General features: G+C 58.2%; 53 protein-coding genes (1 of these 53 running past the window's edge). 25 read left to right on the top strand and 28 right to left on the bottom strand.

Translation table 11 applies throughout. The features are described 5' to 3' along the window. The 3 genes in view from gatB to gatC are tightly spaced (at most 41 nt apart) and all read right to left on the bottom strand, a layout consistent with a single transcriptional unit that may run on beyond the window. Positions 1-1,359, bottom strand: the 5' portion of a protein-coding gene (gatB, locus tag AC13C0_RS07285) for an Asp-tRNA(Asn)/Glu-tRNA(Gln) amidotransferase subunit GatB (RefSeq protein WP_341582391.1). The gene continues 93 nt to the left of window position 1, outside the view; 1,359 of the gene's 1,452 nt are visible here — the first part of the coding sequence; the start codon lies at positions 1,357-1,359; its stop codon lies off the left edge, out of view. Between the two features lie 34 nt (positions 1,360-1,393). Continuing rightward, entirely contained in the window at positions 1,394-2,851 is a 1,458-nt protein-coding gene (gene gatA / locus AC13C0_RS07280) for an Asp-tRNA(Asn)/Glu-tRNA(Gln) amidotransferase subunit GatA (RefSeq protein WP_341582390.1), read from the bottom strand. 41 nt (positions 2,852-2,892) lie between these two features. Then, the gene (gene gatC / locus AC13C0_RS07275; protein WP_117617787.1) at positions 2,893-3,180 is read right to left on the bottom strand and encodes an Asp-tRNA(Asn)/Glu-tRNA(Gln) amidotransferase subunit GatC; all 288 of its coding nucleotides are present in this window, start codon (positions 3,178-3,180) and stop codon (positions 2,893-2,895) included. A 372-nt stretch (positions 3,181-3,552) separates the two neighbouring features. Here gatC and AC13C0_RS07270 point away from each other — a divergent pair, with 372 nt between their 5' ends. The 7 genes from AC13C0_RS07270 to AC13C0_RS07240 all read left to right on the top strand — a co-directional run bounded on the left by AC13C0_RS07270 (position 3,553) and on the right by AC13C0_RS07240 (position 12,735). Further along, the gene (locus AC13C0_RS07270; RefSeq protein ID WP_070973515.1) at positions 3,553-4,593 is read left to right on the top strand and encodes a rod shape-determining protein; all 1,041 of its coding nucleotides are present in this window, start codon (positions 3,553-3,555) and stop codon (positions 4,591-4,593) included. A gap of 92 nt (positions 4,594-4,685) precedes the next feature. After that, positions 4,686-5,519, top strand: a complete 834-nt coding sequence (gene mreC / locus AC13C0_RS07265) for a rod shape-determining protein MreC (protein WP_341582777.1) — start codon at positions 4,686-4,688, stop codon at positions 5,517-5,519. Next, complete coding sequence (gene mreD / locus AC13C0_RS07260) at positions 5,519-5,995, top strand: rod shape-determining protein MreD (RefSeq protein WP_117617785.1); 477 nt, start codon at positions 5,519-5,521, stop codon at positions 5,993-5,995. Before mreC ends, mreD begins: the two co-directional genes overlap by 1 nt. Before the next feature lie 2 nt (positions 5,996-5,997). Then, a complete protein-coding gene (locus AC13C0_RS07255; RefSeq protein ID WP_117617784.1) occupies positions 5,998-6,603 on the top strand; it encodes a Maf family protein in 606 nt (201 codons plus the stop codon). Further along, positions 6,600-8,081, top strand: a complete 1,482-nt coding sequence (rng, locus tag AC13C0_RS07250) for a ribonuclease G (protein ID WP_117617783.1) — start codon at positions 6,600-6,602, stop codon at positions 8,079-8,081. The genes AC13C0_RS07255 and rng overlap by 4 nt, the downstream gene beginning before the upstream one ends. Before the next feature lie 40 nt (positions 8,082-8,121). Next, positions 8,122-11,874 carry a YhdP family phospholipid transporter gene (locus AC13C0_RS07245; RefSeq protein WP_341582389.1) on the top strand — a complete coding sequence of 1,251 codons (3,753 nt, stop codon included), beginning with the start codon at positions 8,122-8,124 and terminating at the stop codon, positions 11,872-11,874. 15 nt (positions 11,875-11,889) lie between these two features. After that, a complete protein-coding gene (locus AC13C0_RS07240; RefSeq protein ID WP_482954201.1) occupies positions 11,890-12,735 on the top strand; it encodes a carbon-nitrogen hydrolase family protein in 846 nt (281 codons plus the stop codon). 69 nt (positions 12,736-12,804) lie between these two features. On the opposite strand, the gene yjgA is transcribed toward AC13C0_RS07240, so the two are convergent. The 12 genes from yjgA to AC13C0_RS07180 form a co-directional block, all read right to left on the bottom strand. Further along, a complete protein-coding gene (gene yjgA, locus AC13C0_RS07235) occupies positions 12,805-13,341 on the bottom strand; it encodes a ribosome biogenesis factor YjgA (RefSeq protein ID WP_482954200.1) in 537 nt (178 codons plus the stop codon). Between the two features lie 62 nt (positions 13,342-13,403). Next, positions 13,404-14,765 (bottom strand): magnesium transporter, encoded by a 1,362-nt coding sequence (gene mgtE, locus AC13C0_RS07230; protein WP_341582386.1) that lies wholly within the window; start codon positions 14,763-14,765, stop codon positions 13,404-13,406. A gap of 144 nt (positions 14,766-14,909) precedes the next feature. Next, positions 14,910-15,179, bottom strand: coding sequence for an HPr family phosphocarrier protein (locus tag AC13C0_RS07225; RefSeq protein WP_117617778.1), 270 nt, complete (start codon positions 15,177-15,179; stop codon positions 14,910-14,912). Positions 15,180-15,186: 7 nt separating this feature from the next. Continuing rightward, the gene (rapZ, locus tag AC13C0_RS07220; RefSeq protein ID WP_117617777.1) at positions 15,187-16,071 is read right to left on the bottom strand and encodes an RNase adapter RapZ; all 885 of its coding nucleotides are present in this window, start codon (positions 16,069-16,071) and stop codon (positions 15,187-15,189) included. Positions 16,072-16,098: 27 nt separating this feature from the next. Next, positions 16,099-16,569 (bottom strand): PTS IIA-like nitrogen regulatory protein PtsN, encoded by a 471-nt coding sequence (gene ptsN, locus AC13C0_RS07215; RefSeq protein WP_117617776.1) that lies wholly within the window; start codon positions 16,567-16,569, stop codon positions 16,099-16,101. An 86-nt stretch (positions 16,570-16,655) separates the two neighbouring features. Beyond that, positions 16,656-16,964, bottom strand: coding sequence for a ribosome hibernation promoting factor (gene hpf / locus AC13C0_RS07210; RefSeq protein WP_117617775.1), 309 nt, complete (start codon positions 16,962-16,964; stop codon positions 16,656-16,658). A 101-nt stretch (positions 16,965-17,065) separates the two neighbouring features. Beyond that, a complete protein-coding gene (locus AC13C0_RS07205) occupies positions 17,066-18,586 on the bottom strand; it encodes an RNA polymerase factor sigma-54 (protein ID WP_117620301.1) in 1,521 nt (506 codons plus the stop codon). Positions 18,587-18,798: 212 nt separating this feature from the next. Then, positions 18,799-19,524, bottom strand: a complete 726-nt coding sequence (lptB, locus tag AC13C0_RS07200; RefSeq protein WP_341582385.1) for an LPS export ABC transporter ATP-binding protein — start codon at positions 19,522-19,524, stop codon at positions 18,799-18,801. Beyond that, positions 19,502-20,068: a lipopolysaccharide transport periplasmic protein LptA gene (lptA, locus tag AC13C0_RS07195; RefSeq protein WP_482954199.1), complete on the bottom strand. Its 567-nt coding sequence runs from the start codon at positions 20,066-20,068 to the stop codon at positions 19,502-19,504. The genes lptB and lptA overlap by 23 nt, the downstream gene beginning before the upstream one ends. Further along, positions 20,052-20,645 (bottom strand): LPS export ABC transporter periplasmic protein LptC, encoded by a 594-nt coding sequence (gene lptC / locus AC13C0_RS07190; RefSeq protein WP_341582383.1) that lies wholly within the window; start codon positions 20,643-20,645, stop codon positions 20,052-20,054. Before lptC ends, lptA begins: the two co-directional genes overlap by 17 nt. After that, entirely contained in the window at positions 20,642-21,202 is a 561-nt protein-coding gene (locus AC13C0_RS07185) for a KdsC family phosphatase (protein ID WP_482954198.1), read from the bottom strand. The genes lptC and AC13C0_RS07185 overlap by 4 nt, the downstream gene beginning before the upstream one ends. A gap of 1 nt (position 21,203) precedes the next feature. Continuing rightward, a complete protein-coding gene (locus AC13C0_RS07180; protein ID WP_482954197.1) occupies positions 21,204-22,184 on the bottom strand; it encodes a KpsF/GutQ family sugar-phosphate isomerase in 981 nt (326 codons plus the stop codon). 188 nt (positions 22,185-22,372) lie between these two features. Here AC13C0_RS07180 and AC13C0_RS07175 point away from each other — a divergent pair, with 188 nt between their 5' ends. The 11 genes from AC13C0_RS07175 to AC13C0_RS07125 all read left to right on the top strand — a co-directional run bounded on the left by AC13C0_RS07175 (position 22,373) and on the right by AC13C0_RS07125 (position 31,368). After that, complete coding sequence (locus AC13C0_RS07175) at positions 22,373-23,185, top strand: ATP-binding cassette domain-containing protein (RefSeq protein WP_482954196.1); 813 nt, start codon at positions 22,373-22,375, stop codon at positions 23,183-23,185. Continuing rightward, positions 23,182-23,964, top strand: coding sequence for a lipid asymmetry maintenance ABC transporter permease subunit MlaE (mlaE, locus tag AC13C0_RS07170; protein ID WP_117617768.1), 783 nt, complete (start codon positions 23,182-23,184; stop codon positions 23,962-23,964). Before AC13C0_RS07175 ends, mlaE begins: the two co-directional genes overlap by 4 nt. A gap of 34 nt (positions 23,965-23,998) precedes the next feature. Then, a complete protein-coding gene (gene mlaD, locus AC13C0_RS07165) occupies positions 23,999-24,457 on the top strand; it encodes an outer membrane lipid asymmetry maintenance protein MlaD (RefSeq protein ID WP_117617767.1) in 459 nt (152 codons plus the stop codon). 16 nt (positions 24,458-24,473) lie between these two features. Further along, positions 24,474-25,127 (top strand): MlaC/ttg2D family ABC transporter substrate-binding protein, encoded by a 654-nt coding sequence (locus AC13C0_RS07160; protein ID WP_117617766.1) that lies wholly within the window; start codon positions 24,474-24,476, stop codon positions 25,125-25,127. Continuing rightward, entirely contained in the window at positions 25,124-25,456 is a 333-nt protein-coding gene (locus AC13C0_RS07155; protein ID WP_117617765.1) for an STAS domain-containing protein, read from the top strand. Before AC13C0_RS07160 ends, AC13C0_RS07155 begins: the two co-directional genes overlap by 4 nt. Positions 25,457-25,563: 107 nt before the next feature. Beyond that, entirely contained in the window at positions 25,564-25,806 is a 243-nt protein-coding gene (locus tag AC13C0_RS07150; RefSeq protein WP_482954195.1) for a BolA family protein, read from the top strand. A 28-nt stretch (positions 25,807-25,834) separates the two neighbouring features. Beyond that, the gene (gene murA / locus AC13C0_RS07145; protein ID WP_117617763.1) at positions 25,835-27,097 is read left to right on the top strand and encodes a UDP-N-acetylglucosamine 1-carboxyvinyltransferase; all 1,263 of its coding nucleotides are present in this window, start codon (positions 25,835-25,837) and stop codon (positions 27,095-27,097) included. Between the two features lie 29 nt (positions 27,098-27,126). Beyond that, positions 27,127-27,774, top strand: coding sequence for an ATP phosphoribosyltransferase (gene hisG / locus AC13C0_RS07140; protein ID WP_482954194.1), 648 nt, complete (start codon positions 27,127-27,129; stop codon positions 27,772-27,774). A gap of 122 nt (positions 27,775-27,896) precedes the next feature. Next, entirely contained in the window at positions 27,897-29,201 is a 1,305-nt protein-coding gene (gene hisD / locus AC13C0_RS07135) for a histidinol dehydrogenase (RefSeq protein ID WP_482954193.1), read from the top strand. 204 nt (positions 29,202-29,405) lie between these two features. Further along, positions 29,406-30,458, top strand: coding sequence for a histidinol-phosphate transaminase (gene hisC, locus AC13C0_RS07130; RefSeq protein WP_117617760.1), 1,053 nt, complete (start codon positions 29,406-29,408; stop codon positions 30,456-30,458). Between the two features lie 166 nt (positions 30,459-30,624). Next, positions 30,625-31,368 (top strand): Nif3-like dinuclear metal center hexameric protein, encoded by a 744-nt coding sequence (locus AC13C0_RS07125; protein ID WP_482954192.1) that lies wholly within the window; start codon positions 30,625-30,627, stop codon positions 31,366-31,368. 256 nt (positions 31,369-31,624) lie between these two features. On the opposite strand, the gene AC13C0_RS07120 is transcribed toward AC13C0_RS07125, so the two are convergent. Further along, positions 31,625-32,065: a Z-ring associated ZapG family protein gene (locus AC13C0_RS07120; RefSeq protein WP_117617758.1), complete on the bottom strand. Its 441-nt coding sequence runs from the start codon at positions 32,063-32,065 to the stop codon at positions 31,625-31,627. A gap of 204 nt (positions 32,066-32,269) precedes the next feature. Between AC13C0_RS07120 and zapE the strand changes: the two genes are divergently transcribed. The 5 genes from zapE to AC13C0_RS07095 all read left to right on the top strand — a co-directional run bounded on the left by zapE (position 32,270) and on the right by AC13C0_RS07095 (position 41,177). Beyond that, positions 32,270-33,403 carry a cell division protein ZapE gene (zapE, locus tag AC13C0_RS07115; protein WP_117617757.1) on the top strand — a complete coding sequence of 378 codons (1,134 nt, stop codon included), beginning with the start codon at positions 32,270-32,272 and terminating at the stop codon, positions 33,401-33,403. 85 nt (positions 33,404-33,488) lie between these two features. Further along, positions 33,489-34,673, top strand: coding sequence for a thiolase family protein (locus tag AC13C0_RS07110; protein WP_117617756.1), 1,185 nt, complete (start codon positions 33,489-33,491; stop codon positions 34,671-34,673). Positions 34,674-34,985: 312 nt separating this feature from the next. After that, complete coding sequence (locus tag AC13C0_RS07105) at positions 34,986-36,851, top strand: DUF1302 domain-containing protein (RefSeq protein ID WP_482954191.1); 1,866 nt, start codon at positions 34,986-34,988, stop codon at positions 36,849-36,851. 33 nt (positions 36,852-36,884) lie between these two features. Continuing rightward, positions 36,885-38,246 (top strand): DUF1329 domain-containing protein, encoded by a 1,362-nt coding sequence (locus AC13C0_RS07100; RefSeq protein WP_482954190.1) that lies wholly within the window; start codon positions 36,885-36,887, stop codon positions 38,244-38,246. Positions 38,247-38,462: 216 nt separating this feature from the next. Continuing rightward, complete coding sequence (locus AC13C0_RS07095) at positions 38,463-41,177, top strand: LuxR C-terminal-related transcriptional regulator (protein WP_482954189.1); 2,715 nt, start codon at positions 38,463-38,465, stop codon at positions 41,175-41,177. A gap of 107 nt (positions 41,178-41,284) precedes the next feature. Here the strand turns inward: AC13C0_RS07095 and AC13C0_RS07090 are convergent, their stop codons facing one another. From AC13C0_RS07090 to pilB, 11 genes are all read right to left on the bottom strand, one after another. After that, positions 41,285-42,220: a glucosaminidase domain-containing protein gene (locus AC13C0_RS07090; protein WP_117617752.1), complete on the bottom strand. Its 936-nt coding sequence runs from the start codon at positions 42,218-42,220 to the stop codon at positions 41,285-41,287. Positions 42,221-42,312: 92 nt separating this feature from the next. Then, positions 42,313-44,484: a hypothetical protein gene (locus AC13C0_RS07085; protein ID WP_117617751.1), complete on the bottom strand. Its 2,172-nt coding sequence runs from the start codon at positions 44,482-44,484 to the stop codon at positions 42,313-42,315. Between the two features lie 154 nt (positions 44,485-44,638). Continuing rightward, entirely contained in the window at positions 44,639-45,199 is a 561-nt protein-coding gene (locus tag AC13C0_RS07080; protein WP_117617750.1) for a YfaZ family outer membrane protein, read from the bottom strand. Between the two features lie 123 nt (positions 45,200-45,322). Continuing rightward, positions 45,323-45,511, bottom strand: coding sequence for a DNA gyrase inhibitor YacG (gene yacG / locus AC13C0_RS07075; RefSeq protein ID WP_117617749.1), 189 nt, complete (start codon positions 45,509-45,511; stop codon positions 45,323-45,325). 48 nt (positions 45,512-45,559) lie between these two features. Further along, the gene (locus tag AC13C0_RS07070; protein WP_482954188.1) at positions 45,560-47,911 is read right to left on the bottom strand and encodes a hybrid sensor histidine kinase/response regulator; all 2,352 of its coding nucleotides are present in this window, start codon (positions 47,909-47,911) and stop codon (positions 45,560-45,562) included. 43 nt (positions 47,912-47,954) lie between these two features. Continuing rightward, positions 47,955-48,701 carry a tRNA (N6-threonylcarbamoyladenosine(37)-N6)-methyltransferase TrmO gene (gene tsaA / locus AC13C0_RS07065; protein WP_117617747.1) on the bottom strand — a complete coding sequence of 249 codons (747 nt, stop codon included), beginning with the start codon at positions 48,699-48,701 and terminating at the stop codon, positions 47,955-47,957. A 179-nt stretch (positions 48,702-48,880) separates the two neighbouring features. Further along, positions 48,881-49,996, bottom strand: coding sequence for a hypothetical protein (locus AC13C0_RS07060; RefSeq protein WP_482954187.1), 1,116 nt, complete (start codon positions 49,994-49,996; stop codon positions 48,881-48,883). Then, complete coding sequence (gene coaE / locus AC13C0_RS07055; protein ID WP_482954227.1) at positions 49,968-50,621, bottom strand: dephospho-CoA kinase; 654 nt, start codon at positions 50,619-50,621, stop codon at positions 49,968-49,970. Before coaE ends, AC13C0_RS07060 begins: the two co-directional genes overlap by 29 nt. Before the next feature lie 144 nt (positions 50,622-50,765). Beyond that, positions 50,766-51,641, bottom strand: coding sequence for a prepilin peptidase (locus AC13C0_RS07050; protein ID WP_482954186.1), 876 nt, complete (start codon positions 51,639-51,641; stop codon positions 50,766-50,768). Between the two features lie 129 nt (positions 51,642-51,770). Beyond that, positions 51,771-52,991, bottom strand: a complete 1,221-nt coding sequence (locus tag AC13C0_RS07045) for a type II secretion system F family protein (protein ID WP_482954185.1) — start codon at positions 52,989-52,991, stop codon at positions 51,771-51,773. A 2-nt stretch (positions 52,992-52,993) separates the two neighbouring features. After that, positions 52,994-54,709, bottom strand: coding sequence for a type IV-A pilus assembly ATPase PilB (gene pilB, locus AC13C0_RS07040; RefSeq protein WP_482954184.1), 1,716 nt, complete (start codon positions 54,707-54,709; stop codon positions 52,994-52,996). A 408-nt stretch (positions 54,710-55,117) separates the two neighbouring features. Between pilB and AC13C0_RS07035 the strand changes: the two genes are divergently transcribed. Continuing rightward, positions 55,118-55,609, top strand: coding sequence for a pilin (locus AC13C0_RS07035; RefSeq protein ID WP_482954183.1), 492 nt, complete (start codon positions 55,118-55,120; stop codon positions 55,607-55,609). Positions 55,610-56,235: 626 nt separating this feature from the next. On the opposite strand, the gene AC13C0_RS07030 is transcribed toward AC13C0_RS07035, so the two are convergent. Next, positions 56,236-57,195: a transposase gene (locus tag AC13C0_RS07030; protein ID WP_482954182.1), complete on the bottom strand. Its 960-nt coding sequence runs from the start codon at positions 57,193-57,195 to the stop codon at positions 56,236-56,238. A 257-nt stretch (positions 57,196-57,452) separates the two neighbouring features. Between AC13C0_RS07030 and AC13C0_RS07025 the strand changes: the two genes are divergently transcribed. Next, positions 57,453-57,671: Rpn family recombination-promoting nuclease/putative transposase (locus AC13C0_RS07025; protein ID WP_482953826.1), on the top strand; the 219-nt coding region annotated here is incomplete at its 3' end.

Here is a 57,671-nt window from a genome sequence, read left to right as displayed (position 1 = left end):
AAGCATCTTCTTCTGTTTCTTGGGATCGGATTCCTGCTGATACTGGGCCACCTGATCCGGCATCCCGGCCAGCACCTCGTCTACCATGGCTTCCAGCGCACCGGTGTCAGACACCTGCTTCAGGCCCTTGGCGTCGATGATCGCGTCCACGTTGTCGTTTTCGCCAGACCACAGCGCTTCAAACACCTTCTTTGCGCCAGCAGAGGAAACCGTGTTATCGGCAATCCGCACCACCAGGTCACCCAACTGGGCGCCGGTGATGGGGGAGTCGGCAACGGTCTTCTCCTCGGCATTCAGGCGGGCGGAAAATTCGCCCTGGATCCAGTTGGCGACCAGCTTGGCGTCTTTGCCGTGGCTGGCGGCTTCCTCGAAGAACGTGGCCAGTTTGGAGTCGCCGCTGAGCAGGCCGGCGTCGTAGTCGTTCAGGCCGTACTGGTCCTTGAACCGTGCCTTCCGTGCATCCGGCAGTTCCGGGAGGCGGTTGCGGGCTTCGCTAATGAACGAGTCATCAATTTCCACCGGCAGCAGGTCCGGGCAGGGGAAGTAGCGGTAGTCGTTGGCTTCTTCCTTGGTGCGCATGGAGCGGGATTCGTCCCGGTCGCCATTGTACAGGCGGGTTTCCTGCACAATTCTGCCGCCGTCTTCCAGGATGTCCATCTGTCGTTCCACTTCGTGGGCAATGGCCTGTTCCATGAAGCGGAATGAGTTCAGGTTCTTGGTTTCGGTGCGGGTGCCGAGGGTGTCCGAGCCTTTTGGCTTCAGGGAGATGTTCACGTCGAAGCGCATGGAGCCCTGGGACATGTCGCCATCGCAGATACCCAGCGAGGTTACAATGCCGTGCAGTTTTTTGGCGAACGCCACGGCTTCCTCGGCATTATTCATATCCGGTTCGGTGACCACTTCGATCAGTGGGGTCCCGGCCCGGTTGAGGTCCACGCCAGTCATGCCATGAAAATCCTCATGGAGGGATTTGCCGGCGTCTTCTTCCAGGTGAGCGTGGTGAATGCGCACGCGCCGGGTCTCACCGTTGGCCAGATCAATGTCCACGTAGCCGGGGCCGACGATCGGACGCTCCAGCTGGGTGGTCTGGTAGCCCTTCGGCAGGTCCGGGTAGAAATAGTTCTTCCGTTCGAACACCGAGCGGCGTTCAATCTCGGCGTTCACCGCCAGGCCAAACATCACCGCGTAGCGGAAGGCCTGCTCGTTGGGCACGGGCAGGGTGCCGGGCATGGCCAGGTCAACGGCGTTGGCCTGGGTGTTGGGCTCGGCGCCGTAAGCGGTGCTGGAGCCGGAAAAGATCTTGGTTCGGGTGGCGAGCTGAACGTGAATTTCCAGCCCGATCACAATGTCCCACTGCATAGTTGCTCTCTCCTGTATGGGGCCTGTCCCGGGCTTATTGCGGTTCACGCTGGTGCCAGTCGGTCACCTGCTGGAATTGATGGGCGGCGTTCAGCAAACGCGCCTCGGAGAAATAATCCCCGATGATCTGCAGGCCCACCGGCAGACCATCGACGAAACCCGCCGGCACCGACATGGCTGGAATGCCCGCCAGGTTGATGGCGATGGTGAACACGTCTTCCAGGTACATAGTGACCGGGTCGCTGGTTTTCTCGCCCTGGATGAACGCCGGGGAGGGCGTGGTCGGGCTCATCAGCACATCCACTTCCCTGAAGGCATTGATGAAATCCTGCTGGATCAGCCGGCGCACCTTCTGGGCCTTCAGGTAGTAGGCATCGAAATACCCGGCGGACAGCGCGTAGGTGCCCACCAGGATCCGGCGTTTTACCTCGGTGCCAAAGCCTTCAGCACGGGTGCGGGTATACAGATCCATCAGATCCTTCGGATCTTCGCAGCGGTAGCCGTAACGCACCCCGTCAAAACGGGACAGGTTGGCGGAGGCTTCCGCCGGCGCAATCACGTAATAGGCCGCTATCGCCAGTTTGGCGTTGGGCAGGGACACCTCTTTCACTGTCGCGCCCAGATTCTCGTATTCCTTTACCGCATTGCGAACCTGTTGCTCCATCGCCGGGCTGAGCTGATCACTGAAGTACTCTTTCGGCAAACCGATCTTCAGACCTTTTAACGGCTCGTTCAGCGTGGCGGTGTAATCCGGAACTTCACGATCAATCGAGGTAGAGTCCTTCGGATCGAACCCCGCCATCACATTCAGCATCAGCGCGTTATCCTCTGCGCTGCGGGCAATCGTACCGCCCTGGTCGAGGCTGGAGGCAAAAGCAATCATCCCGTACCGGGACACCCGCCCGTACGTCGGCTTCAGCCCGGTCACGCCGCAAAGCGCCGCCGGCTGACGAATCGAGCCGCCGGTGTCCGTTGCGGTAGCCGCCGGCACCAGCCGCGCCGCCACCGCCGCCGCGGAGCCCCCGGAAGAACCGCCTGGCACCCGCTTTTCACCCTGGCCCAAACGCCAGGGGTTGGTGGTCGCGCCAAAATAGCTGGACTCGGTGGACGACCCCATGGCGAACTCATCCATGTTGGTCTTGCCCAGGCACACGGCCCCGGCCTGGCGGAAATTCGCGGTGACCGTTGCATCGTAGGGCGGAACAAAATTCTCCAGCATTTTCGAACCACAGGTGGTACGAACGCCGTTGGTACAGAAAATATCCTTGTGGGCAAACGGCACCCCTGTCCAGGGCGTCGCATTCCCAGTCGCCCGCTGCTCATCCGCCGCCCGGGCATCGGCCAGCGCCTGCTCCCCGGTGACGGTAATAAAACTGTTGTACTTGCCATCTTCCTGCTTGATGCGGTCGAGAAACTGCTGGGTCAGCTCAACGCTGGAAACCTGGCCGCTCTCCAGTTCCCGGGAAAGCTCTGCTACGGATTTGTTATGCATGATGAATCCTGAAATCGCTGTTCGTCAGATCACTCAATGGCTCACTCAATGACTCTGGGAACCAGATAAAGCCCGTTCTCGGTGGCCGGCGCAATCGCCTGGAACGCCTCCCGCTGATTGGTCTCGGTCACCTCATCGGCCCGCAGGCGCTGGACCGCATTCAGCGGATGGGCCATGGGTTCAACCGAGTCGGTATCGGCCGCAGCCAACTGATCCACCAGATCCAGGATATTGCCCAGATCCTTCTCCAGAGCCGAAACCTGCTCCTCGTCCACGCGAATGCGGGCGAGCACAGCGACTTTCTCGATGTCCTTGCGGGAAATGGTCACGCATTGCCTCCCAGGTAAATGAAATGTCGTTAATAAATCTTAAGAAGTTGAGGGCGGTTCTGAAGTTCGGGGTCGGTCGGAGATCTCCTTTCAAAACTGTTGAGGGCCATGGACGGCCCGAAACAAGCGCACATGGATGTGCTCGTAGCGTGTTTTGAAAGGAGATCTCCGAGCGGCCCTTCACCCAAGCCAAAAAATTAAAGCGACATGGTAACAGATTCGAACAATCGCGGGAGGCCCCAGCCCATAAGGTAAATGTGTGAACCGTAAGGCGTGAGGCCCGTTCGCGCCTTGCCTGCCGGGGTGCTCACTGCTAAAGTTGCCGCATCTTTTCTCTGCGACTGCAACTCTCAGGTTGAAACTACACGAATGTTGATAAAAAGACTCCGAGGCTTATTCTCAAGCGACCTGTCCATCGACCTGGGCACCGCCAACACCCTTATTTACGTCCGTGAGCGCGGAATCGTTCTGAACGAGCCATCCGTTGTGGCCATCCGCACCAGTGGTTCCCAGAAAATGGTCGCCGCCGTCGGTGCGGAAGCCAAACGCATGCTGGGCCGTACCCCCGGCAACATCACCGCCATCCGCCCCATGAAGGACGGCGTGATTGCAGATTTTGTCGTCACCGAAAAAATGCTCCAGCATTTTATCCACAAGGTGCATGAAAACAGCTTCATTACCCCGAGTCCGCGGGTACTGGTCTGCGTACCCAGCAAATCCACCCAGGTAGAGCGCAAGGCCATCCGTGAATCCGCCCTCGGCGCCGGCGCCCGCGAAGTGTTCCTGATTGAAGAGCCCATGGCCGCGGCCATTGGCGCCGGGCTTCCGGTGGAAGAAGCCAGCGGCTCCATGATTGTGGACATCGGCGGTGGCACCACCGAGATCGCCATCATCTCTCTGAACGGCATTGTCTATGCCGAGTCTGTCCGGGTAGGCGGCGACAAGTTCGATGAGGCCATCGTGACCTACGTGCGCCGCAACTACGGCAGCCTGATCGGCGATTCCACCGCCGAGCGCATCAAGCATGAAATCGGCTGCGCCTACGAAGGTCTCGAAATCCGCGAAATCGACGTGCGTGGTCGCAACCTTGCAGAAGGCGTGCCCAGGGCCTTCACCCTGAACAGCGAGGAAATCCTCGACGCCCTGCAGGAATCCCTGGCCCAGATCGTCCAGACCGTTAAGAGCGCCCTTGAGCAGTCGCCGCCCGAACTGGCCTCCGACATCGCCGAGCGCGGTATCGTTCTGACCGGCGGCGGCGCACTGCTTCGCGGGCTGGACAAGCTGATCAGCGAGGAAACCGGCCTGCCGGTAATCATCGCTGAAGACCCGCTGACCTGCGTCGCCCGGGGTGGCGGCAAGGCACTGGAAGTGATTGACCGGGGTGGCATCGGAATGTTCTCCCAGGAGGGATAATCCCGTGGGGAGGGCTCGCCATTAAAACCATTTTTGTCCAGGGGCCTGTTCCTGGCTTCAGACTCCTCATTGTTCTTCTCGTATCGGCAGCCCTGGTGGTTGCCGATGCGCGTTTCGACAAGGTCTCAACCGTGCGCAGCACCATTGCCACAGGTCTGGCTCCTGTGTACTGGCTCGGCAATGCACCCTATGAATTCACCGATTGGGTGGCAGGGCTGTTTGAAAACAAGAAAGACCTGCAGCAGGAAAACGAAGACCTCCGGGCCCGCTTGCTGATCCTGGAACGGCGCGCCCTGAAATACGCGGCCCTTGCCTCTGAAAACAACGAACTGCGCCGCCTGATGAACTCCTCCGAGGTGCTGGACGACCGCGTCATCGTGGGCGAAGTGGTGGGTGTCTCTCCGGACCCATTCTCCCATGAAGTCATTATCAACAAGGGTCGGCGCGATGGCCTCGTGCCAGGCCAGGCCATTCTGGATGCTCACGGATTGATGGGGCAGGTGGTGCAGAGCAGTCAGTTAACGTCTCGAGTACTTCTGGTGTCTGACAGCAGCCACGCCGTTCCGGTGGAAGTGGTCCGCAACGGATTGCGGGCTATCCTGCTGGGCACCGGCGATAGCGATACCCTTGATCTGGTCCATGTGCCAGACACCGCAGACATCCGGGAAGGCGATCTTCTGGTAAGTTCCGGTCTCGGTGGCCGGTTCCCCCGGGGCTACCCGGTGGCAGAAGTAAGCCGCATTACCAAGGAACCGGGTGAGCCGTTCATCTCCATAGAGGCAACGCCGAAAGCGCAACTAAACCAGAGCCGTCTGGTGCTGGTGGTGTTTCCACCGGACGGACCGTTATCGACCGAAGGTGAGGCCGTTGAAGGCGAGCCCGCCGCTAACGCTGAGGCAGACGCCGTGCAGGGAGGGCAGGACTGATGCTGTCGGTAATCAGCTATCCGGTTTTCGTACTGTCTGTGATTGTCGCCCTGGTTTTCAGTATTTCCCTGTTCCCCGTTGGCTGGTTCGAGTTCCGTCCTGAGTGGCTGGGGCTGGTCGTTTTCTACTGGACGTTCCGGGCACCGGCCCAGTTCGGCATTCTGCTGGCCTGGTGTCTCGGGCTGCTGCTGGACGTCCTTGAGGCGACCCCCCTCGGTGTGAACGCCATGGCCATGGCTCTGACTGCCTTCCTGGTGCTTACCATCCACCAGCGTCTTCGCATGTATCCGATTCCCCAGCAGTGCCTGATGGTGTTCCTGTTGCTCGGGATCAACCAGATGCTGGTGCATTTCCTGAAGCAGCTGCTTGGTGGCGAGACTGCCGGATTCAGTTATCTCTGGCCGGCTCTGACCAGCGCCCTGGTATGGCCGGTATTCTCCATTCTGCTGGACAACATTAACCGCAAACTGGGTTAGCCATGTCGCCAATCATTCTTGCCTCGGCTTCGCCACGCCGGGCAGAGCTGTTGCAGCAAATCGGCCTGAGTTTTTCTGTTCGTCCGGCGGATATCGATGAAACGCCGGAGCCTCGCGAAACGCCGGAACACTATGTGGAGCGGCTGGCCAGGGAGAAGGCGCTGTTGGTGGCACAATCATCTCCGGAATGCCTGGTACTGGGCTCGGATACGTCCGTGGTTCTTGATCGTGTCATCCTCGGTAAACCCTCCGGCGCCGGCGAGGCCAGGGCGACCCTGGCCCGGCTCTCCGGTGCTACCCATCAGGTGATGACCGCTGTGGCACTGGCTTGTGGTGGCGTATGCCATTCCCGGCTTGTGGTAACCGAAGTCCGGTTCAGGGCATTGTCTGCAAACGAAATCGACGCCTATGTTGCCAGCGGTGAACCAATGGACAAGGCCGGGAGTTATGGAATTCAGGGGCTTGGTGGTATTTTTGTCAATGAACTTCGGGGTAGCTACAGTGCCGTGGTTGGATTGCCGCTGCAGGAAACAGCAGCATTACTGGCAGATGCCGGTTACCCGGTCTGGAAAAACTGGCCGCGCAGTCTGGAGAGCCAAACATCATGAGTGAAGAGATCCTGATCAACGTCACGCCCGTGGAAACCCGCGTGGCGCTGGTTGAGAACGGCATGCTGCAGGAAGCCTATATTGAGCGCACCAGCAGAAAAGGGATTGTCGGGAACATTTACAAGGGCAAGGTGGTGCGGGTGTTGCCGGGTATGGAAGCGGCGTTCGTCGATATTGGTCTGGAACGGGCGGCGTTTATTCATGCCTCCGATGTGGTTCCGAGCCAGTCCAATGGCGATGATCCGGCCGATACCCCGAAAACCGTTCCGGACATTCGCAGCCTGCTTCGTGAGGGCCAGTCGCTGGTCGTTCAGGTCACCAAAGACCCGATTGGCACCAAGGGCGCGCGGCTGACAACCCAGCTCTCCATCCCGTCCCGATACCTGGTGTTCATGCCCGGTGTCAGTCATGTGGGTATTTCCCAGAGGATCGAGGACGATAACGAGCGGGCACGCCTCAAAACGCTGATCGGGGAAGCCGCTGCAGAGGACCCGGACGTCCGGGGTGGCTACATCATCCGGACCGCTGCCGAGGCGGCATCACCGGAAGACCTGATTGGCGACATGACCTATCTGCACCGGTTGAGTCAGTCCATCCATGAGCGGATTTCCCGCGTTCAGGCACCGGCGGTAGTCTACCAGGATCTGCCCCTGTTCATTCGTACCATCCGGGATCTGATCCGGCCCCAGACCGAGAAAGTCCGCATCGACAGCCGTGAGAGCCACCAACGGGTGATGGAGTTTGTGGATGAGTTCGTGTCGGAGTTTTCCGACAAGGTTGAGTATTATCCGGGAGAACGGCCCATATTCGATCTCTACTCGGTGGAAGACGAGATCCAGAAAGCCCTGAGCCGCAAGGTCCAGCTCAAGTCCGGCGGGTACGTGATCATCGATCAGACCGAGGCCATGACCACCATTGATATCAATACCGGCGCGTTTGTGGGCCACAGGAATCTGGAAGAAACCATCTTCAAAACCAATCTCGAGGCCGCCCGCGCCATCAGCCGCCAGCTGCGTTTGCGAAATCTCGGTGGCATCATCATTATTGATTTTATCGACATGGAAGATCCCGAACACCAGCGTCAGGTGCACCGCATGCTGGAAAAAATGCTGGAGCGGGATCACGCCAAAACCAAGATTACCGGCGTATCGGAACTGGGTCTGGTAGAGATGACCCGCAAGCGCACCACGGAGAGTCTCGGCCAGGTGCTGTGCGAGCCCTGCCCGATCTGTGACGGCCGCGGATTCCTCAAAACCACCGAGACCGTGTGCTACGAAATCTTCCGGGAGATTCTCCGGGTCAACCGCGCCTACGATGCCGAGAGTTACCTGGTCATGGCATCACAGAGTGTGGTCGACCGCCTGCTGGATGAAGAATCGGACAACGTGGCCGATCTGGAGACTTTTATCAGCAAAACCATTCGTTTCCAGGTAGAGCCGTTTTATAGCCAGGAGCAGTACGATGTCGTTTTGCTCTGACCCCGGGGCAATCTGCCGGGTTGTGGAGTAAGGTGCCCGGATGTCCTCCACCGATCACCAGCCGCCGCTTCCGGAGAACCTGCCAGAGAGCCCTCCGGTTCGGCTGGTAGCACGCCTTGCCAGCCTGATCTGGTGGTTGCTGTTGGTCGTGCTGGTGCTATTTGCCCTCTATGCCGGCCTGGGGCGCCAGCTGACCCGGAATGTTGACAGCTTTCGTGACGATCTGGCTAGCGAACTTTCTGACCGACTGGGGCACAACGTCAGTATTGGCAGTCTTTCCTCCCGCTGGTACTGGCTTGATCCTTCCTTTTCCGCCCGTGATATCCGGATCAGTAATACTGAAACCGGTGTTGTTGTGGCGAACCTGCAGTACCTCAATATCCGGTTTGATGCCCTGGCCTCCCTGCTGCGATTGAAAATTGTCTTTGAGGACTTTGAGGCAGACGGCCTGGAACTGACAGTTAACCAGGAGCAGGGCGGCGATGTGGTTGTCCGGGGTGCCGAGATCCCGGAACCGGTCAGTCGCCAGATCCACGAGTGGCTGGAGCTTGCAGGCAACTGGCTGTCTGATCCCTATGTAAAGATCACCCGGGTAGATCTTGGTATCCGGGACAGTCAGGGCAATCGTCGCCATCTTTATATTCCCCAGCTGGATCTGGACTATCGCCGCGGACTGTTCCATGCCTCCGGCCGGGCCATGCAATCGGGCACTACCCAGCAACTCGCCAGCTTCGCCCTGGTGGGGCAGCACTTCTTCCGGGGAGATTTCACGGGCCAGCTCTATCTCGATGTGGACTCCGGCCGGCTATTTGACGGCCTGATCGACGAATACCAGTGGCAAACACTTCGGGTGGAAGGGTTTGATCTCGGGGGTGAGGCCTGGCTGACGTTCCGGAACGGTCTGCTGCAGCAGGTGACGGGCAGGGTCCGGACGCCGTACCTGCAACTGGGTGTGGGGCATGAGTCACTTGCGCCTCTGGAAGACATTCGCGCGCGATTTGGCTGGCGTCGTCGCCATAGCGTTATGACCGATGAGAAACTGAGCGGGTCCGACTCCTTCGCCCTGGGGGAATGGCATATCAAACAGCTCCAGTGGACCTGGAGTGGTGACGTGGTTTCCCCGTTCAATCTGCGCCTGGCGCCTTCGGAAGGCGGTATGTCGGTGATCGCCGATGCGCTGCCGCTTGCGCCCACCCGCCGCCTTGCCGCGAGACTTCCGATCCTGCCGGAATGGGCGCTGAGGGCTCTGCGCAATTATCGCCCTGGCGGATTCCTTGACCAGCTTGAAGTGTACCTGCCTGACCAGTCTCCAGAGAAATTCGAGCTTTCGGGCCAGCTCCGGGATGCCAGTGCCCGGGCCTACGGCGGGGCACCCGGGGTCACGTCCGTTAACGGTTCTATCTTTCTGGACAGACATAACGGCTATGTTCAGGTTGCAGCCGGGGAGACACCCGTAAGCCTCGAGTTTCCTGAATTGTATGGCAGCGCCTGGTCATTCCCGGTGTTTGAGGGCCAGGTCGCCTGGCAACTGGATGGCCCCATCACCCGGGTATTCTCCGATAGTGTCCGTATGGTCTACAACGAGAGCACGGAAATCGAGGGCGCGTTTGACCTGAAGCTGGACCGCGAGGGCGAGGACAACCTTGGTCTCAGGGTGTCGCTGAAAAACGGCACCGCCGAAATGCTGGCCAATTTTGTTCCGGTCAAAGCGGTCGGCCACGGATTGTACGACTGGCTGACAACCGCCATCCTCGAAGCGGATATCACCTCCGGAACCTACTACGGTCATGGCCAGATAGGCTCTGATGCTCCGCAGGGCTCCTTCGTTTCCTCTATGGTTTACCAGTTCGATCAGGCCACCGTTCGCTATGACGAAAACTGGCCGGAGGTTCGCTCTGCCCGGGGCCTGGTGGAGGTTCACAACGGCAACACGCTGGTCAGGCTCGAAGCTGGTGAGACCGGGGGGCTGAACCTGAATCCGAGTTCAGTCAGGGTCATTCCCGGGGAAAATGCCCGGGTCAGGGTGGATACGTCGGCAAGGGTACCCGGAGAGTCGGTGGGTTACTGGATGGACAACAGCCCACTGGGGGAAATGGCCGGAAGCGAAGCCCGCAAATTGCAGTACGGTGGCCAGTACCAGCTCGCCCTCGGTATTGATCTGCCGCTTGGTTCGGGGCAACCCCCCGTGGTTGAGGCCAACATTGCTGTTGATGACGGTTCGGTTGCTTACCCCGCCGCCAGTCTGGCCTGGGAGGGTGTCCGGGGCGAACTGACCTACCACAGCGAAGACGGGTTTTCCGGCGGCCCACTGGCGGCGAAATTCTTCGGTGAACCGGTCACCATAGAGTTCAGTCGCGCCCGGTCAGGGGACGCTCTCAGTATTCGCCAATCCGGAGAACTTCCGGTGCCGGGTGTTTTTGCCCGCGCGGGGCTTTCGGCGAACGCCGGTTTCGGCCTCCAGGGAAGGGTGTCCTACATCGCCGAACTGGATGTGGGGGCGGATTCGACTTCCGGCATCCGGGTGCGCTCCAGCCTCGAAGACCTGGCCGTCGACTGGCCGGAGCCGTTGTCAAAGCCCGCTGGCGACGTGGCGCCCCTCAGAGCGGTCATTAAACCCTCGGCTGCTGGAGGCCTGGGCGTCACCGGAGAATGGGAAAACCGGCTGGCATTCGATCTGTTGTGGAAGGATACCGGATTTGACCTTCGCCTGGACCATCTCTATCTCGGGAACCAGGTGCTGACCGATATTGACATCAATGCCCTGGATCTCGGCGACCGCTGGGTTGTCACAACCACCTCAAAGCGCGCGAAGGGGCAGGTGCTGATCCCGGACAATGGCGATACGATAATGGTGGATTTTGAGGTACTGCAGCTAATGCGCGGTGAAGGAGTTGCGAAGGAGTCCGCGGATTTGCTCACCCTGAAGAAACAGCTCGAAGCGTTCCGGGCCCTGGATATGGGCAACTGGCCAGACATTGACGTAACTATCGCCGATCTCCAACTGAACACTGATTCATTGGGTGGCTGGGCCTTCCGGCTTCGTCCCGAGCCCTACCGGCTCAACGTCAATGACATAGAGGGGCGGTTAAACTCCCTGACGCTGACGGGTAACATGACCTGGAGCATCGTTGGCGAGCAGGAGACAAGCCGGTTTTGGGGATCCATTACCGGTGGTGCTCTGGCAGACCTGAATAACCTGTTCGACACCGACATGCCGGTTACCAACGAGGCCACCAACATTCAACTGGATTTGGACTGGCCCGGTCGTCCGGATGAATTCTCGATAGCGGAGCTCAATGGCTCGGTCAGTCTGAGACTGGATAAGGGCGTGATTCTTGAGCGTAACAATAGCGCCCAGTTGTTCCGCGTTTTCAATCTTCTGAACTCGGACACGCTGTGGCGGCGGCTCAAGCTCGATTTTTCCGATCTGTACGAGCGAGGCGTGGCATTCGATGCAATTTCTGGCAAGGCTCAGATCATCAACGGCTTGCTGACGATGGATCCCGAACTTCAGGTGGTGGGCCCCTCCGGTGCCTTCAAACTCAGTGGAACCACCAATATGGCCAGTGAGCAGCTAAATATGCGGTTGGTGGTTGTGTTGCCCCTGACCCAGAATCTGCCCCTGGCGGCACTGCTGATGGGAGCCGGTGCACCCATTGGTGGTGCCCTGTTTGTGCTGGACAAGATTCTGGGCGATCCTCTGAGCAAGCTCACCAGTGCAACCTACAGTGTTACAGGCACATGGGATGAGCCGAAAGTGAATTTGCAGCGGGTATTCGACACCGGTCAATAAGAACAGGAGACTGTTATGAGCAAGCATGTTTCCAGTCAGGTCGCGGCCATTCAGATGGTAAGCAGCCATGATATCCGGGCCAACCTGGCCGAAGCGGAGCGACTGCTGGCGGAGGCCGCAGGACAGGGGGCCGGGGTTGCGGTGCTGCCGGAAAATTTTGCGGTCTTGGCAACCAGCCAGATGGTTGATTGTGGCCGCAAGGAAGCCGGCCCTGAACCGGTGATACGGGCCTTTCTGGCGGAACAGGCCCGAAAGCTCGGGATCTGGATTGTTGGCGGCTCGATGCCGCTGGCGCAACGCCCGGATGGTTCAGATATCGAGGCCCGGGTCCGTGCAACCTGCCTGGTGTTTGATGACCAGGGAACGGAGGTTGCCCGTTATGACAAGATCCACCTGTTCGATGCCATGGTTGAAGACGCCCATGGCCAGTATCGTGAGTCCGACACCTTTGAGCCGGGGGAGCAGGTCGTTACCGTGGACACGCCGGCGGGAAGGCTGGGCCTCGCCATCTGCTACGACCTCCGCTTCCCGGAGCTGTTCAGGGCACTGAGAGAGCAGGAGGCCGACTGGGTATGCCTGCCGAGTGCATTCACCTGGCAAACCGGCGATGCCCACTGGCACCCATTGATCAGGGCACGGGCCATCGAAAACCAGGTCTGGGTGGTGGCCGCCGGGCAGGGTGGTCAGAACAGTGAGCGGCGCCAGACCTACGGCCACAGCCTGATCTGCGATCCCTGGGGCCGGGTAGTGACTGAAATGGGCGAGGGTCCGGGTGTGGTCGCCGCGGAGCTCGACCCGGAGCAGATTACCAACCTCCGTACCCGAATGCCGGTATGGGAGCACCGGCGCCTTAAAGGCTGAAAATGGGGTCAGATGAAAATGGGGTCAGATGAACTTTTCATCTGACCCCATTTTCATCTGACCCCATTTTCACACAGCTTCAGCGTCGTCGATGCACTCCCGAAGATAACGGAACAGTTTCCTGGCCTGCCCGGTGTTTTTCTGTTTTTCGACATCCTTTCGGGCATTCCGGGCCAGGTTGCGCAGGTGTTGCATGTCCGCCCCCGGGCAGTAGCTGAAGAATTCCCCCACCACCGAATCGCCCCCGGCAATCATCCGGTCGCGCCAGCGTTCGGCCAGGTGGTGTCTGCGGGTGTGTTCCTCACTGCCGGCGTCAAAGGCGTCGATGGCTTTTTTCAGGGCTTCGGGGTCGTCTTCCTGGCGGATGATCTTGCCGATGTACTGGAGGTGCCGTCGCTTGGCCTCATTCTGGCGAATGCGTCGGGATTCCTCGATGGCAGCCCTCAGGCTATCGCTGATCGGCAGGGTTTCCAGCTTATCGTTGGTCAGGTCGAGCATCCGCTTGCCCAGGTCCTGCAGCGCATGCATTTCCCGTTTGAGCTGGGACTTGCTGGGGCCGTCGTATTCCGGCGCGTCGTTGTCGTGGTTGTCGTGGTTGTCTTTCATAAATCCAGTAGCCATAAAGTCGGGGTCAGATGAAAGCTTTCATCTGACCCCATGTTCGCCTATCAGGCGTAGAAAATGGTCGCCAGGCCAAGAAAGGCCATGAATCCAACCACATCCGTCACGGTTGTCAGTATCACGCTACCAGCCAGGGCCGGATCGATGTTGCGGGACTTGAGAAACAGCGGCAGCACCGTGCCCACCAGTGCCGCTGCAACAAGATTGATCACCAGGGCGGCAGCAATGATAGCTCCAATCAGCACCTCCTGGAACCAGAGCATGGCAGCACCTGCGACCACCGCCGCCCAGAGCAGCCCGTTAATTATGCCGGAGAGAAACTCCCGGTTCAGCAGCCAGCCAACGTTGGCGCCGCTGATCTGCCCGACGGCCATGCCCCGGATGACCAGGGTCAGGGTCTGGCTGCCGGCAATGCCGCCCATGCTGGCAACGATCGGCATCAGTACCGCAAGCGCCACCACCTTGGCGATGGTGTCCTCAAACAGACCGATCACTGCGGATGCCGTAAGCGCGGTAATCAGGTTAATCCCGAGCCATACCGCCCGGCGGCGCGTGGTTTTCCAGACCGGAGCAAAGGTATCTTCGTCTTCATCCAGGCCGGCCATGCTCATCAGCGAGTGATCCGCATCCTCACGGATAACGTCAACCACGTCATCGATGGTGATCCGGCCCAGCAACCGGCCCTCGTCGTTCACCACCGGCGCCGAGATCAGATCATAGCGCTCGAACAGTGTCGCGACCTTGGTGTCGGAGAGGCTGACGGGAATTGGCTCGATGTCGGTGTCCATGACTTCCCGCACGGTCGCGGCAGGGTTGGACACCAGCATCTTGGTGATCGGCAGCATGCCGATGAATTCATCGCGCCGGCTGACCACAATCAGGCTATCGGTCATTGGTGGCAAGGTACGGTGCCGGCGAAGGTAACGAAGAACAACGTCAATGCTGATGTCCGGGCGCACCGTGATGGTGTCCGTGTTCATCAGGCCGCCAGCGGTGTCCTCCGGGTAGGAAAGGACCTCTTCCACACGTTGGCGGTCCTGTTCGTCCATGGTGTCCAGAACTTCCTGGATCACCGTGTCCGGCAGTTGCTGCAGCAAGTCGGCCAGATCGTCCGACTCGAAATCCTCGATAATGTCCGCCAGTTCCTGGGCGTTCAGCTGGCTCAGGAAATAACCGCGAATATCGTCGCTCAGGTACTGGAGGACTTCCCCTTCCAGCTGCTTGTCGACCAGGTTCCACAACAGGGCACGCTGCCGGGGCGGCGAAGATTCCAGCAGGTGAGCAATGTCGCTGGGACTCAGGCCACCGTTCAGGATGCGTGCAACCTGCTTCAGTGCGCCGCTGTCCAGGGCTTCACTCAGGGAGCGAAGGCGCTGGCGGGCCTGGCTTTTTTCCAGAATATCGGTCATGAATCACCCAGCATCAGAAAACGCCTTTATTATAGCGGAGTTAGCCGTTATCGGTGAGTGCGAGTTGCAGGAGATCAAACCGGGGTCAGATGAAAACGGGGTCAGATGAACTTTCATCTGACCCCGTTTTCATCTGACCCCGTTTTAACCGCCCTCGCCAAAATAATCGTTGATGAGTTCGACCAGCGCATCAATGGCCTGCTCCTCGTCGGGTCCTTCAGCAATGAGCTCAACATCCGTACCTTTGCTGGCGGCCAGCATCATCACCTGCATGATGTTTTTGGCGTCCACATCCCGGCCCTTGCCAGCAATTCTCACGCTGCTGTCGAATTCGGAGGCTGTGGCAACCAGCTTGGCGGTGGCACGTGCGTGCAACCCCAGTTTGTTGATAATGGTAATCGGGCGGCGAATCATGGGCTGATCAGATCTCTTCCCGTGTCTGCAAATGTGGCAGCTCGGTGTGGCGCACCTGGACATTGTTGTAGCGCTGCCGGAAGTACTCGCCCAGCTGCTCGCACACATACACAGAGCGGTGCTGGCCTCCGGTACAGCCGATGGAGATGGTCATGTAGCTGCGGTTGCTGTCCGCGAAGGAGGGTAACCAGGTGTCCAGGAAAGCCTTGAGATCATCGATCATCTTTCGGCTCGCCGGTTCCTTTTCAAGAAATTCGATCACCGGCTGATCGGTGCCCACATACTTCCGAAGGCTGGTATCCCAGTAAGGGTTAGGCAGACATCGAACGTCGAAGACATAGTCCGAATCCAGCGGTACACCGTGCTTGAAGCCAAACGACTGGAACAGCAGGGCCAGTTCCTGCTCCTTCCTGCCGACAACCCGCTGCTTCACCATATCCCGGAGTTCGTACATGGACATGCCGGTGGTGTTCACATACAGGTCGGAGAGCTTGGACAGCGGTTCAAGAAGCTTCTTTTCACTGGTGATGGCTTCCCGCAGCGAGGTCTTGTCATCGCTCAGGGGGTGCTTTCGGCGAGTCGCATGAAAACGCTGCAGCAGGGACTGTTCGTCGGCATCCAGGAAGATGATCTCAACGGTCACCCCTGTTTCCTGGAGGCGGCGGTAGATCTCTTCGAAGTTGGCCAGTTCTCCGGAAAGGTTACGGGCGTCAATGCTCACGGCCATCTTGCCGAGGCGGCCCGGTTTTGTCTGGCTGGCGGCTTCCCGGGTAAGGGGGAAAAGCAGGCCGATCGGGAGGTTGTCTATGCAATAGAAGCCCAGGTCTTCCAGAACATGAAGTGCGGTACTCTTGCCCGATCCGGACCTGCCACTGACGATAATCAGCTTCATGACCACGTACCTCCACTGCAATGAATGTCATCCGCTTGAGGCGGTCATGCGCTCGTACAGGGTGCTGGCGTCCTCGCATTGCCGCAGGCGATCACAGAACGACCGCTCATTGAATTTTTCCGCCAGCTGGCTGAGCAGTTCCAGGTGTTCGCTGGTGGCCTCCTTGGGCACGACCAGGGCGAAGATCAGATCTACCGGCTGATTGTCGATGGCGTCAAACTCGACGCTTTCTTCCAGCGTCATCAGTACGCCCACCACATGATCCAGGCCTTCCAGGCGGCAGTGTGGGATGGCAATTCCCTGGCCAATACCGGTGCTACCCAGACGCTCCCGTGAGATCAGGTTATTGAATATCTGGGTTTCGCTGAGCGTATTGTCCTGGAGGTTTATCTGCTCGGCAATAAACTCCAGAGCCCGCTTCTTGCTGGATGCCGACACCCGACAGAGGGTGAGCTCCGGTGCAAGTATGTTGTCTATGGTCAGGGATGTGTCGCTCATGGATCGACTGCATTTCCGTTAAAAAAAGGCTGCGACACGTCAGCCGTGTCGCAGCTCGATTGGATGACTTGCATGAAAACAGCCAGTTAGCGAGAGCCGTTTCCGTGCATCCGGTCTACATTCTTTTCCTTGTGTTTGAGAATCTGGCGGTCCAGCTTGTCGATCAGGACATCGATGGCTGCGTACATATCCTCATTTTCTGCCTTTGCGTGAATCTCACCACCAACCACGTGCAGCGTGGCTTCCGCAATCTGGCGCACCTTCTCCACTTCCAGGGTTACCTGGCAGTTGCTGATGTGGTCAAAGTGACGCTCGAGCTTCTGGAACTTCTCTGAAACATAATCCTTCAGTGCGGGAGTCAGTTCTACGTGATGGCCTGAAATATTGAGTTGCATAGGCGTCTCCTGTTGTCATCGTTCCGGCTCCCGGGAGCCGGTCTGGGTGCTGGCGCATTGTGCGCCGGCGAATAGTACGTTGCGCCCGGACCCCGGGGTGTTCAGACCAGCCGCTTGCGTTCGTTCGAAGGCGGAATGTGCATGGCCTCCCGGTACTTGGCAACGGTGCGTCGCGCAACCTTGATTCCCTGTTCTCCTAGCATGGCTGCAATTTTACTGTCGCTCAATGGCTTTTTGGGCGTTTCCGCGGCAATCAGCTTTTTGATCATCGCGCGGATCGCCGTGGAAGAACATTCACCGCCTTCGTCAGTGCTGACATGGCTGGAGAAGAAATATTTCAGCTCGAAAATTCCCCGGGGGGTGTGCATGTATTTCTGGGTGGTGACCCGGGAAATCGTGGACTCATGCATCTCAACCGCCTGGGCGATATCAGAGAGGATCAGCGGTTTCATGGCTTCTTCACCCTGATCCAGGAATCCTTGCTGGTGCTCGACAATACGGGTCGCCACTTTCAGCAGGGTTTCATTGCGGCTCTGCAGGCTCTTGATAAACCATTTCGCCTCCTGCAACTGATCCCGCAGGTAAGTGTTGTCGGCACTGCTGTCCGCACGCCTTATAAGAGAAGCATAGCTGGCATTGACGCGGATGCGCGGGGCAATTTCCGGATTCAGTTCAACGCGCCAGCGGCCGTTGTGCTTGCGAACGATCACATCCGGAATTACGTAGTCAGGTTCGGTGCGGTCAATCACGTCACCGGGGCGGGGATTCAGACCGGTAATCAGGGCCAGTACATCCCGCAGCTGGTCTTCTTTCAGGCGGCTGCGGCGTAGCAGTTGGGCATAGTCGCGGTTGCCGAGCAGATTGATGTAATGGGTGATGACCAGGCGAGCCTGGGCCAGCCAGGGCGTTTCCGGCGGCAGCTGGTTGAGCTGGATCAGCAGGCATTCCTGCAGGTCCCGGGCGAACACGCCGGGAGGATCAAAATGCTGCAGCCGGTGAAGGACCGCCTCGACTTCATCCAGCTCAAGGGGGTCTTCTTCGTTTTCATCCAGCAACCCGGCATGAATCTCTTCCAGCGGACTGGTCAGATAACCGCGTTCATCCACTGCGTCCATCAAAGCGTGGGCAATGGCCTGGTCCCGTTCGCTCATCGGGGTCAGGTTCAGTTGCCATTCCAGGTGATCCTGAAGCGTGTCAGTGGGGGAGTTGCGGGTCTCGAAATCGTGATCGTTTTCGTCATCGTTACGGGCGGCCGATGCCGGTGCGGACTGGTAGATATCGTCCCAGGCGGTGTCGACCGGGAGATCGTCCGGGATATTATCCGGGATTTCGTTTTCCGAGGACCAGTCCGGACCGTTTTCGGTTTCATCCCAGTCGGGTGAAGGTTCGGGAACTGTCTCAGCGGCGGACTCGGTGGCATTGGCCTCCCGTTCGTCATTCCCGGTGTCGGTCTCCGGCTGATCCTCATCCTCGGACGTCTCCAGCATGGGGTTGGATTCCAGGGCCTGCTGGACTTCCTGCTGAAGGTCGAGAGTGGAAAGCTGTAGAAGCCGGATCGCCTGTTGCAGCTGGGGTGTCATGGTCAGGCTCTGACCCAGCTTTAACTGTAAGGAGGCTTTCATTACCATGGTTCAGGATCCGTCACTCATCAGCGCTTGGTGTCGTAGGTAGTGAAAAATTCTTTATATGTCGGTTACTTGCCTTGGCTCTGTATTACCCTAGCAAGTTCTTTGCCGAGTTTACTTGCTACAGATCATCAAAACAATCCGGGGGTCAGATGAAATTGGGGTCAGATGAACTTTTCATCTGACCCCAATTTCATCTGACCCCAATTTCACAGTCGGAACTCATTGCCCAGATACACTTCCTTCACCTGCTGGTTGGCCAGAATGGCCTCGGCATTACCGGAGGCGATGATGTGGCCACCGGAAACGATGTAGGCATTCTCACAGATGTCCAGGGTCTCACGCACGTTGTGGTCGGTAATCAACACACCAATGCCCTTGTCCCGAAGATGCCGGATGATGTGTTTGATATCGCTCACGGAAATGGGGTCGACACCGGCGAACGGCTCATCCAGGAGGATAAAGGCCGGCTCCATCGCCAGGGCCCTGGCAATTTCCACACGCCGGCGCTCGCCGCCGGACAGGGCCATGCCCATGCTGTCACGAATGTGGGTAATGTGGAATTCTTCGAGCAATTCTTCCACCTTCTTTTCCCGCTCCGCCTTACCCAGACCCTTGCGGGTTTCCAGAATGGCCATGATGTTGTCGCGCACCGACAGTTTGCGGAATACCGAGGCTTCCTGGGGCAGGTAACCGATGCCCTGACGCGCCCGGCCGTGCATGGGCAGATGAGTGATGTCGCGGCTGTCGATGGTGATCCGGCCGCGGTCGGCGGGAACCAGCCCCACAATCATGTAAAAGCAGGTGGTTTTACCGGCGCCATTGGGGCCCAGCAGACCAACAATTTCCCCGCTGCGGATTTCCAGGGAAACGTCGATCACCACTTTTTTCTGTTTATAACTCTTTGCCAGATTACTGGCTCTCAGAACTGCCATCGGATTCCTGTCTGTCAGTACGTCTGTCAGTGCTGCGTGGCTGAATCACCATTTCTACCCGGCCGGATCCTTCACCGGTATCGGCGCCGCCTTGGGCAGTTACGACCCGGCGGACGGTATCATAATGGATGACATCGCCCCGGAACAGGTTGCCATTCTGTTCGATGACCGCTTGCCGTTCAAAGATCAGACGCTGGTCAGTGGCCGACCAGGTAATATTCAGCGCCCTGGCGTCGGTTTCACCTTCGCCCTCACGGGTTGGCTGGCGGTAACGGGCCGGGCTTCCGAAGGCTTCAATCCGGTTCAGGCCGTTTTCGTCGCGGTACAGAACCACACGCTCCGCGCTCAGATGGGTCTCGCCCTGTTCCAGCTCTACATCGCCGGTGTAGGTGGCGATACCCTGGCCGTCGTCGAGGCGGGCGTTGTCTGCGGTTACCTTGATAGGAATGTCAGAACCAAGGTCGAAAGCTGCTGCCGGCCCCGCCATGGCGATGGTCAGCAGGGCAGCCATCAGGCCCCGGTATCGGTTAGTTTCCGGTTTCATAGAGTCCTTCCACCTGAGAGTTCAGTTCCAGAATCCGCTCGCCGATCCACGCTTTCATACCTGTGGCACGGGTGGTTCCTGTCACGTCGCGTATTTCTACGGGTGCATCTGTGTATGCCATGCCCCGGTCGTTGTCCAGGGTCAGGGTTGGCGTTGTCAGGGTGGTGTCCCGACCACCCACATTTCGGAGTACCCGGACATTGCCGGTCAGGTAAAGCAGGTTTTCATTTTGCAGGAGGCTGCCATTCTCGGCTTCCACAATCCAGGGCAGAGTGTCGGCATCGCCGGTGCCGCTGTAGAGTTTGGCCCTCGGCGATTCCATGGTGGCCAGGTTGCCCTCCTCGAACTGCTCTATCCGCGGGCTGGTAAAACTGACCTTGGGGTTGCCGGCTTCATCGAACGCGGTGTACTTGCCATTGACCACGAATCCGTCGGGTTCGGTATCGCCTCTCAGATCGGCGGCCTGCCTGTCGATAGCCGGAGGCTCATCACTTCGCCACAGCAAAAACACCGCCGCGACAATGGTACCCGCCAGTGCCAGCGTTTGCAGCCGGGGCCGGTCCGGGAGCCAGTTCACGTGCCAGCCTCCTGATCAGGCCCCAGGTAGGGGGCCAGCGCTGCGTCCAGCTTTCCGTGGGCGCTAAGCAGCAGGTCGCAAGCCTCCCTCACGGCGCCGTTTCCTCCCTGGGCCCTGGTACAGTAATCCGCATGCTGCCGGACCAGCCAGTATCCGTTGGGCACTGTGATTCCAAGGCCTGCAAACGTCAGGGCTGGCAAGTCTGGCAGATCGTCGCCCATGTAGGCGATCGCTTCCGGGCGGATGTTCATGGTACTCACCAGTTCCTGCAGGGCTGCTTTCTTGTCCTCTCGCCCCTGCATCAGGTGCGGGATACCGAGGTCCCGCATGCGTTTTTCCGTCAGTGGCGACTTACGCCCGGTGATGACAGCGACAGTTATGCCCGCAGCCATCAACTGTTTCAGGCCCAGGCCGTCGAGAATGTTGAACGCCTTGAGCTCATCGCCGGTGGCGCTGAAGTAGAGCTTGCCGTCGCTCATGATGCCGTCGACATCAAGGGCAATCAGGCGGATCTGCGCCGCTTTCGCCAGCAGGGATTCGGGCCATTCATTCTGCATATCAGATAACCCCGGCCCGCAGCAGGTCGTGCATGTTAATGGCGCCGATCAGGGCGCCGCTCTCATCGGTAACCGGCAGGGCGTTGATCTTCATTTCTTCCATCACGTTCAATGCTTCTGCCGCGAGATGATCGGCCTGGATGGTTTTTCCATGCCGGGTCATCACCTCATGGATGGGCGTATTGTGGATGTCTACTGAGCGGTCCAGAGTCCGGCGAAGGTCGCCGTCCGTAAATATTCCTGCAAGCGCGCCCTGTTCATCAACGACAGTGGTCATGCCGAGGCCCTTGCGGGAGATTTCCAGCAGGGCACCGCTGAGGGGCGTGCTTTCGCTGACAACCGGAATGCGATCACCGGTATGCATGATGTCAGAGACCCGCAGCAATAGCCGCCGGCCCAGGCTTCCGCCCGGATGGGAAAAGGCAAAATCTTCGGCGCTGAAACCTCTGGCCTCAAGCAGGGCGACCGCGAGAGCATCGCCCATCACCAGGGTTGCGGTGGTGGATGACGTGGGTGCCAGGCCCAGGGGGCAGGCTTCTACCTGTACGCTGACATCCAGATTGGCTATGGCTTCCCGTGCCAGGGTGGAATTCGCATTGCCGGTCATACTGATCAACGGGGCGCCCATCCGTTTGATCAGTGGCAGAATGGTGACCACCTCGCTGGTGTTGCCACTGTTGGAAATGGCGATAACCACGTCTTGAGAGGTAATCATACCCATGTCGCCGTGGCTTGCCTCGCCCGGATGAACGAAGAACGAGGGCGTGCCGGTGCTGGCCAGGGTTGCGGCGATCTTGTTCCCGATGTGGCCGGACTTGCCCATGCCGGTAACCACCACGCGGCCCGTGCACTTCATAATAACTTCACAGGCCCGGGTAAAATGATCGTCGATACGGCTCTCAAGAGCGTTGATGGCGTCTCGCTCGATGCGGATGGCACGCAGGGCGGGCGTTCGGAAATCGGTCGGAGTCTGTTCGTTCATCGGGCTTGGGGCCTGGCTGTTAAGACATTGGAAATGGTCGGAGGAGTATATCATTTTCGCCCGGCAACGATGCCCGGTTACCGAAAGTTCAGTCAAACTGATCATTGCTATCAGTACATTTTGGGTTCTTTGGATTGAGCTTAGGCGCTCCTTGGCATAATGTAGCCCCTCTTTGAAAGGTAAGGACTATGGATTCATCGGCTTACATATCGCTCAGGGACGTTGTCTTTTCCCGCTCCGGGCGCCGGATTTTCGACGGTGTCAGCCTGGATATTCCCCGGGGCAGGATTACCGCCATCATGGGCCCCAGCGGCACTGGTAAAACCACACTCCTGCGCCTGATCGGCGGTCAACTCCGGCCCGATTCCGGCAGTGTGGTGGTAGATGGCCACGAGGTGCCCAGGCTCAAGCGCAAGGCCCTCTACGCATTCCGGGAAAAAATGGGGATGTTGTTCCAGAGCGGTGCCCTGTTCACCGATCTGAGCGTATTCGAGAACGTTGCCTTTCCCCTGCGCGTGCACACCAGCCTTCCGGAAGACATGATCCGGGATATCGTGCTGATGAAGCTGGAAGCGGTCGGGCTGCGTGGTGCCAGGCATCTGATGCCCTCGGAACTGTCCGGAGGCATGACCCGACGGGTCGCCCTGGCGAGAAGCATTGCGCTGGATCCGGAACTGATCATGTACGACGAGCCTTTTGCCGGCCAGGATCCTATCGCCATGGGCGTTCTGGTCAAACTGATCCGGGATCTGAACAGTTCCATGGGGCTGACCAGTGTGCTGGTTTCCCACGATGTGCCGGAATCCCTGAGCATCTGCCATTACGCCTGTATCATCGCCGATGGCAAGGTCATCGGCGAAGGCTCGCCGGAGCAGCTTCGCGAACACCCTTCCGATCAGGTCCAGCAGTTTCTTCAGGGGCAGCCAGACGGGCCGGTTCCTTTCCATTATCCGGCAGAGGGTGCCGCCAGGGATTTCGGACTTTCCGGGGGTGTGTCTTGATCGAAAGAATTGCCGCATTCGGGCGCCTTGGCCTGGATACTGTCTCGTCGTTTGGTCGTTCAGGCCGCTTCCTTGCGGGTGTGCTGGGGGGCGTGCCAAGGCCGGCAACCGGTTTTCCGCTGTTGATGAAACAGCTGTACGCGGTTGGTGTCCTGTCGCTGCCGATTATTGTGGTCTCTGGCCTTTTCATCGGTATGGTGCTGGCGCTTCAGGGTTACACCATTCTCAGTGATTACGGCTCCGAAGCCGCCATCGGCCAGATGATTGCCCTGACCCTGGTGCGTGAACTGGGCCCCGTGGTGACTGCCCTGCTGTTCGCGGGCCGCGCCGGCTCCGCCCTGACGGCGGAAATCGGCTTGATGAAGGCCACTGAACAGTTGTCCAGCATGGAAATGATGGGGGTCGATCCGCTGCGCCGTGTGGTGGCGCCCCGGTTGTGGGCCGGCTTTATTGCCATGCCGGTGCTTGCCGCCATTTTCTCTGTTATCGGTATCTGGGGCGGCATGCTGGTGGGCGTAGACTGGCTGGGCGTGTTTGAGGGCTCATTCTGGGGCAACATGCAGTCGTCGGTGGATTTCGTTGACGACGTGCTGAATGGCATGATTAAAAGTGTCGTATTCGGCTTTGTCTGCACCTGGATCGCTGTTTACCAGGGCTACGACTGTGTGCCGACATCGGCAGGCATCAGCTCCGCGACGACCAAGACTGTGGTGTACTCGTCTCTGGCTGTGCTGGGGCTGGATTTTGTACTGACCGCTGTCATGTTTGGCGATTTCTGAACCATCGATTAACGAGACATTACCGGAGCCGGAAATGGCACAAAGAACGACTGAAATCATTGTTGGCCTGTTCATGATCGCAGGCGTTGCAGCCCTGCTGGTTCTGGCGCTGCAGGTAAGCGGTTTGTCGGCGAAATCCGCTGAAAGCACCTACACCATCTATGCCAACTTCAACGATTCCGGCGGGCTGACGCCTCGTGGCCGTGTATCCATGGCGGGCGTCACTGTTGGGACTATCGAATCCATCACCCTGAACAAGGAGACCTTTCAGGCGAGGGTCAAGATGTCGATTCACTCTGACGTCGATAATATTCCGGCTGACAGTTCCGCGGTTATACGTACATCCGGCCTGCTCGGAGAACAGTACATTGATATATCGATCGGCGCCGAAATGGAGTCGCTCAAAGAAGGTGATACTTTCTACTCGACCCAGTCGGCCATGAACCTTGAGCGACTGATCAGTAACTTTGCTTCGGGCCGGGCCGGGAACTAATCGACAGGAGACCCTGATGTCTGCACTGAAACACCACATTCTCGTTGGCTTTTTAATGGCACTGTTTCTGGTAGCGCCTGTTCAGGCTGGCGAGGCTGAAGATCTCCGCGACTATGTGGATGAGAACACTCAGCGGCTGGTCGAAAAGCTTAATAATGAGCGGGGTCTCTACGAGAGGGATCCCGAGGCCTTCTATAAAAGCATGGATCAGGCGCTGACCGACTTTGTGGACTTCCGTCGTATCGCCGCCCGGGTCATGGGGCGTTATGCGCGCCAGACCACGCCCGAACAGCGGGACGAGTTTGTGGTCGCGTTCAAGCGCAGCCTGTTCGACAGCTACGCCCAGGCGCTGGTGAACGCCGAGGACTTCCAGATCAAGGTTAAGGAAGCCACCATCAACCCGCAGAGCGACGACCGGGCGTCGGTCCAGATGGAAGTGATCAGTGCTTCCGGTAACCGGTACCCGGTGACCTATTCCATGTACAAGACCGGCAATGGTCGCTGGCTGATGGAGAACGTCATTGTTGAAGGCGTGAACATCGGGCTGGCCTTCCGGGATCGGTTCAGCCAGGAAATGGAAGAGAACCGGGGCCAGATTCAGGCAGTGATCGACGGCTGGAGTGACGCCGCCAAGTCCCTGAACTTCGACCAAAAAGTGGACAAGTCATGACCTCCGGGGCGCCGCGGGTTGAACTGGCGGATGGCGTTCTGATTGTTACCGGGGAAGTGAGCGCGGATACCGTCGTGGCCCTGAGAAATCAGGGCGAAAAGCTGATCGGCACCGCGTCCGGAAATCTGGTTGTCGATCTGGACGGTCTGGTCACCGCCCACAGTGTTGTCTTGTCCATGTTGCTCTGCTGGCAGCGACTGGCGCATCAGGCGGGTATTTCACTGTCATTCCGGGGCGTCAGTGGCCGTTTGGTTTCATTGGCTGCCCTGAGCAACCTGGAAGACCAGCTTGCCGGCTTCGGCCCCGAATCCGCGCACCCCGCCCACTGATCATCCCTCCGGTTCCGGTCCCTTTGGTTACAGGACAGTAAAGCTGACCCGGGCTTCGGAATTGGTTACAATCCCGCCCCTGATTTCAAAACCCCCGAGGATTTTCTATGGATGCCACCGAAGTGACCGAGCTGGTCAAAGAAGCACTGCCCGGCTGTGAAGTTCAGGTACAGGTTGATGGTACCCATTATATGGTTGTTGTGGTGGGTGATGTATTCGAAGGCCTGCCGACCATCAAGCGCCAGCAACTGATCAACAAGGCGCTGTTCCAGCAGATCATGGATGGCGCAATTCACGCACTCCATCCGAAAGCGTTTACTCCGGCTGAATGGGCTGAGCGCCAGGGCTGAAGGGCCCGTACAAGACAGGAACCTTATTGTGGACAAACTTCTGATCAGGGGCCGCAAGCCCCTGGATGGTGAAATCCGGATTTCCGGTGCCAAGAACGCCGCACTGCCAATTCTGGCAGCCACCCTGCTGGCGGATGAGCCGGTGACCGTCGGCAACTTGCCACACCTGCACGACGTGACCACCATGATCGAGCTGCTGGGCCGCATGGGCGTTGAAGTGATCATTGATGAGAAGATGAGCGTGGAAATCCACGCCAATACCATCAAGCAGTTCCACGCGCCCTACGAGCTGGTCAAAACCATGCGGGCGTCCATTCTGGTGCTCGGCCCACTGGTCGCACATTTCGGCGAGGCGGAAGTGTCCCTGCCCGGTGGCTGTGCAATCGGTAGCCGGCCGGTAAACCTGCATATCCACGGGTTGGAGATGATGGGGGCGGAAATCAGGGTTGAAAACGGTTACATCAAGGCGAAGACCAACGGCCGCCTGAAGGGTGCCCACATCTTCCTGGACACGGTTACGGTAACCGGCACAGAAAACCTGATGATGGCTGCTGCGCTGGCAGACGGTAAAACCATCCTGGAAAACGCCGCCCGTGAACCGGAAGTGGTGGACCTGGCCGAGTGCCTGATCGCCATGGGCGCGGATATCAGGGGCCACGGCACGGCAACCATCGAAATCAACGGCGTCGAGCGTCTGCACGGTTGCCATTACAACGTACTGCCAGACCGTGTCGAAACCGGCACCTATCTGGTTGCCGCAGCGGCCACCGGTGGCCGGGTAAAGCTCAAGGATACCCGCGAAGAACTGCTCGAAGCGGTTCTGCTCAAGCTTGAGGAAGCAGGTGCCCACATCAGCACCGGTCCGGACTGGATTGAGCTGAACATGAAAGGCAATCGTCCGAAAGCGGTAAGCCTGCGCACGGCGCCTTATCCTGCGTTTCCGACGGACATGCAGGCCCAGTTCGCCGCCATGAACGCCGTCGCCGAGGGCACTGGCACCATTGTGGAAACCGTGTTCGAGAACCGGTTCATGCATTTGCAGGAGCTGATCCGCATGGGCGCGGACATCACCCTTGAAGGCAATGCTGCCATCATCAAGGGCGTAGACCACCTGACCGGTGCGCCTGTCATGGCCACGGACCTCAGGGCATCCGCGAGCCTGGTCATTGCTGGCCTGATGGCCGACGGCGATACCATCGTAGACCGTATTTACCATATCGATCGCGGATACGAGTGCATCGAAGAGAAACTGCAGTTGCTGGGTGCCACCATCCGCCGCCTGCCAGCGTGAAAGACATCAACGGGAAACCGGAAGAATCCATGACAGATTCCATCACAATCGCCTTGTCGAAGGGACGAATCCTGGAAGAAACCCTGCCGCTGCTGGCGGAAGCCGGCATCGAGCTGGTCGACGACATCAAGAAATCCCGCAAACTGGTGTTTCCGACGACTGATCCCGGCGTGCGGGTGCTGATCATCCGCGCAACCGACGTGCCGACCTATGTGCAGTACGGTGGTGCGGATCTGGGTGTGACGGGCAAGGATGTTCTGATGGAGCACGGTGGGGACGGGCTTTACGAGCCTCTGGACCTGAACATTTCCCGTTGCCGCCTGATGACGGCTGGCCCGAAAGATCAGACTCCGCCGCCCGGTCGTATCAAGGTGGCTACCAAGTTTGTGAACCTGGCTCGCCGGTATTATTCGGCACAGGGGCGTCAGGCCGACATCATCAAGCTCTACGGTGCGATGGAGCTGGCGCCGATTCTGGGGCTGGCTGATGAAATCGTGGATATTGTTGATACGGGTAATACTTTGAAGGCAAACGGCCTTGAACCCCGTGAGTTAATTGAGCATATCAGTAGTCGATTAGTGGTCAATCGCGCGTCCATGAAGATGAAGCATGAGCGTATTAACCCCATAATCGAAAAGATGGCTGCTGCGGTTGAGAAACGCCGGGTTCCTGAGTAGGAACTGGCCTGGGAAGCCCTGTGGAAGTAGGGGTCAGAAGAAAGCCTTCTTCTGACCCCGGAAATTTCTGCCGGCGGGTATCCGGCGGCAGCAAGCCAACAATCCAGAGCAGGATTTAAGTTATGACCGTTAGCATCAAACGACTGAAAACCTCAAACAGTGACTTCGACAGTTCTCTGGCCAAACTGCTGGCCTGGGACGACAGCGTTGATCATCAGGTGAACGAGTCGGTGCGTCATATCCTGCATGAGGTGAAAACCCGCGGCGATCAGGCGGTCCTGGAGTTTACCGGGAAGTTTGATCGTTTGAAGGTTGATTCTGTCGCCGAGCTGGAAATGGACCAGGGCCGTTTGCAGCAAGCGTTGGAAGCGATTCCCCAGGACCAACGCGTGGCTCTTGAGAAAGCGGCCGAGCGGGTTCGGGAATACCACGAGCGGCAGAACCAGAAGTCCTGGCAGTATGAGGACGAAGACGGCACCGTGCTTGGCCAGAAGGTCACGCCGCTGGATCGGGCCGGGTTGTATGTGCCCGGCGGTAAGGCGGCTTATCCGTCCTCGGTACTGATGAACGCCATTCCGGCGAAAGTTGCCGGTGTGAGCGAAGTGATCATGGTTGTTCCAACGCCGGATGGCGTTGTTAACGACATGGTGCTCGCCGCTGCCGCCATTGCAGGTGTTGACCGTGTTTTCACCGTGGGCGGGGCTCAGGCAGTGGGCGCCCTGGCCTATGGCACCGAAACCATCCCGGCTGTCGATAAAATCGTAGGCCCGGGCAATATCTTCGTTGCGACCGCCAAGCGGGAAGTCTTCGGCGTTGTCGGCATCGACATGATCGCAGGCCCCTCGGAAATCCTGGTAATCTGCGATGGCAGAACCGACCCGGACTGGATCGCCATGGACCTCTTTTCTCAGGCCGAACACGACGAACAGGCCCAGTCCATCCTGGTCAGCCCGGACGCGGCTTTCCTCGATGCGGTCGAAGCCAGCATCAACAAATTGCTGCCCACCTTGGAGCGAGCCGATATCATCCGCACCTCCATGACCGACCGCGCCGCGCTTATTCAGGTCGCCGACCTGAAAGAAGCCGCGGCTGTCTCCAACCGCATCGCCCCGGAACACCTTGAGCTCTCGGTGGAAGACCCCGAAGCCATGCTCGAAGACATCCGCCACGCCGGCGCTATCTTCATGGGCCGTTACACCGCTGAGGCCCTCGGCGACTACTGCGCTGGCCCGAACCATGTTCTGCCTACCAGCGGCACTGCGCGGTTCTCCTCGCCTCTGGGCGTCTATGACTTCCAGAAGCGGTCCTCCATCATTGGTTTCAGTGCCGAAGGTGCCGATCGTATGGGGCGTGTGGCGTCAGTGCTGGCCCGGGGTGAAGGGTTAACGGCCCATGCCCGGTCGGCGGAGTATCGAATCAAAGAGTAATGTGATCGGACCTCGGGGTCAGAAGAACGCGTTCTTCTGACCCCATGTTCATGACCCCATGTTCACGAAGTTTGCAGGCAGGTGGGCGAGGCTCCGCCCGGGAACCGCTACGAGCACATCCATGTGCGCTTGTTTCGGGTCATCCATGGCCCTCTACATTCCCGGGCGGAGCCTCGCCCACCTGCCGTCTACTCGGAGCCAAAAATGAGTAAATTCTGGAGCCCCCTGGTAAACGACCTGGTCCCGTATGTCCCGGGCGAACAGCCAAAAATGGCCAATCTGGTGAAGCTGAACACCAACGAAAATCCCTTCGGCCCCTCACCAAAAGTCATCGAAGCCATCCAGGCTGAACTGAACGACAACCTCCGCCTCTACCCGGACCCGGAAGGTGAAAGCCTGCGCCAGACGATTGCCGCCTACCACGGCATCAAGCCCGGGCAGGTATTCCTGGGCAACGGCTCCGACGAAGTCCTGGCCCACATTTTCTACGGCCTGTTCCAGCACGGCGACCCCGTCCTGTTTCCGGACGTTACCTACAGTTTCTATCCGGTGTATTGCGGGCTCTACGATATCCCGAGCAAGGCGGTTCCGCTCACCGACAGCTTCGAGATCAACCCGGAAGACTACAAGCAGCCCAATGGCGGCGTCATCTTCCCGAATCCGAACGCCCCGACTGGCCGTTACCTCGGATTGCAGCATGTCGAAGAAATTCTGATCGCCAATCCCGACCGGGTAGTTGTCGTGGATGAGGCCTACATTGATTTTGGTGGCGAGAGCGCGATTACTTTGGTCGACCAGTACCCGAACCTGTTGGTTTCCCAAACCCTCTCCAAGGCCCGCTCTCTCGCCGGCCTGAGAGTCGGTTTTGCCGTAGGGCACCCGGACCTGATTGAAGCCCTGAACCGGGTTAAAAACAGCTTCAACAGCTACCCGCTGGATCGTCTGGCCCTTGCTGGTGCCCAAGCGGCCTACGAAGACGAGGCCTGGTTCCGCACGTGCTGTGACGGCGTGATTTCCGAGCGCGAGCGTGTAACCGCCGCCCTCGAAGGTCTTGGGTTCGAGGTGTTACCCTCAAAGGCAAACTTCGTTTTTGCCCGTCATAAAGAGCAGGCTGGCGAAGTTTTGGCCAAGGGCCTGAGGGAGCAGGGCATTATTGTCCGGCACTTCAACAAGCCACGAATTAGCGAATTCCTGCGAATCACCATTGGCACGGTCGAGCAGAATGAGGCGTTGATTGCTGGCCTCGAAACCCTTTAGCCTTCGGAGTTAGCGGGTAGAGCAAGGCAGGCAGCCCTTTCCGGGAACCGCTACGAGCACATCCATGTGCGCTTGTTTCGGGCCATCCATGGCCCTCTACATTCCCGGAAAGGGCAGCCTGCCTTGCTCGTCGAACTTCTCTGAAATAGTCCGGAGCGGAGCACTAATGGCTGAACGAAACGACATCCTGAGTAAAATCAACGAATGGCTGCAGCCAGAGAACTTCCAGGATTACTGTCCCAATGGCCTTCAAGTTGAAGGCAGGTCCGAGATCAACACTGTTGTCTCCGGTGTAACCGCCTCAAAAGCGCTGATTGAAGCCGCCATTGAGGCGAACGCAGATATGATCCTCGTTCACCATGGCTACTTCTGGAAAGGTGAGGATCAACGAATCCAGGGCATGAAGCGCGAGCGTCTGAAGCAACTGCTGGACAACGATATCAACCTCGTTGCCTACCATCTGCCGTTGGATGACCATCCCGAATACGGTAACAACCGCCAGTTGGCAGACGTCCTGAGCATCAAAAAGCCCCGCCCATTAGGCGGTCTGGTTTGGGAAGGTGAGCTTGAGGAGGCAATGTCTCCGGAGAAATTCGGTCTCCATCTCGCAAGGCGACTGCACCGCGAACCGCTCTGGGTTGGCGAGGGGCCGGCTACGATCAAACGCGTAGGTTGGTGTACCGGCGCTGCGCAGGGATTTATAAATACCGCGCTGGATGCGGGCCTGGACGCCTACATCAGCGGTGAAATCTCCGAGCCGACGACCCATACAGCCAGAGAGTGTGGTATCCACTATTATGCAGCTGGTCATCACGCCACAGAGCGTTATGGTGTGCAGGCTCTCGGGAAGGCGCTGGCTAATGAGTTTGGCATAACGCACAAATTCATCGATTGCGATAACCCGGTATAGCGGCGAATACGGGGTCGAATACGGGGTCAGATGAAAGCTTTCATCTGACCCCAAGTTCACGGAAATAAGACCTGGGAACCAAGGCGAATAGCAGATGTGTCAGAACGAGCGGGGCGGGATGGGCCTGCCAAAACTGTGCGGAGCCATGGATGGCGGAGCTCAAGCGCCACAGGGACGTGCCGCAAGGAGCGGGTTTTGGCAGGCCCATCCCGCTCCGCGCAAGCACCAAATCCGCAGTCTTATACAGTTCAGGGCATCAAGCCTGCTGAGCCTTGTCACCCTTTTTGAGCCCGAAGTCTTCGGCCAGCGTCCCGGAATCCTTCGGATCCGACTTGGGAGCATAATCCCGGGGCGGCTCGACACCATCCTCGCGAACTTCCTCCAGACGCTTCCTGGAAGTCTCCTGCGCCAGTTCCTCCATCCAGTCCTCGTCATTGCAAAGACGGTTGGCTCCACGGGCCAAATGCTGGTTCACATCCCGATAGACATCATTGAACCGGCGCAGTAAATGGGCCGACTCCATGAAATGCTCATTCACCTGGGCCTGGTAGCGCGTGTACTCGCTTTTCAGTTCCTCAATCTGCTGTTCCGCCCGGCGCTGGCGAAGTGTCGTCCCCTGCCCGGAACGGCCAACGAATACCCCGATGACAATGCCAACAACCAATGCGGCAATCGCTGCCAGAATCAGGTTTGTCATATGCTGTGTCGTCCTTTTACCTAATAGTGAGCCAAGCCCTTCAAGCCCTTGTAGTACGAGTATAACGCCCCGGGCGCCATCATCCCATGATTGTGGCCTGCGCCAATCGTCGTATTGCTCCTATGGCGCGCAACGTGGCGAAAATTTGTCAAATGCGAGACAATACGGCGCCCAAATTTACGACCAACTTCCGGGAATACCTTGATGACAGCTGCGATGTCCTCCGAAACCAGTGCGACCCAGACCCCCTGGCAACGTTACCAGAAGGATCTTGAACGCCCGGATTTTCAGAAGGACCCGGCCCAGGAAGATGCCGTCAAGCGCCTGCAGTCACTGTACGACAAACTGGTTGAAGCGGAAAGCGATCGTGACAAGGCAATGACCAAACTGCGCCGCAAACTGAAAAAAGGCCGGGAAGAGCCGGTTAAGGGCCTGTATTTCTGGGGCGGGGTAGGCCGCGGTAAAACCTACCTGATGGACACCTTCTACGAATCCCTGCCGTTCAATCGCAAGATGCGGGTTCACTTTCACCGCTTCATGCAGCGTGTCCACAACGAACTCAAATCCCTCAAGGGCGAGAAGAACCCCCTGGAGCTGGTTTCCAGGACGTTCGCCGACGAAACCCGGGTGATCTGTTTCGACGAATTTTTCGTCTCGGATATCGGCGACGCCATGATCCTCGCCACCCTGATGGACGGCCTGTTCAGCCGGGGCGTGACCCTGGTGTGCACCTCCAACATCGTCCCGGATGGCCTGTACAAGGATGGCCTCCAGCGGGCCCGGTTCCTGCCTGCCATCGAGCTGGTCAAAAAGCACACGGATGTGGTCAATGTCGACGGCGGCGTGGATTACCGCCTGCGAACCCTCGAGCAGGCGGAGCTGTTCCACTCGCCCCTGGATAAGGAAGCAGACGTCAGCCTCCGGAAAAGCTTTGATGGACTGGCGGTTGAAGCCGGGAAACACAGTAAAACCATGGAAATCAACGGCCGCAAAATCCCGGCCCAGGCCCACGCGGACGACGTGGTCTGGTTTGATTTCAAAGACGTTTGCGACGGCCCCCGCAGCCAGAATGATTACATCGAAATGGCCCGGCAGTTCCACGCCATCATCGTCAGCAACGTGCCCGTGCTGGGCAAAGAGAAAGACGACCAGGCCCGCCGTTTCATTAACATGATTGACGAATTTTACGACCGAAACGTCAAGGTTATCATCTCAGCCGCCGCCCCCATCACCGAACTCTACACCGGAGGCCGCCTGAGCTTCGAATTCGAGCGCACCGAATCCCGCCTGCTGGAAATGCAGTCCCGGGAATACCTCGAAGCACCCCACAAACCGTGAAATCGGGGTCAGATGAAAATGGGGTCAGATGAAAATTTCATCTGACCCCATTTTCATCTGACCCCACTTTTAGGAGAGATTCAGAATGAGCACAGACAATGTAGTCATCGTAAGCGGCACCCGCACCCCCATGGGCGGTTTTCAGGGCAGCCTGGCCGATGTTAGCGCCACTGACCTGGGGGCCATCACCATCGCCGAGGCGGTGAAGCGTGCCGGCTTGCAGCCTGCCGATGTGCAGGAAGTGATCATGGGTAATGTCCTGCCCGCTGGTCTGAAACAGGGGCCGGCCCGGCAGGCCATGCGTAAGGCGGGTCTTCCGGATAGCACCGGCGCCACCACCGTCAACAAACTCTGCGGCTCCGGTATGAAAGCCGCCATGTTCGCCCACGACCTCATCAAGGCCGGCAGCAACGACATCGTGGTCGCCGGTGGTATGGAGAGCATGTCGAACGCTCCCTACATCCTGCAGGGTGTCCGCGGCGGTTACCGCATGGGGCCGGGCCAGGCGCCGCAGGATCACATGTTCCTGGATGGCCTGGAAGATGCCGAAACCGGTCGGCTGATGGGCGCCTTTGCCCAGGAAATGGCGGATAAGAAAGGCTACACCCGCGAAGAAATGGACGAGTACGCCATTACCTCCCTCACTCGCGCCAAGAAAGCCATCGAAGAGGGCCTGCTGAAGGACGAAATCGTCCCGGTTACCGTAAAAACCCGCAAAGGTGACGTGGTGGTCGAAGACGATGAACAACCCCACAACGCCAACATCGAAAAGATCCCGAGTCTGCGACCGGCGTTCGCCAAAGACGGCACAGTAACCGCCGCCAACGCCTCCTCCATCTCAGACGGCGCCTCCGCACTCGTTCTGATGCGTGAATCCGAAGCCGAAAAACGCGGCCTCAGGCCCCTGGCCCGCATCGTCGGCCACAGCACCCAGTCTCAGCATCCCTCCGAGTTCACCTGCGCCCCGGTTGGCGCCATCGAAACCCTGTTCGGTAAAACCGGCTGGAGCAAGGAAGACGTCGACCTGTTCGAAATCAACGAAGCCTTTGCCATGGTTGCCATGATGCCAATCCGCGAGCTTGGCCTGGATCCCGAGAAAGTCAACATCCACGGCGGCGCCTGCGCCCAGGGCCACCCTGTCGGCTCCACCGGCTCGCGCCTTCTGGTAACCCTGATGTACGCCCTCCGGCGCTACGGCAAAAAGAAAGGCATCGCAGCGCTGTGTATCGGTGGTGGTGAAGCCACCGCCATGGCTATCGAGATGCTCTAAGCCCGGATTTGTGAGGAGCGAGATTCACCCCCTCGGTGCTTCCCCCATGCCGGAAACCCCCGGGTAAAGCACCGAGAAAAACCACCAAAACCAAAGTGGTTGCAACCAAAATTGTTGTCTATAGTGATTCTGTGCGACGAAACCCGGCGGTAAACGAGCTGTGAGAGCAAAATCATACTTTTGACTGATCAAAGCGCCCGAAGGCGTTAGCTATAGTGCCAACATCACGAGCACTGTGCATGAAGCCTCCAATACATCGTGAATACCAATAATCAGAGCAGCGACTCAGAACAACAATGGAGTAGCCTTCCAATGACAAGAAAAATACATCAATGGCAGCCTTGGACCAAATTACCGCTGGCCGTGGCGGTGGCAGCCGGTATGTCCGGTCAGGCAGCCGCCTATTCCTTTTACATGGGAGATGTAGAAGCCCAGTTCAACACCACGCTGTCTGCGGGTGCCGGTTGGCGAGTCGAGGATCGCGACAAACGCCTTATCGCCCAGGGTAACCTTGGCCCCGAGTACGCGCCGGGCGGCCCCCTGGAAAATATCGGTGCCTCCACCAACAACTACGACGACGGCAACCTGAACTTCGACAAAGGCGATACCTACTCCAAAATCGTCAAGGGTAACAGTGAACTGTATTTGAACTACGACCTGGACAACCCGTTTCTGACAAGGGTTGGTGGTCTTTTGCGTGGCCGCTACTGGTATGATTTTGAACTGAAGGACGAAAGTCGTGCTGTTGATTATGTTGGCCAGCGCCGCGAGCTGAATCGATACGCCAAGGACTATGCCTCCGGTGGCGAGATTCTGGATGCCTATGTGTTCACGGACTGGTACTTTGGTCAGGTTCCTGTCAGCCTGCGTTATGGTAGGCAGGTTCTCAGCTGGGGTGAAAGTACCTTTATTCAGGGTGGCATCAACATTATCAACCCTATAGATGTCCCGGCTTTCCGGGCTCCGGGCTCCGAGATAAAAGACGCACTTCTGCCGGTCGAAATGTTCTATATGTCTGCAGGCGTGACTGAGAGCCTTACCGTGGAAGCCTTTGTACAGAACGATTGGGAGCCGGTCCGCCCGGATAACTGCGGAACCTTCTTCTCAACCAACGATTTCGCGGCCGAGGACTGTGGCCCGATTCTGCTTGCCGGTCAGTTGCCTGATTCACAGGCGCTCGCACAGGGCCTGGTTGCAGACCGTGTTGGAGACAGGCAGGCGGATACCAAGGATCAGTTTGGCGTTGCCATGCGCTGGTTTTTACCGCAACTGAATGAGTCAGAGCTTGGCTTCTACTATATTAAGTACAACAGCCGCCTGCCGTATGTCAGCGGTATCGCCCGTGATCCGAACAATGGCCAGAACCTGCCGCTATATTTCATTGAGTACCCGGAAAACATCAACCTTTACGGAGTGAGCATCAACACGATCACTCCGAGCGGATGGTCTCTGGGGGCTGAGTACTCCTACCGCGACAAGCTGCCGCTGCAGTGGAACGCCTTTGAACTGATCTTTGGCGGCAACGAGGTTGTAAACCCGGAAACCGGATTGCCGGCAAGCCAGCTCCAGGTTCTTCGCGAGGCGCAGGCTGGCGGACAGTCTCTTAACGGTCAGGCCGTTCAGGGGTACGATGAATACGGTGTTTCCCAGGCACAGTTTACGCTCATCAGGTTCTTTGAGCAGGTAATGGGGGCGGACCGCCTTACCCTGGTTACCGAATTTGGCGCGACTTACGTACATGACCTGCCCGATTACGACACCGCCCGTTATGGCAGGTCAGGCACGTTTGGCATAGGTCAGCTCCCGGGCGGGGCGTGTGACGGTTCCGGCCAGACGGGTCAAGCACTTAACATCAATACCAACTACTGCAACAATGAAGGCTTCACTACCGATTTCTCCTGGGGCTACCGCGCCCGGTTTGTGTGGAGTTATCTCGATGCGTTTGCCGGTATAAACCTGTTACCGCAACTGGCCTGGAGCCACGATGTCAAAGGTTACAGCCCGCAGCCCGGCGGAGCATTCAACGAGGGCAGCAAGGCGATTGGCCTGTCCGTGGAAGCGGTTTACCAGAACGTTATCAGTGCCGATATCGGTTACACGAACTATTTTGACGGAAAGCCGTATAATGAGTTGACCGACCGCGATTACGTGACTGCCAGCATTTCATACTCATTCTGATCCGGTACGAATTCGTTGAACGAGGGAATTTAAATGAAACTGAACAAGAAACTACTGGCCACAGGCGTTCTGGCAGCGAGCATTTTTGCCGGCCAGGCCTGGGGTGCGGTTTCTGCTGAAGAAGCGGCCAAGCTGGGTGATTCGCTGACACCGATGGGCGCGATGAAAGCCGGCAATGGCGGTGAAATCCCGCCGTGGACAGGTGGTCTGACTACCCCTCCGGCCAACTACAAGGGTGACGGCATATACGTAAATCCGTACCCCAACGAAGAGCCGAAGTTCACCATCGACCAGAGCAACGTTGATCAGTACAAAGACAACCTGTCCCCGGGGCAGGTTGCGATGATCAAGCGTTACAACGATTATTTCATGCCGGTGTATGAAACCCACCGTTCTGCGGCCTATCCGCAGGAAGTCATGGAGCAGACCGTTGAGAATGCAACCACCGTTGAGCTGATCAAGGATGGTAATGGCCTGGGCAACTACCAGTCTGCTACCCCCTTCCCGATCCCTCAGAATGGCCTGGAAGCGATCTGGAACCACATTACCCGCTATCGCGGTGGTTCTGTCCAGCGTAACGTCGGCCAGGTAACGCCGACCGAGAGTGGTGACTTCTCCGTTGTGAAATTCCAGGACGAGCTGACCTGGCGCACCTACCTCGAAGATTACAGCCCGGGCGACGATCCGAACGTTCTGTTCTACTTCAAGCAGGCTATTACCGGCCCGGCTCGTCTGGCGGGTAACGTACTGCTGGTTCACGAAACCATTGACCAGGTTGAGGAACCACGTCGTGCCTGGGTTTACAATGCTGGTCAGCGCCGGGTTCGCCGTGCACCCCAGGTAGCCTATGACGGACCGGGTACCGCTTCTGACGGTATGCGTACGTCCGATAACTTTGACATGTTCAACGGCGCACCGGATCGCTACAACTGGGAGCTGGTTGGCAAGAAGGAAATGTACATTCCGTACAACGCCTACAAGCTGGTTGATCGGGGTCTGGCCTACGACCAGATCGTCAAGCCCGGTCATATCAACCAGGACCTGACCCGTTACGAGCTGCACCGCGTATGGCATGTCCGCGCCACCTTGAAAAAGGGCGAGCGCCACATCTATGCCCAGCGCGACTTCTACATTGATGAAGACTCCTGGCAGGCGTCGGTTATTGACCATTACGATGGCCGTGGGGAGCTCTGGCGTGTTGCCGAAGCCCACGCCATGCAGTTCTACGATCAGGTGGTTCCCTGGTATGCCATCGAGACCCTGTACGATCTGCTCTCTGGCCGTTACCTGGCTCTTGGCCTGACCAACGAAGAAGAAAACCCCTACACCTTTGGCGTGGAGCGTCGTGCCAGAGATTATTCGCCCGCGGCACTGCGCCGGGCCGGCACCCGTTAAGCGCTGTTCTGCAGCCAGATGAAATCGGCGGGCCCTCGGGCCCGCCGTTTTTTTAACACGCTTTAAAATCCTTTCACGTCAAAATTTTGCAGCCCGCCCCTCAATTGGTTTAACCTTCTTCTCATACTAAAGGCGTACCTGATGCCGGTCGCCACTCAAAAGTCAGTGCAAAGATCCACTTTTCCGGCGGTGTAAGGCAGTTCAGGCCGGATTTAAATGGGGCAGTGCGTGAAACCATTCAATGATGGCTGTGCAGCCAACGATGAATTCCAGTCAGCGAACAGTGGTCTTCAACGGGGTGAACTGGTCAGGGACTTGCTCAGGCAAAGGGTGCAGATTCCTGCCGTTCCGCCGGGCTCTCTGGCGCGGCCGAAGCTCGACCGCAAGATTGCCGAAGCGCTGAACTCCAGCAGTGTTCTGTTTATTGAGGCGCCTTGCGGTTATGGCAAATCCCATGCGGTGGTCAGCGCCCTCGGCGGCTCCGGAGTGTCGGGCGACCAGACCCGCTGGATTGCGCTGAATGCCCAGGACAACGCACCGTCGCGCTTTCTGACGCTGCTCGCTATCGCCCTGAATCTGCCCGAGACGCCGGAGCAGGGGTACCAAAGTGGCGCCACCTTCTCCGATACCCTGGCGATGATGCAGGTGGCGCTGGCCCGCAAGAGTGCCGGGCAGCCAAGGGTTCTGGTTTTGGACAACCTTCAGAATCTGGGCAACCCGGCCGTGGTCGAACTGCTGCAACAACTGGTTGCAGACTTTCCCGCTGGCGCCTCGATCGTACTTATTTCCCGAAAGGCACTGCCTTTTGAAACCCACGGTCTCGAGCTTGAAAACCGGTTTACCCGAATTGGCACTGAAGCACTGGAGTTCTCGCGCTCAGAAACCTTCGAATTCTTCCAGCCGGCCATGGCAGGGAGCCAGCTGACCAGCGTGGCTGTAGACAACCTGTACGACATCACCGAAGGCTGGGCAACGCCACTGGCGCTCTATCGCCGTGAAGTAGCACGGAATCCGGAGAGAAAACCGATACAGGAAACGGCGGGTGTGGAGCGGTTCCTGAAAGAATCGGTGCTTGGTGGTCTCACACCGGGACAGCTTCGATCCTTGCGCGGTATTGCCGAGCTGGAACTGTGTTCCGATGAGCTGTTCCTGGCCCTTGAGTCGCTGTTGCCGGATTCCGGTTTTGTTCCCTCCCAGGCCGTTGATCGAGGTCTTCCTCTCAAGCCCATGCCAGGCCGGGGACGGTGGTACCGGCTTAACCCCCTGATGCAGGAATGGCTGAGAGCGCCCATGATGGCAGGCTACGCCGGGCGAATGCTTCAGGCCAGTCGCTGGTTCGGTGTGCGTGATCAGTTTCCGGAAGCCCTCAAATATGCGCTGTTGGCCGGAGACGCTGATGAGGTTATCCGAATCGCCTCCGAGGGCTCCGAGGCCTTGCTGCTGGGGCAGGATACGGCGTCACTGCTCAGACTTCGCAAGAGCCTGCCTGCCCAGCTTCTTGAGCGCAGTGCCCGCCTGAGAATTGTTTACAGCTGGGTTCATGCCATTGGCGGCCAGTTCCGTCAGGCGCGAGCCCTTATTGAAGGTCTGCCGGAGTCCGATCGGGACGAGCATGCGGCACGGATCTGTGCTCTCAAAGCTTTTATTCTCAGGGGTGAGGGCAGCGTGGGTCCGGCCCTGGAAATGGCCGACAGGGCGCTAAAGGAAGGCGGAAAGGAAGGTGAGCTCAGTACCCAGGGGCAACTGGTAACCCAAATGGTGCGCTCCAGTGCCCTGTGCGCGGCCGGCCGCTTCCAGGAGGCCCGGGAAGCCAACCGGAGGGCTGCCAGGCTTGCCCGCGAAGCCGGCGATTCCGGCTCGGAAGCGCTGGCGGTTTACGCCCATGCCCGCATCGAGTTGGGCAAAGGCGCTCTCAAACACGCCGAGCAACTGTTGCGCACCGGCCTGGATACTGCCATGCAGGAGCTGGCCCGGCCGGCACGGATTGGCGAAACCCGGCTTCAGTTGAATCTGGTATTGGTGCTCTGGCACCAGGGCCGGGAAGCAGAAGCCGACCGGCTGCTGGTAACCTGTGGCCGGCACGCCGAACAGACCCGGGATCTGGGCCTGCTGCTGGCGATGACCATCCGGGTACTGATGTGCCGAGCCCAGGGCCGGCTGGAAGACGCCTTTGTCTGGATTGGCCGGGCCGAGCGCACCATGCATTCCTGGCAAGTGGATGAATCGCTGTTTGTGCCGGTTCTCGAAGCCCTCAAGGCCAGTTGCTGGTTGGCCCAGAATCAGATCGACAGCGCTGGCCAGGCGGTCAGCAAGCTTGCACCCTACCGGGAGGCAGGCTGCGTGCCGGAACTGTTCCCGATGATGCCGGGCCTGCTGGATTGCCTGCAGGTTCGGATTGATCTGGCCCGTGGCGACCTGATCCGCGCCAGGGAAACCCTGCAGGGCATTCGTGAACGTTACGAGGGCACGATTCCATGGGGCGTTGAACTGCATATGCGGTTGCTCGAAGCGGTCATCGTTCAGGATGAAAAAGGCCCGGTGGTTGCCCAGAAGGTTCTGTCCGCCGTCGTTCTCGAAGCCGCCCGCGAGCACTTTATCAGCCCGTTTTCGGAACTACGGGGAGAGCTTCAGGAGCTGATGGAGAAGGGCTTTGGTCAGCTTCCGGAGGGCCCCTTCAAGGAGGCCCTGGGAAATCTTTTCGAATTGAAACCGAAGGCCGGCGGTGCCGAGGCTCTGGCGGAACCGATCAGTGAGCGTGAGCAGGGTGTGCTGGAGCTGATTGCCAAAGGGCTCTCGAATCAGGAAATCGCCGACAAACTGCACATTTCCCTGCATACCGTGAAAACCCACGCCCGGCGGATTAACGCCAAGCTGGAAGTAAAATCCCGCACCCAGGCTACAGTGCGCGCCCGCGAACTTGGGTTGCTATGAAGAAGGGGTCTGACCCCCTGGGGTCAGACCCCATTTTCAGCTTTCCCCCTGGGGTCAGACCCCATTTTCAGCTTTTGACCCCACGGGGTCAGACCCCATTTTCAGCTTTAACCTTCAGCCGGGTTACTGCTCAGTGATGACTGGCGGGGTAACAGTCCGGTTTCCACCTTGGTAGAGGCCAGTTGCTCAAGGCTGTCCGGAGACAGGTCACGGATCACGCTCCGGAAGTCGTCGTCATAAAATTCCAGATTGTTGTAGTGAATCATCGCCCGGATCTCCTCTACGTACTCCTCACCACGCTCGGAATAGCCAAGCAGGCCTTCGGCAAGCTCCAGGCCGGAGAGTGGCCCATTGTTGCGGCGATCCCTCAGCCTTACGTCTCTCAGCAGCTGGTAGGTGGGGTGGCGGTTCAGGTTCTGGATATAGGCCCGCACCGAGCGATAGGGCGAGGGGAAACTGGCGACCTCGTGGCTGGCGCCCTCGGCACGACCAAGTGGTACCAGGCCGCAGCCCTTCGAGAAGCACCACTGGCCGAACAGGTTGTTGCCTTTGATGGCAAAGCGGGAGGTGCCCCAGGCGGATTCATTGGCGGCCTGGGCCAGAATCAGCGAGGGCGGAATCACATCCAGCCGCTTGCGCAGCAGCGTTAACTGCTCCTTACTGCCGGGTTCAGCATCCACTCTCAGCCGCTCGGACTGCCGGGCCAGCCAGCGGTATTCCTTGCTGGTCAATTCTTCCTTACCGGCAAGGCTGTCGAGGTAGTCGCGCTCAATAAGGATTCGTGAGTTGGCCAGAACAATGCGAGGGTAAAGAAACGAGAAGAACGCCGCTTTCTTCTCGGTGGTGTCGCGGTACCTGGAAAAATCCGGCAGATCGTCATTGGCCCAGTCCGGCAAAGGCGGCAGGGAGGACAGGGCGGGCTCTGATCCACTGTTGCCATACCGGCTCTGCCCGCCACCCTCCGGTGGCACATAGAAACCGCCCCCGATCGCAAACGCAATCAAGGGGGCCATCAGCAACATCGCCCGTTTACCTGCAGACATAAAACCTCTCGTCAAAGTCGATATGGCAAGAATTATAACAGGTTATACGGAGGCGTCTGCCTGTTGGATTTTACCGCCTGGCCCAGAGCTCGTCAGGGCAGGCGGGTGGCGATGACCAGGCCGGCCTGTTCCTCGTTGCCTTCCGTGGTCCGGAACCTCAGGTAGAACTGGTTCTGACTGCCTGTGTGGAAGCCCTCGAGCACCAGATTGCCGGCACTGAACCGGACCCGGCCATCACCGGTCCGGGTGTAGGTCAGGGCAATGTCCGGATCCTCCTGAAGTTCCGGCGTTGTCACCGTCTCATTGTTTACGGAATGGCTGCTGGCCAGGGCAATGGGCGAGAATGTTGCTGTCGTGGAGGAGTTGATGGTCAGCAGGGCATTGTCGAAATGCCGGAGCCGGTTGGTATCCGGCGCCAGTCCCAGCGCAACACCCTGCAGCCGGAACTGGCCGGCGGAAGGTGCGCTGTTGGCGGTCTGCTCCGCGGCGATCAGCAATCCATCCCCTAGCGGGCTGTCGTCCAGGTTGAAGGCCATCAGAGTACCATCAGGGGTGCTGGCGCCGATGCCGATGTCCGGTTGTTCGAAGTCCCCTGAAGCGGTGGTTATGTCCAGGTTCAGCCGGCCAATGTCCACTTCGCCCTTGCTCAGCGTTGAGGTGCGGCTGCTAAGGGTCCAGGATTCCGTGCGCGTGCCGGTATCGTTGGTGGACACGCCGCCGGCATTGCCCCGGCGCACGGTCGTGAAAGTCTGGGACTGGCTGACGGTGCCCGAGTCGATCTGCCACTGGCCGAGCCCGGTTTCAATCGCCATCGGTACCGCCGCCTCGCTGAAGCGGGTTGCCAGGTAAAGCATGTTGTAATTCCGGCCATTGAGTGAGCTGGCGTCGAAACCTTCCTTGCGCAGCAGGTTGATCTCGAGCACTGACAGATACTGGTCTTCCAGGGTGCCGAGCCGCCGTAACTGGTCGCCTTCGGCCTCCAGCTCGATGGCCTTGCCTGCGCTGAAATACCCGCTGATTACCCGGTCTGGCCCCGTGGTATCGTCCACAGGCAGGCTGGTGAAGGCATTGAGGTAGTAAGGGTTGCGGGTCCAGCCCATGATCTTTGAGCTGCCGCGGCCGGTAATGCTCTGGAACAGGGCACGGCCGGCCAGCAGGCGAGTGTCTTCCAGCAGGGTGGCGGCGCCCGGGGATGAGGAGTGCGTGTTGCGCTCCCAGTTATCCGAACCGCGCTCAAAGAAATTATTGCCCTTCTGATGAATCAGCGCTTCACGATCATAGGGAATGTCACTGGCCAGGGACGTGACCCGGATATTGAAGGCATCAAAGCTGGCTAGGGTCAGGGCCGGGTAGACATAGCCAATGCCGCTTGTGTCTTCCAGCACTTCCTCCTGAGTCGTGCGAACACCCCACTGGCCAGAGCCGGCCAGGGAGGGCTCCAAAAAGGTCTGGCCCAGCTCGATGCCCAGGAAGATAGAGTTGTAGTCCGCCGAGCTGGCGCTTATCTTGCCCGAGGACGACGCACCCAGCAACGCGTAGCCGGCCATGGCGCTCACGTAACGGGCGAAATCGCCCCGCGCGGAGAGTAAGTCCAGGGCATCCTGAAGGTCGGCCCCGGAGGGAATGTCGATCTCAAAGTCGTGAACCTGGTCGGCCAGGGTGGACCACACATACTTGTTCAGGCACAGCTCACCGTTGGCATCGGCCACACAGTCCAGAATGGCCTGGAATTCCCCGGCGGTGTAGCTGCTCAGGGCGTTTCGCACCAGGTACTCGGAGAAGGGGTTCACCTTCACATCCCGGTCGGCATCGGCGGCGAGGGCCCGCATGCGGGTGTTACCATAAACCGCATCAATGATGACGTCCGGGCCCAGGGGCAATCCCTCCGTGAACTTGATGATCGTGAAGCCTTCGCTGTCGGTACGGGTGGAAATCGCGGGCTCGTCCAGGACCTGCAGGGCCGGGTTGGTGTAGTAAACACTCACCCTGTCTGGTTGCACGATTCTCAGGTTACGGCGGGTTGATTCGCCAGTGCCGGTTACGCCATCCGGCACTTCCATGGTAACCCGGACTTCGTCGGTTTCCAGGCCGCCGGCGTTGGTGGAGTCGCCGGTACTGCCAGAGCTGAAGTCGGTTACCGGATTTTTGTTGCCGGCGAAGTCGTTGGGCTGGTTGCGCGCTCCTTCAATGGCACTCTCACCGCTCCCGCATCCGGCGGTGAGCAGCAGTGTGCAGCAGAGCAGTAAACCGAAAGTGAATCGCATGCCTGGCTATCCGTGCAGAATTAACAGGCAAACAGTCTAACAGTCGGATTCTCGGGAAAGCGTGAGGAAAAGCACGAAAGGGCCACGAAAAAGCAATGAAACGGGCGCCTGTTTCCCGTTGAGAGAGGAGGCGCCCGATACAGAAAGGCTGGAATCAGAAGAAGATTTTCATGCCGGCCATGACACCTTCGTCCAGGTTCACGTCACCGCGCAGCGGGCGATCAAGCTCGGTGTTCAGGTAACGGTAACCGGCAAACACTTCGGCATTGCGGATCACCCGATAGCTGCCCCTCAGCTCCAGGCTGGTCATGTCGTCGGAGTCGCCGAAGGAGAGAATGCTGGGGGCGTAATGCAAACCACCGGTGAAAGACAGGCCCGGCACGTTCGGAATGTTGACGGTGGCAAAACCGCCAAGCCCAATGGCACCGCCGTCAGCCCGGCTCTGGTCCCAGTAGATGCCACGCATACCGATACCGGCGGTGGTGGGCAGGTTACCCAGGGCGGTACGACCCTGAGCATGGAAATCCACGTTGAAAATGTCGCGGCCGCCTTCTCGGTAAGTGTAGCCGGTGCCCAACTGGAGATCGTTGTTGGTGCCGAAGAAATTCACCTGGCCTTTCACCGAATCATTGGTAAGGCTCAGGTCAACATCACCTGCAAACGCGGGCGCGGCAGCCAGGGAGAGAATCATCAGGGAAATCCGGGACGCTTTCATGTGTGCACCTTCGGTAAGTTATTCATTGATTTGGCGGTATGGTAACGGGGCGCCTGAGGCCACTCAACTTAAAAGCCGGTAAGTCCCCGTTAACCTCTTGTTTCTGTTTTTGGATTCAGGAATTCAGTGCCGGGTGTTTTCTCCGCCCTGGTCCAGGTCCTCTGGCGATACGTTCTCGGCCGGTACCCGGTATTCCTCGTTGGCCCAGGCCCCCAGATCGATCATCTTGCAGCGCTCCGAACAGAACGGGCGCCAGGGGTTGGATTCCGTCCATTCCACGGATTTTTTACAGGTTGGGCATTCAACGTTCATGGCTGCCTTCAGGTATTGGAAACGTTACTGGATGTCCTTGCCACCGGTTCAGGAGGCGGCGGACGCTTTACAGTATTGTTCCAGTACTGCCCGTAGCATTTCAATATTGACAGGCTTGGCAACAAACAAATCCATGCCGGAACGGCGGCAGCGTTCCTCATCTTCTTCCATGGCGCTGGCGGTCAGGGCTACCACCGGAATCCGTTCCCGATTATGTCCCTGTTCCCATTCCCGGAGCCTGCGCGTAGCCTCAAAACCGTCCACGCGGGGCATCACACAATCCATGAAGATCAGGTCGAACGGGTGCCATTGCCACAGGCTGGCGGCGGCCTCGCCGTCGTTGGCCGTCATCACATCACAACCCAGCTTCTCCAGAAGCCGGCGGGTAAGCGTGCGGTTTACCGGGTTGTCTTCCACCAAAAGCACCTTCATGCGGCCGCAGGGCAACTCGCGCCGCCGGGCGGTATCGGTTACCGCCTGCAGGGAGAAACGGGTCAGGAAGCGCCGGTCCTGCCTGGCGGCATCCGCAAACAACTGGTTCAGAATCGGTGTCAGGCAGGATTCCCGCAGTGATTTGCTGAGGAAGGCATCCGCGCCTGCCTGGCGGAAATGCTCGGCATCGCCCCGCTGGGGGTTGGACGAGAGAATCAGCAGGCGCATATCCGCCCACAGCGGGTTGCTGCGGATCTGCCGGCACAGCAGGTCGCTGTCCATATCCGGCACAAAGCCGTCCAGAATAATGGCGTCGAACGGCTGCAGGCCATCAAACGCCGTGCGCAGGGACGTCAGTGCCTCACCGGCAGACTTCACCGCCTCAATCTGCACCTCGTGGCGCGACAGCATTTCCAGGGTGATCTTGCGGGAGAGCTCGTAGGAGTCCACCACCAGAATCCGGCGATTCCTCACCATCCGGGTATCCGGCCGAACGCGGGTGGCGTTCTCCGGGGCAACTGGCAGGGTTAGTTCTATCCAGAACGTGGAGCCTTCGCCGGGCCGGCTCTCCAGATCCAGCGAGCCGTCCATCAGGTTCACCAGCTGCCGGCAAATGGTCAGACCCAGACCGGCGCCGGGGAGCTGGCGCTGGAACTGCTGGCCCAACTGCACATAAGGCTCATAAACCAGAGGCACGTCTTCCGGATTGATGCCGACGCCAGTATCTTCCACCGCCAAGCGAATCCGGGCCTGGTCGTCCCGGCGGCCCAGCATCTCAATGCTGATCAGCACATGGCCGGAATCGGTAAACTTGATAGCGTTGGAGGTGAGGTTAAGCAGGATCTGGCGAATCCGCACCGGGTCGCCCTTCAAAGCCCAGGGCAGGTTCTCGTCGATGCGCAGCTCCAGGGCCAGCCTTTTCTCCCGGGCCCGCGCGCCGAGCATATGCACCAGATCGTTCAGGGTTTCCCGCAGATCAAAGGGAATGTCATCCAGCACCAGTTTTCCGGCTTCCATGCTGGAAATGTCCAGCAGGTCGTTGATGATGGCGGAAAGGCTCTCCGAGGCGCTCAGCAGCGTTTGCACATACTCCCGCTGTTCCTGATCCAGAGGCGTGTCCGTCAGCAGGTTGGCGTACCCCAGAACCGATTGCAGGGGGGTTCTCAGTTCGTGGCTGACATTGGCCAGGAACTGGTTCTTGGCGTGATTGGCCCGAACCGCCTCATCCCGCTCGTCCTGGGACTGGATGGTGGTCTGGCGCAGGGAGCGGGTGTCTTCCAGAATCTGCAGGCGCATCTTGTTCAGGGCCTGTTCCAGCTCGGAGAGTTCGTCCGGCGTTTTCAGGGCCTTGCGTTTCAGCTTCAGCGGGTCCACCAGAGCATCCAGGTTCAGCCGTGCCGCGTAGTCGGCCATGGATTCCAGGTGCCGGGACAGGGTCAGGCGAACAATCACCAATAATCCCAGGGTACCCAGCATCACCACAATGGACTGGAACAACAGGTTCAATAGCGCCCGGTTCCAGAGCTCTGCGTAGATCTGGTCAATGGAGGAGGTGACGGTCAGCGTGCCCACATTCTCGGGGCTGCGGATGGTGGAGCGGTCAAACACCAGGGGAAAGGTCTGGGAGATAACGCGGCCGTCCGGATAGGTTCCGGTGCTGAATTCCTCGCCAGTGGTGGTGACCACCCGGGCATACTGGATCGCGGGCACCGCTTTCATGTCATCCAGGCTGTTGGCCACCTCGCTGAAATTCATCAGCCAGATGTTGTTACTCATGCTACCGGAGACCAGTTCGGCGGCCCGTGTCTGATTACTCAGCAGATCAGCCTTCCGGCGCTCAAACTCGCCGATCAGCTGAACGCCGGTGGCCACCAGGGATAAGAGAAGGCTGAACAGCAATACATAGGCGAGCAGTCTTGCCGCCAATGGCCGTATTCCCAATCGTTCGAATAGCTGCTTTGAAGGCAAGGCACAAATTCCCTGTGTCGACTACAAAATCACCAGAGGGAGTTTAACAGACCGTTAGCACTTCGACACGTTTCCATGAACGATCATTCACAAATCGGAAGCGCACATTCAGGTCGTACAGGTGGGCACCGTAAATGCGATCTTCCTCCCGCCCCCGGCGAAAGGAAGGGCGCGGGTCATAACCCACGACATCCTCAATCAGGGGGCGCAATGCCGGGTAGTGTTCCGGTGGCAGCTCGAGGATCTGCTGCTCCGCTTCTGGCAGGAACACCACCTCCAGCCTTTCTTCAGTGGGCGGTGAATCGGCCCAGCCCAGGGTGGCCTCCGGCACGGAATCGGCAAAGGGCAGGTAGGGCTTGATATCGAGAATCGGTGTGCCGTCGATCAGGTCATGATCGCTGATGCGAAGAATGAGCTGGCCATCTACCCGCAAAAGCCCCTCATTGCGAACCACCGACAGGCCAAGACTGTTGGGACGAAATGGCGAACGGCTGGCAAACACGCCCATCTTCCGGTTACCGCCAAGCCGGGGAGGGCGCACCACCGGCCGCCACTCGGCACGCACCGCCTCATGAAACTGAAAGGTGAGCCACAGATGGCTGGCGGTCTCCAGACCCCGGAACGCATCCTCCCGGTCAAACGGCGACTGGATGACCAGATCGGCCCGGGCATGGCGGGTCAGCCCCGGCTGGCGCGGCACCCCGAACTTGTCCCGGAAGCAGGAACGGGTAATGGCAACCGGGGTGAGCGTGAGGGCCTCGGCGGCAGGTTTTGAGGGGTGTCGGGACATCTAAAACTCCGGAACGGAACACCGCAAACTCCGGGGTCAGAAGAACGCCGTCTTCTGACCCCATGTTCAAGTCATACTCCGGGGTCAGATGAACGCTTTCATCTGACCCCTCTTTCAGCTTTAACCCGGGGTCAGATGAACGCTTTCATCTGACCCCATTTTCACATCTGACCCCTGCTTCAAAGGCGATCACCTTCAATAATACCGGAGAAAAACATCTCCACCCGGAAAATCACCGAAGCCCGGTCCTTGGAGCTCTCCTCCCTGGGGAATTCCAGCGCCGGAATCAGCTCGGCATACAGCCAGTTGCTGTGCAGCCGGTACCGAAAGGTCAGATCCCCGAACACCGAGGTGGTGCGCCAGGACGGCTGGCTTTCGCCCAGCACCCCCAGCCGGGGCGTGACAACCAGCCGGTTATTGGTACGCTTTTGCAGGCTGAAAATCTGTGCAGCCACAAATTCCCGGTCCCGGTGCACCCATTCCAGCTCGGATGAGGACCGAAAGTGCCACCCTTTCCCCACCGGCCGCCCGGCATCAATCCAGGTGCGCTCGCCCCAGCCATCCTGGTGGAAATAATAAAAGCGTTGCTGCGCGTTCAGAACCCACTTGTCGTCCAGCCGCCACCGCTTCTTCGCCGTCGCCCGCCAGAAGGCATCCGCAGGAATCCGCAGGCGCACACCCAGGTCATTGGAGAAATTGATGGCGTCACCCACCTCCGTCAGGTAACGCAGGGCGCCCGTGGCTTCGGTATCCGAGCGGTCCGCTTCAGTAAGCTGCCGGTAGCGCTGGCGCTCCGCGAAGGGAATCAGTTCCTCGCTTTCGCTCTCAATAACCAGCCGAAGTTTTTGCCTGGTTGTCGGAATATCCAGCCGGAACCGCGCCTCCGGCTTAAACTGCGCCGGATCTCCATATTCCGACTCGGTGGCAAAACCAATGCGCAGGTAGCTTTCATTATTGGGAAGATCGTAGTTGCTGCCCGAAAGCGTTCGGTCTGCCCACTGGCCCAGGGACTGGATTCTGGGGCCCTGGACGCGCTCCTGGCGCAGAACCCAGTTACTGAATTTCAGCCAATACGAATCCCTGGGCTCTGCCCAATACTCATCCGGCTCAAAGGTGTAAAACCCAATAGGCAGGGTCTCCGGCGACAGAATCTCGGCCACAGATCGCTCCTTCACCTCAAACACCCGCTCGATGCTGTAGCTGGGAGAAGGGAAGGTCAGAGTGAACGCAGCCGCCAGACCTGCAAGCCGGAAGCGGAAAGACCCGTCAGCCAAAATCCACCAACAATCGCTCATGCAGCTCACGCACCTGACGCGCCACCTCATCCAGAGGGCGGTTATTGTCAATTATAGCGTCCGCCCGCGCCAGCCGCTGCTCCCGCGGCATCTGCGCCGCAATAATCCGCTCAACCTGTTCTTGAGAATTGGTGTCCCGGGCCATGGTGCGTTCGATCTGGACATCTGTGGGGACATCGATCACCACAATGCGGTCGACAAGCTCGTGCTGGTCGGTTTCAAGCAAAAGGGGAGAAACAAGAAGAACATAGGGAACAGGGTGGTTACTCCCTTCTGCTCCTGAGGGACTGGGGCCGGGGCGGTCCGACGTATCGGAGGGGGGCTGCTTTAACTGCCGCACAAGCTCCTCCCGAATCACCGGATGTAACAGCGACTCCAGCCAGGCTCTTTGCTCCGGATCCTCAAAAACAATCCCCCGAAGCCGCCCCCGATCCAGGGCACCTTCAGAAGTAAGAATCCCCTCCCCAAAATGCTCCGCAATCCGCGCCAGCGCAGGCGTGCCCGGCTCAACCACCTCCCGGGCCACATCATCCGCATCCACCCAGTGCACGCCAAGATCCCCAAAAAGACGCGCAACCGTGGATTTGCCGGAACCAATCCCGCCAGTCAGACCAACCGGAGTCAGACCAACCGGGGTCAGACCAAAAGCGCGAAGCGTTTTTGCTCTGACCCCATCTTCATCAGACCCCATTTTCACCTGCTTCCAAAATCATACTCCAAGACCAAAAGGGGGGGTCAGATGAAAGCGTTCATCTGACCCCAAGTTCAGCTAAACCCCAAGAAACCCAAACCAGAACCCCTGAATCTCACTACCAAACCAAAGGCAAAGCAACCCCGCCGTAGCCAGATAAGGCCCGAACGGAATCGGCACTTCCCGCCCATGCTTCTTGAACACCATCAGGCTGATACCCACAACCGCACCAACCACCGAGGAAAGCAGAATCACCGCCGGCAACAGCTGCCACCCCAGCCAGGCACCCAGAGCGGCCAGCAACTTGAAGTCGCCATGCCCCATGCCTTCCTTCCCGGTCACCAGCTTGAACAGCCAGTAAACCGACCACAGGGAAAGATAGCCAGCCACCGCGCCCCAGAAGGCACTGGTAAAGTCCGTCAGCACACCAAAATAATTCAGCACCAGCCCCAGCCACATCAGGGGCAGGGTGATGTTATCCGGCAGCAGCTGGGTATCGAAATCAATAACTGTCAGCGCTACCAGAGCCCAAACCAGCAGAAGGGCCCAAAGCGCAGACTCGTTCGGCCCGATGACACCAATGGTCACCACCGAGAAAATCGCGGTAACGGCCTCAATGATCGGATAGCGGGGCGAGATAGGCGCCTTGCACGAAGCGCATTTGCCCCGCAGGATCAGCCAACTGACCACCGGAATATTCTCCCAGGCCCGAATGCCATGGCCGCAGGAAGGGCAGGTGGAAGCCGGCGTGGAAAGAGTCATCCGCTCTTCCTGCTTGCGCTGCTTGTCAGACAGCTCCAGAAACTCCTCGCACTGGCAGCGCCAGTCCTGGTGCATCATCTTCGGCAGCCTCAGAATCACAACATTCAGGAAGCTGCCGATGCAGAGGGAAACCAGGGTAACGGTAAGGTAAAGCAGCCAGGGGGTAGAAAGAAAGGTATCCAAAGTAAGCATCAATTGACCGAAAAGCAGCTGGGCGAACTCGGGGTCAGAAGAAAGCCTTCTTCTGACCCCACTTTTACGTGAACCCGGGGTCAGATGAAAGCCTTCATCTGACCCCATTTTCATCTGACCCCATGCTCGCTAACCAACAACCTGCCCCATCTGAAAGATCGGCAGATACATCGCAATAATCAAACCACCCACCAGCACACCCAGAACCGCCATAATCATCGGCTCCATCAGCGCGGTGAGGTTATCAACCATATCGTCCACCACTGCCTCATAATGCTCCGCCACCTTGGCCAGCATCTCATCCAGGTTACCGGACTCTTCACCGATAGCCGTAAGCTGAACCGCCATAACCGGGAACACATCCTGCTGGCGCATCGAAGCCTGCAACTGGGTACCGCTGGAGACATCGTTCTTGATGCGGTCGATGGCATCGCGGTAAACCGCATTGCCCGTGGCCCCGGCCACGGAATCAAGCGCATCCACCAAAGGAACACCCGCAGCAAAGGTGGTAGAGAGTACGCGCCCGAATTTAGCAACGGCGGATTTATCGAGGATTTCGCCGACGACAGGCAGTTTCAGAACGTACTTATCGACAAGGTCCGAGAATTTCCGGGACCGGCGAACAGCCTCTTTAAATAGAAAAATTGTGCCGATGATGCCAAGGAGAACGACAAACCACCAGCTTTGCATCCACTCAGACAAGTGCACAACCATCTGAGTAAACACCGGCAACTCCGCGCCGAAACCCTGGAACAGGCTCTCAAACTGAGGTACAACTTTCACCAGAAGGATGGCCGTAACAATAATCGCCACCACGACAACGGCAATCGGGTAGGTCATTGCCTTTTTAACTTTCTTCTTCAAAAGCTCGGTTTTTTCAAGATAGGTGGCAATCCGATCAAGCATCGCCTCCAGCGCACCGGCCTTCTCACCCGAATCCACCAGGTTGCAATATAAGTCGTCAAAATACTTGGGATGCTTACGAAGGGCCCCGGCAAAGCTGGTGCCGGACGAAATATCATTCCGGATACTCATCACCAGTTCCTGAAGCCCCTTGTTATCCAGGCCATCCGCAACAATGTCAAAGCTCTGAACCAGGGGCACACCGGCTTTCATCATGGTTGCCAGTTGCCGGGTCAGCATCGCAATATCGAAGGGTGTCACCTTCTTGCTGCCGCCAAACAGCGGTTTAGGCTTCTTCTTTACCCTGTTCGGAATAATGCCCTGTTTGCGAAGTTGCGCTTTTACCAGCGCAAGGTTGGAGCCGGTCAACTCGCCCTTGGACTTGTTACCCTTCCGGTCCTTCCCTTCCCAAACGTACGATTCCAGCTTCTGCGCTTTCTCTGCCATGCTTAATCCTTCGTCACGCGGTTGGCTTCCTCCAGGCTGGTAACCCCCTCAACAACTTTACGAAGAGCGGATTGCCGCAATGTCCGGAAGCCCTCTGCCTGAGCCTGCTTTGCAATTTTGATGGAGCTGGCTTCTTCCATAATCATATTCGCCAGCTCGTCGGTAATCTTGACCACCTCGTAAATACCGACGCGGCCTTTATATCCTCCATTGCATTTATCACAGCCCTTGGGGCGGTACAACGTGAAGCCTGTATCAATTTGTTCCTGTGTGAACCCCTCCGCCAAAAGCACGTCTTTTGGAATGTCAGCGGCCTGTTTGCAGGAACTGCACAGCCTCCGGCCCAACCGCTGGGCAATGATCAGGCTTACCGATGTGGCGATGTTGAACGAGGGCACACCCATGTTCATCATCCGCGTCAACGTTTCTGCCGCGCTGTTGGTGTGCAGGGTAGAGAGCACCAAGTGGCCAGTCTGCGCGGCCTTGATGGCAATGTTGGCAGTTTCCAGATCCCGGATCTCACCCACCATGATCACGTCCGGATCCTGCCGCAGGAAGGCCCGCAACGCCTCGGCAAAGCCCAGGCCCACCCGGGTATTCACGTTAACCTGGTTAATGCCCTCCAGGTTGATTTCCGCCGGGTCTTCCGCCGTGGAGATGTTGATGCCCGGGGTGTTCAGAATATTTAGGCCGGTATAGAGAGACACAGTTTTACCGGAGCCCGTCGGGCCGGTGACCAGAATCATACCTTGCGGCTGGGCGAGGGCATCCATATACAGTTTCTTCTGATCTTCCTCGTATCCCAGAACATCAATGCCCAGTTTCGCCTGGCTGGGGTCCAGAATCCGCAATACGATCTTCTCGCCCCAAAGGGTGGGCAAGGTATTTACCCGGAAATCGATCGCCTTGGTCTTGGACAGCTTCATCTTGATCCGGCCATCCTGGGGCACCCGCCGCTCGGATATATCGAGCTGCGCCATGATTTTCACCCGGGCGGAAATTTTTGGCGCAAGCTTGATCGAAGGGCGCGACACTTCCTTCAAGATGCCATCGGTGCGATACCGCACCCGGTAGATCTTTTCGTAAGGTTCAAAGTGGATATCCGAGGCGCCGCCCCGAATCGCATCGAGCAACATCTTGTTGACGTACTTGACGATAGGCGCATCATCAACCTCACTAGCAACGACCGCGCCTTCATCTTCCTGTTCGCCACCTTCCGTTTCAACACCTTCAAGATCGGAATCGTCCAGATCACCCATCGTGGTGTCCTGGGATTCCAGATACTTGTCAATGGCTTCGCGCAACTTGGCATCATCAACGAGAACCGCATCGGTACTCAGGCCAGTATTGAACTTGATCTCATCCAGAGCCTGAATGTTGGTCGGGTCCGAAACGGCTATAAACAGCCGGTTGCCTCTCTTATACAAAGGGAGCGCGTTGTGTTTCCGGACCAGTTTCTCGTCTACCACTTTCTCGGGCATCATTTCCGGCATGAAGGCGGAAAGGTCCAGAACGGAGACGCCAAATTCCATCGCAGCCGAAAAAGCGAGCTTGGAGCTGTCTGCCAGATTGTTCTGGGTCAGATAGGTGATAAGCGGGATGCGGTTCTGAGAGGCCTGAAGGAACGCATCCTTCGCTGTTGCCTCATCCAGATGTCCGTCATCTACGAAGCGCCTCGCAAGGCCCGTAAGCGTAATATTGCTTTTATTGGAAGACATAATTTGAGTAAAGAGCGCAGCCTAAGTGTCTGAAACGGATGTTTTGTCAATTGCAGTGAGTTTAGATGGCTCGCATTCATTTGGAAAGACACCCTTTGCAAGGGTTAGAAGAAAGCCCGCTTCTGACCTCTCCTTCATGAACCACTCCAGACCAACAGGGGTGACGTAGAGCGTCACCCATTGACGTCATCGGGCAGGTAAATCTATCCAAATACTGTTTGTGATATGGCTCACAAAAGGCCGCAGGACCCTGAAACAAAAGGTGTATTTTTCGAAATTTTGCGTTCTATCGATATTGGCACAGCCGGTGCATTGCAAATGGCAGGCTCAAAACACCGGTCACGGGGCGCGACTCCACCGGGCCCGGGCCAGAAAGAGTTGATCAACGACAAACACAGAGGTCGAATAATGAAGAACATTCAAATCAATCACGCTCAGAAGGGTTTCACCCTGATCGAACTGATGATCGTTGTTGCGATTATTGGTATTTTGGCGGCGGTCGCTATTCCTCAGTATCAGGACTATACAGCCCGATCGCAGGTCACGCGTGTTGTTGGCGAGGTTTCGGCTTTGAAAACCAGTGCCGAAACAACTCTTCAGCGTGGTGGAACTATTGTAGCGGGTTACACCGATAATCTCACCGCGTCTCCACAGGAGCTTGCGATTGGGTTTGATGCAGCTACTTCAAACATGGTTCAGACTTTCACAGTTGCTCAGGGTGCCACTGCGACGCCTACTCTGCAGGCTACCCTTGGTGACAATGCAAGTGCAGCGGTAACTGGTGTTGTTGTTGAATACAGCCGTGATGCTCAAGGCCGTTGGAACTGTATCATAACAGGCGGTGGCTCTGTCACTGGATGGAAAGATAGCTATGCACCTAGCGGTTGCCCTGCTTCTTAATAAGCAATCCAGGCTGGTTCACTAACAAAAGCCCCGGATTTTTATCCGGGGCTTTTGCGTCTAGCCTGAACGATGGGCTCTATGGTGACTGGTTTGGAAGGTCAGCCTCGCCAATACGCAACTCGTTTACCGCCTTCACCCGTTGTCCACCATGTTTCACGTTCAGCAATATTCTCGAAGGGATCCTATGCGCGGTAGAATCGGATTGCGAAAATTCGGGCGGCATGCCCTGCGGGACGCGGGTATAGGTCACTACCTTGTCAGTTAGGCTTACCCCTTTCGATGTTGTGCTTTGTATTGATTAGCGGGGAAATTTCATTGACGAAAACAGCAGAATTGTCTCTGTTTACCTATAGCTGCGTGAACGGACAGGCACAAGCTGACGCAAGCTGACGGCATAAGCTGACGTGACCTGATCACCTCCTCAAAGGCCCGGCGGGATTCCACCTCCGGGCCTTTGTCGTTTCTGGGTACGCATATTTCAACGTTACGTTAAAAAACTCGGCCTACACCGCGCTGAGAACTCCGCGTTCTGCCATTGATGGCCGTCAAAGCCCGGCCATCGCCCACGGTCGATTCCCAGCCTGTGGCCGGTCCTGAAGAAGAAGGGTTTGAAAGGAAGGGGCTCAGGCCGCCCGTCGGCGTTCCTTGCGGTAATCCTGGTATGTCGCCTCAAAGCGCGTGGCCCGCTCGCACCATCGCCCTGGGTCGAGGTTCAACCGTTCCAGTATCGGCAGGGCTTTCTCATCGATCACACCGCGCTTGTCGCTGCGGCTGATCCGCCCGGTGCAATCCACCAGTTCCAGATAATCTTCAAAACCAAACAGGATGCCCCGCTGAGGCCCGTTGCGAATGACGCCCTCAAAGCCCAGTAAGGGTTTCGGCGGTACGCAGAAGTTATTCAGGGCTTGTTGTTCGATCTGGTGCTGAATGGCCTCGGCCAGATTAAAGCTGGGTTGGATTCGCTCCTTGAGGCTGGTGTGGTCTGAGGCTTCGGGGGTATCGGCAATGGCCGCCCGAATCGGGTTCAGGTCAACATACGCCATGCAGGACAGTACGGCTTCTTCGGTGTCCAGTGGATAGGACTTGAATCGGCTTTCCCAAAAGTGGCCGGTACAGTTGTCTTCGCGGTTCGCCTGGCGAGCAATGGGCTCGTTCAGGCACTTCATAAACCAACTGAGATCTGCCAACCGGCTGCGATAGGCTGTAGCGTAACGGAATACCTGCCGGCGCTCTGCGTCGCAGAGGTCTTGCCCGTCAAGATAACGCTGCACCAGCGGGGCGCCCTTATAAAGGCAGCACCACCGCGATAGCACTTCATCGTCACTCCAGGGCACCACATCGTCTGGGCTGAGTTTGACCACCAGGTGGTAGTGGTTCGCCATAACTGCGTAGGCGGCAATATCCACCGCAAACACCGAAGACAACAGCCGGATGCGCTCCTCGATCCAGCCCCGCCGGTGCTCGTAGCTGCGCCCCGTCTGGTGGTCTTCACCACATAGAAAGGTACGCCGTACGCAGCGGGAAATCACGTGATAATAGGGCGTGTCTGCAACGCTGACTTGTTCAGCTCGTGGCCTGGGCATGAGTGACTCCTTGTCGAATGCCGGAATGGTAAAATAGTGGCATAGAGCTGGATGGATATCCAGTTATGGCACTTCTCTGTGACTTCTACGGATTCTGGCCTGAAGGCTGAGCGGCTGAGCCAGTCTGGAAACGTTGATGAATCTGTTACCCACTGCCGGTAGATAGGGTATCGGTCTGGCTCGTCAGGTTACTGGTTGACCGGTGAGGTGGTGGTCAGTGGCTGTGGTAGACTTCAGGTACTGAGACAGGAGACCCCATGGCAACGAATCACCACGACACCGGTTACAAGGAGCTGTTCAGCCATCCGGAATTTGTCCAGCAGTTGATTGAAGGGTTTGCACCTTCTGAGATTGGTGAGCTGATGGACTTCCGTACCCTCACAAACCATAGCGGCAATTACATTACCCCGTTGTTTGAAGAGAAGTTTGAAGACGTGGTGTGGTCGGTGGACATCACCTGGGAGGGTGTGCCCCAG

This window comes from Marinobacter sp. B-21 (assembly GCF_056857895.1).
Note: the sequence above shows the minus strand (reverse complement) of the source record. Positions and strands in the feature narration are given on the sequence as shown.

Coding starts and splice junctions, on each gene's coding strand:
- gatA (WP_341582390.1), bottom strand. CDS start 2,851: ATGCATAACAAATCCGTAGCAGAGCTTTCCCGGGAACTGGAGAGCGGC.
- mreD (WP_117617785.1), top strand. CDS start 5,519: ATGCTGTCGGTAATCAGCTATCCGGTTTTCGTACTGTCTGTGATTGTC.
- AC13C0_RS07255 (WP_117617784.1), top strand. CDS start 5,998: ATGTCGCCAATCATTCTTGCCTCGGCTTCGCCACGCCGGGCAGAGCTG.
- rng (WP_117617783.1), top strand. CDS start 6,600: ATGAGTGAAGAGATCCTGATCAACGTCACGCCCGTGGAAACCCGCGTG.
- AC13C0_RS07245 (WP_341582389.1), top strand. CDS start 8,122: ATGTCCTCCACCGATCACCAGCCGCCGCTTCCGGAGAACCTGCCAGAG.
- AC13C0_RS07240 (WP_482954201.1), top strand. CDS start 11,890: ATGAGCAAGCATGTTTCCAGTCAGGTCGCGGCCATTCAGATGGTAAGC.
- yjgA (WP_482954200.1), bottom strand. CDS start 13,341: ATGAAAGACAACCACGACAACCACGACAACGACGCGCCGGAATACGAC.
- mgtE (WP_341582386.1), bottom strand. CDS start 14,765: ATGACCGATATTCTGGAAAAAAGCCAGGCCCGCCAGCGCCTTCGCTCC.
- AC13C0_RS07225 (WP_117617778.1), bottom strand. CDS start 15,179: ATGATTCGCCGCCCGATTACCATTATCAACAAACTGGGGTTGCACGCA.
- rapZ (WP_117617777.1), bottom strand. CDS start 16,071: ATGAAGCTGATTATCGTCAGTGGCAGGTCCGGATCGGGCAAGAGTACC.
- ptsN (WP_117617776.1), bottom strand. CDS start 16,569: ATGAGCGACACATCCCTGACCATAGACAACATACTTGCACCGGAGCTC.
- hpf (WP_117617775.1), bottom strand. CDS start 16,964: ATGCAACTCAATATTTCAGGCCATCACGTAGAACTGACTCCCGCACTG.
- AC13C0_RS07205 (WP_117620301.1), bottom strand. CDS start 18,586: ATGAAAGCCTCCTTACAGTTAAAGCTGGGTCAGAGCCTGACCATGACA.
- lptB (WP_341582385.1), bottom strand. CDS start 19,524: ATGGCAGTTCTGAGAGCCAGTAATCTGGCAAAGAGTTATAAACAGAAA.
- lptA (WP_482954199.1), bottom strand. CDS start 20,068: ATGAAACCGGAAACTAACCGATACCGGGGCCTGATGGCTGCCCTGCTG.
- AC13C0_RS07185 (WP_482954198.1), bottom strand. CDS start 21,202: ATGCAGAATGAATGGCCCGAATCCCTGCTGGCGAAAGCGGCGCAGATC.
- AC13C0_RS07180 (WP_482954197.1), bottom strand. CDS start 22,184: ATGAACGAACAGACTCCGACCGATTTCCGAACGCCCGCCCTGCGTGCC.
- AC13C0_RS07175 (WP_482954196.1), top strand. CDS start 22,373: ATGGATTCATCGGCTTACATATCGCTCAGGGACGTTGTCTTTTCCCGC.
- mlaD (WP_117617767.1), top strand. CDS start 23,999: ATGGCACAAAGAACGACTGAAATCATTGTTGGCCTGTTCATGATCGCA.
- AC13C0_RS07160 (WP_117617766.1), top strand. CDS start 24,474: ATGTCTGCACTGAAACACCACATTCTCGTTGGCTTTTTAATGGCACTG.
- AC13C0_RS07155 (WP_117617765.1), top strand. CDS start 25,124: ATGACCTCCGGGGCGCCGCGGGTTGAACTGGCGGATGGCGTTCTGATT.
- AC13C0_RS07150 (WP_482954195.1), top strand. CDS start 25,564: ATGGATGCCACCGAAGTGACCGAGCTGGTCAAAGAAGCACTGCCCGGC.
- hisG (WP_482954194.1), top strand. CDS start 27,127: ATGACAGATTCCATCACAATCGCCTTGTCGAAGGGACGAATCCTGGAA.
- hisD (WP_482954193.1), top strand. CDS start 27,897: ATGACCGTTAGCATCAAACGACTGAAAACCTCAAACAGTGACTTCGAC.
- hisC (WP_117617760.1), top strand. CDS start 29,406: ATGAGTAAATTCTGGAGCCCCCTGGTAAACGACCTGGTCCCGTATGTC.
- AC13C0_RS07125 (WP_482954192.1), top strand. CDS start 30,625: ATGGCTGAACGAAACGACATCCTGAGTAAAATCAACGAATGGCTGCAG.
- AC13C0_RS07120 (WP_117617758.1), bottom strand. CDS start 32,065: ATGACAAACCTGATTCTGGCAGCGATTGCCGCATTGGTTGTTGGCATT.
- zapE (WP_117617757.1), top strand. CDS start 32,270: ATGACAGCTGCGATGTCCTCCGAAACCAGTGCGACCCAGACCCCCTGG.
- AC13C0_RS07110 (WP_117617756.1), top strand. CDS start 33,489: ATGAGCACAGACAATGTAGTCATCGTAAGCGGCACCCGCACCCCCATG.
- AC13C0_RS07105 (WP_482954191.1), top strand. CDS start 34,986: ATGACAAGAAAAATACATCAATGGCAGCCTTGGACCAAATTACCGCTG.
- AC13C0_RS07100 (WP_482954190.1), top strand. CDS start 36,885: ATGAAACTGAACAAGAAACTACTGGCCACAGGCGTTCTGGCAGCGAGC.
- AC13C0_RS07095 (WP_482954189.1), top strand. CDS start 38,463: ATGGGGCAGTGCGTGAAACCATTCAATGATGGCTGTGCAGCCAACGAT.
- AC13C0_RS07090 (WP_117617752.1), bottom strand. CDS start 42,220: ATGTCTGCAGGTAAACGGGCGATGTTGCTGATGGCCCCCTTGATTGCG.
- AC13C0_RS07085 (WP_117617751.1), bottom strand. CDS start 44,484: ATGCGATTCACTTTCGGTTTACTGCTCTGCTGCACACTGCTGCTCACC.
- AC13C0_RS07080 (WP_117617750.1), bottom strand. CDS start 45,199: ATGAAAGCGTCCCGGATTTCCCTGATGATTCTCTCCCTGGCTGCCGCG.
- yacG (WP_117617749.1), bottom strand. CDS start 45,511: ATGAACGTTGAATGCCCAACCTGTAAAAAATCCGTGGAATGGACGGAA.
- tsaA (WP_117617747.1), bottom strand. CDS start 48,701: ATGTCCCGACACCCCTCAAAACCTGCCGCCGAGGCCCTCACGCTCACC.
- AC13C0_RS07060 (WP_482954187.1), bottom strand. CDS start 49,996: ATGAGCGATTGTTGGTGGATTTTGGCTGACGGGTCTTTCCGCTTCCGG.
- AC13C0_RS07050 (WP_482954186.1), bottom strand. CDS start 51,641: ATGCTTACTTTGGATACCTTTCTTTCTACCCCCTGGCTGCTTTACCTT.
- AC13C0_RS07045 (WP_482954185.1), bottom strand. CDS start 52,991: ATGGCAGAGAAAGCGCAGAAGCTGGAATCGTACGTTTGGGAAGGGAAG.
- pilB (WP_482954184.1), bottom strand. CDS start 54,709: ATGTCTTCCAATAAAAGCAATATTACGCTTACGGGCCTTGCGAGGCGC.
- AC13C0_RS07035 (WP_482954183.1), top strand. CDS start 55,118: ATGAAGAACATTCAAATCAATCACGCTCAGAAGGGTTTCACCCTGATC.
- AC13C0_RS07030 (WP_482954182.1), bottom strand. CDS start 57,195: ATGCCCAGGCCACGAGCTGAACAAGTCAGCGTTGCAGACACGCCCTAT.